This is a genomic window from Streptomyces sp. NPDC005791, assembly GCF_042871485.1.
In the GTDB taxonomy this organism is placed as follows: domain Bacteria; phylum Actinomycetota; class Actinomycetes; order Streptomycetales; family Streptomycetaceae; genus Streptomyces.
In genome coordinates this window covers 1-40,758 of sequence record NZ_JBIAIP010000029.1, presented here as the reverse complement: position 1 = coordinate 40,758, position 40,758 = coordinate 1, and the positions used below count along the sequence as shown (strand labels likewise).

At 71.2% G+C, this 40,758-nt stretch carries 30 protein-coding genes and 3 pseudogenes; 17 read left to right on the top strand and 16 right to left on the bottom strand.

What is annotated here, in order from left to right:
* Positions 1-206 precede the first annotated feature (206 nt).
* From ACFYSH_RS33110 to ACFYSH_RS33090, 5 genes are all read right to left on the bottom strand, one after another.
* On the bottom strand, positions 207-1,625 hold the full coding sequence (locus ACFYSH_RS33110) for a DUF6177 family protein (protein WP_388757454.1): 1,419 nt from the start codon (positions 1,623-1,625) through the stop codon (positions 207-209).
* A 43-nt stretch (positions 1,626-1,668) separates the two neighbouring features.
* The gene (eccCa, locus tag ACFYSH_RS33105) at positions 1,669-5,643 is read right to left on the bottom strand and encodes a type VII secretion protein EccCa (protein ID WP_388757448.1); all 3,975 of its coding nucleotides are present in this window, start codon (positions 5,641-5,643) and stop codon (positions 1,669-1,671) included.
* Between the two features lie 41 nt (positions 5,644-5,684).
* Positions 5,685-6,830 carry a MinD/ParA family protein gene (locus ACFYSH_RS33100; protein ID WP_388757445.1) on the bottom strand — a complete coding sequence of 382 codons (1,146 nt, stop codon included), beginning with the start codon at positions 6,828-6,830 and terminating at the stop codon, positions 5,685-5,687.
* Between the two features lie 51 nt (positions 6,831-6,881).
* Positions 6,882-8,222: a type VII secretion integral membrane protein EccD gene (eccD, locus tag ACFYSH_RS33095; protein ID WP_388757457.1), complete on the bottom strand. Its 1,341-nt coding sequence runs from the start codon at positions 8,220-8,222 to the stop codon at positions 6,882-6,884.
* Positions 8,223-8,376: 154 nt separating this feature from the next.
* On the bottom strand, positions 8,377-8,640 hold the full coding sequence (locus tag ACFYSH_RS33090) for a hypothetical protein (RefSeq protein WP_388757442.1): 264 nt from the start codon (positions 8,638-8,640) through the stop codon (positions 8,377-8,379).
* 379 nt (positions 8,641-9,019) lie between these two features.
* On the opposite strand from ACFYSH_RS33090, the gene speB reads away from it, so the two are divergent.
* The 5 genes from speB to ACFYSH_RS33065 all read left to right on the top strand — a co-directional run bounded on the left by speB (position 9,020) and on the right by ACFYSH_RS33065 (position 17,698).
* The gene (gene speB, locus ACFYSH_RS33085) at positions 9,020-9,991 is read left to right on the top strand and encodes an agmatinase (RefSeq protein WP_388757439.1); all 972 of its coding nucleotides are present in this window, start codon (positions 9,020-9,022) and stop codon (positions 9,989-9,991) included.
* Positions 9,988-11,673 (top strand): thiamine pyrophosphate-binding protein, encoded by a 1,686-nt coding sequence (locus tag ACFYSH_RS33080; protein WP_388757436.1) that lies wholly within the window; start codon positions 9,988-9,990, stop codon positions 11,671-11,673. Before speB ends, ACFYSH_RS33080 begins: the two co-directional genes overlap by 4 nt.
* A gap of 170 nt (positions 11,674-11,843) precedes the next feature.
* Complete coding sequence (locus tag ACFYSH_RS33075; protein WP_388757433.1) at positions 11,844-15,605, top strand: ABC transporter ATP-binding protein; 3,762 nt, start codon at positions 11,844-11,846, stop codon at positions 15,603-15,605.
* Between the two features lie 105 nt (positions 15,606-15,710).
* The gene (locus ACFYSH_RS33070) at positions 15,711-16,136 is read left to right on the top strand and encodes a hypothetical protein (protein WP_388757430.1); all 426 of its coding nucleotides are present in this window, start codon (positions 15,711-15,713) and stop codon (positions 16,134-16,136) included.
* Positions 16,137-16,213: 77 nt separating this feature from the next.
* Positions 16,214-17,698 (top strand): S28 family serine protease, encoded by a 1,485-nt coding sequence (locus ACFYSH_RS33065; protein ID WP_388757428.1) that lies wholly within the window; start codon positions 16,214-16,216, stop codon positions 17,696-17,698.
* A gap of 46 nt (positions 17,699-17,744) precedes the next feature.
* Here ACFYSH_RS33065 and ACFYSH_RS33060 read toward each other — a convergent pair whose 3' ends face one another.
* The 5 genes and pseudogenes from ACFYSH_RS33060 to ACFYSH_RS33040 form a co-directional block, all read right to left on the bottom strand.
* Positions 17,745-18,401 (bottom strand): hypothetical protein, encoded by a 657-nt coding sequence (locus ACFYSH_RS33060; protein ID WP_359464237.1) that lies wholly within the window; start codon positions 18,399-18,401, stop codon positions 17,745-17,747.
* 135 nt (positions 18,402-18,536) lie between these two features.
* Positions 18,537-20,375: a glycoside hydrolase family 3 protein gene (locus ACFYSH_RS33055; protein WP_388757425.1), complete on the bottom strand. Its 1,839-nt coding sequence runs from the start codon at positions 20,373-20,375 to the stop codon at positions 18,537-18,539.
* Between the two features lie 154 nt (positions 20,376-20,529).
* Positions 20,530-20,710 (bottom strand): annotated as a pseudogene (locus ACFYSH_RS33050) (LysR family transcriptional regulator); the annotation flags it as partial.
* Positions 20,711-20,773: 63 nt separating this feature from the next.
* A complete protein-coding gene (locus ACFYSH_RS33045) occupies positions 20,774-21,562 on the bottom strand; it encodes a sugar phosphate isomerase/epimerase family protein (protein WP_388757422.1) in 789 nt (262 codons plus the stop codon).
* Positions 21,563-21,621: 59 nt separating this feature from the next.
* Positions 21,622-22,689 carry a LacI family DNA-binding transcriptional regulator gene (locus ACFYSH_RS33040; RefSeq protein WP_388757419.1) on the bottom strand — a complete coding sequence of 356 codons (1,068 nt, stop codon included), beginning with the start codon at positions 22,687-22,689 and terminating at the stop codon, positions 21,622-21,624.
* Positions 22,690-22,799: 110 nt separating this feature from the next.
* Between ACFYSH_RS33040 and ACFYSH_RS33035 the strand changes: the two genes are divergently transcribed.
* From ACFYSH_RS33035 to ACFYSH_RS33025, 3 genes are read left to right on the top strand one after another with little or no spacing between them, the layout of a single operon-like run.
* Positions 22,800-23,951, top strand: a complete 1,152-nt coding sequence (locus ACFYSH_RS33035; RefSeq protein ID WP_359464227.1) for a Gfo/Idh/MocA family oxidoreductase — start codon at positions 22,800-22,802, stop codon at positions 23,949-23,951.
* Positions 23,948-25,090, top strand: a complete 1,143-nt coding sequence (locus tag ACFYSH_RS33030) for a dihydrodipicolinate synthase family protein (RefSeq protein WP_359464224.1) — start codon at positions 23,948-23,950, stop codon at positions 25,088-25,090. The genes ACFYSH_RS33035 and ACFYSH_RS33030 overlap by 4 nt, the downstream gene beginning before the upstream one ends.
* Complete coding sequence (locus tag ACFYSH_RS33025; RefSeq protein ID WP_388757416.1) at positions 25,087-25,920, top strand: sugar phosphate isomerase/epimerase family protein; 834 nt, start codon at positions 25,087-25,089, stop codon at positions 25,918-25,920. The genes ACFYSH_RS33030 and ACFYSH_RS33025 overlap by 4 nt, the downstream gene beginning before the upstream one ends.
* A 314-nt stretch (positions 25,921-26,234) precedes the next feature.
* Here the strand turns inward: ACFYSH_RS33025 and ACFYSH_RS33020 are convergent, their stop codons facing one another.
* A complete protein-coding gene (locus ACFYSH_RS33020) occupies positions 26,235-26,618 on the bottom strand; it encodes a winged helix-turn-helix transcriptional regulator (protein WP_388757414.1) in 384 nt (127 codons plus the stop codon).
* 128 nt (positions 26,619-26,746) lie between these two features.
* Here ACFYSH_RS33020 and ACFYSH_RS33015 point away from each other — a divergent pair, with 128 nt between their 5' ends.
* Both ACFYSH_RS33015 and ACFYSH_RS33010 read left to right on the top strand, forming a co-directional pair.
* Positions 26,747-27,154: a RidA family protein gene (locus tag ACFYSH_RS33015; protein ID WP_359464215.1), complete on the top strand. Its 408-nt coding sequence runs from the start codon at positions 26,747-26,749 to the stop codon at positions 27,152-27,154.
* 250 nt (positions 27,155-27,404) lie between these two features.
* Complete coding sequence (locus tag ACFYSH_RS33010) at positions 27,405-28,796, top strand: hydrogenase expression protein HypA (RefSeq protein ID WP_388757411.1); 1,392 nt, start codon at positions 27,405-27,407, stop codon at positions 28,794-28,796.
* 158 nt (positions 28,797-28,954) lie between these two features.
* Here ACFYSH_RS33010 and ACFYSH_RS33005 read toward each other — a convergent pair whose 3' ends face one another.
* The 3 genes and pseudogenes from ACFYSH_RS33005 to ACFYSH_RS32995 form a co-directional block, all read right to left on the bottom strand.
* Positions 28,955-29,521 carry a hypothetical protein gene (locus ACFYSH_RS33005; RefSeq protein WP_388757408.1) on the bottom strand — a complete coding sequence of 189 codons (567 nt, stop codon included), beginning with the start codon at positions 29,519-29,521 and terminating at the stop codon, positions 28,955-28,957.
* Positions 29,518-30,072: a hypothetical protein gene (locus ACFYSH_RS33000; RefSeq protein WP_359464207.1), complete on the bottom strand. Its 555-nt coding sequence runs from the start codon at positions 30,070-30,072 to the stop codon at positions 29,518-29,520. Before ACFYSH_RS33000 ends, ACFYSH_RS33005 begins: the two co-directional genes overlap by 4 nt.
* Positions 30,073-30,219: 147 nt before the next feature.
* Positions 30,220-30,428 (bottom strand): annotated as a pseudogene (locus ACFYSH_RS32995) (class I SAM-dependent methyltransferase); the annotation flags it as partial.
* Positions 30,429-30,536: 108 nt separating this feature from the next.
* Here ACFYSH_RS32995 and ACFYSH_RS32990 point away from each other — a divergent pair.
* From ACFYSH_RS32990 to ACFYSH_RS32975, 4 genes are all read left to right on the top strand, one after another.
* Complete coding sequence (locus tag ACFYSH_RS32990) at positions 30,537-31,640, top strand: XRE family transcriptional regulator (protein ID WP_359464204.1); 1,104 nt, start codon at positions 30,537-30,539, stop codon at positions 31,638-31,640.
* The gene (locus ACFYSH_RS32985) at positions 31,637-32,194 is read left to right on the top strand and encodes a hypothetical protein (RefSeq protein ID WP_388757405.1); all 558 of its coding nucleotides are present in this window, start codon (positions 31,637-31,639) and stop codon (positions 32,192-32,194) included. Before ACFYSH_RS32990 ends, ACFYSH_RS32985 begins: the two co-directional genes overlap by 4 nt.
* 311 nt (positions 32,195-32,505) lie before the next feature.
* Positions 32,506-32,907, top strand: coding sequence for a hypothetical protein (locus ACFYSH_RS32980; RefSeq protein ID WP_388757402.1), 402 nt, complete (start codon positions 32,506-32,508; stop codon positions 32,905-32,907).
* A 181-nt stretch (positions 32,908-33,088) separates the two neighbouring features.
* On the top strand, positions 33,089-33,574 hold the full coding sequence (locus ACFYSH_RS32975) for a hypothetical protein (protein WP_359464195.1): 486 nt from the start codon (positions 33,089-33,091) through the stop codon (positions 33,572-33,574).
* 62 nt (positions 33,575-33,636) lie between these two features.
* On the opposite strand, the pseudogene ACFYSH_RS32970 reads toward ACFYSH_RS32975, so the two are convergent.
* Positions 33,637-34,697 (bottom strand): annotated as a pseudogene (locus tag ACFYSH_RS32970) (MarR family transcriptional regulator).
* Positions 34,698-34,947: 250 nt separating this feature from the next.
* On the opposite strand from ACFYSH_RS32970, the gene ACFYSH_RS32965 reads away from it, so the two are divergent.
* A complete protein-coding gene (locus ACFYSH_RS32965) occupies positions 34,948-37,179 on the top strand; it encodes an ATP-dependent RecD-like DNA helicase (RefSeq protein ID WP_359464192.1) in 2,232 nt (743 codons plus the stop codon).
* A 197-nt stretch (positions 37,180-37,376) separates the two neighbouring features.
* Positions 37,377-38,675, top strand: a complete 1,299-nt coding sequence (locus ACFYSH_RS32960; RefSeq protein ID WP_145801439.1) for a citrate synthase — start codon at positions 37,377-37,379, stop codon at positions 38,673-38,675.
* Between the two features lie 751 nt (positions 38,676-39,426).
* Here ACFYSH_RS32960 and ACFYSH_RS32955 read toward each other — a convergent pair.
* The gene (locus ACFYSH_RS32955) at positions 39,427-39,732 is read right to left on the bottom strand and encodes a heavy-metal-associated domain-containing protein (RefSeq protein WP_359464774.1); all 306 of its coding nucleotides are present in this window, start codon (positions 39,730-39,732) and stop codon (positions 39,427-39,429) included.
* A 172-nt stretch (positions 39,733-39,904) separates the two neighbouring features.
* Between ACFYSH_RS32955 and ACFYSH_RS32950 the strand changes: the two genes are divergently transcribed.
* The gene (locus tag ACFYSH_RS32950) at positions 39,905-40,660 is read left to right on the top strand and encodes a hypothetical protein (protein WP_359464188.1); all 756 of its coding nucleotides are present in this window, start codon (positions 39,905-39,907) and stop codon (positions 40,658-40,660) included.
* Positions 40,661-40,758 lie beyond the last annotated feature (98 nt).

Genomic DNA, 40,758 nt, shown 5'->3' with positions numbered 1-40,758 from the left:
TCAGCGTGCCCAGATCCGTGCTCGACTCCGAGGAACGCGACCTCAGGGTCGTCAGAACCGATGCCCCCATGTCGAACTTCATCAGCTTCCCCCCCACCAGACTGAACAACCGTACGAACCATCATGTGTATCAACCCGCACATCACCGGTGCAATCAGCAAGCACCGCACTGTGACCATCCCAATACACGTCGGCCGCAACTCCTGTCACGAGCCCTTCAGATGCCGCACCAACCGCTCGAAGTCCTGCCACCCCGCCAGGTCCGACGGATCACCGGGCAGCGGGTAGTACAGCGCGGGACGCGCCCTGGGCCCCAGCTGAACAGGCTTCGCCGCCAGCGGAGTACGCCGGGCGCGGTCGCCCTGGATCTCGCGGACCTCGTCGGCGCCCAGGACGAACGCCAGCGGGACGCCGGGGCCTTCGAAGCGGGGCGGTACGGCGAGGTCGCGGCGGGCTTTGCGGAGCTGTACGAGCATCGACTGGAGCCGGTGGCGGGTGGCGAGCACTTCGGCGGCCCTGGGCAGCGCGTCCAGCGGCATCTCCTCATCGGGTCCGTAGCCGAACGCCAGCGTCACCTCCTCCTCCACCCCCGCCGTCGTGCGGGTGACGCGCACGGTGGCGAGCCCGGGCCGGTCCGGGGTGCCGACGACCACGGCCCAGGTCGGCTGGGGGGACCGCTCGAAGGCGAGGTCCGTGAGGCGCTGCGGTGACCAGGGGAGGTTGGCGGGTTCCGCCGTACCCCAGCCCGCCGGAGGCGCACCGGTGAGCTCGCGCCACACCGACTCCAGGCCGCCGCCGAGCACCAGGCGGTCGTCGGCGGGGTGGACCGAGCGGAACGTGATCGCCAACTGCCGTTCGCCGGTCTCCGCGACCTCACCGTAGGACGCGGCGACCAGACTCTGCGGGTCGTCCCCGGTCGCACCGGGGCCCGCGACCGGCGCGAAGATGCCGTCCTGCCACCGCAGTACGGCTCCTGACAGCCCGTCGTAGTAGCCGTCCCGTTCGTCCTGGACGATCCAACGGGACGGCCACGTCCCCAGGAGGTGGCGTGCCGCCGGGGAGAGTGTCGTCCCGGCCGGCGCGACGACCTGGAGTCCGAGACCGGCCTCCGTGGCAGCCCGGTAGGCATCCGCGAGCCAGGCCGTGAGGGCGACCACCGGGCGGTCCTGGATGACGACGGCGACCTTCTCCGTGAGTACGTCGACGGCCGGGACCGCCGCGGCCGGTGTGGGCGCGACGCTCACCCCGTCGGTGGGCACCACGGCCAGCGAGCGGGCGGCCTCCGGGGGCCAGGCGGAGCCACCGGCGAGGTGGGCGAGCCGGGCGGCGAACGTGCCCGCGAGCTGCTCCGCCTCCGCCACACCGGTGGTGGCGCGGGCCTCCGTCCACCAGAACGGGACCGGCGGCGCCGACGCTCCGAGCAGGCGTTCCGCCTCGCCGGCCACCTGGACGAGCAGCGGTGCCTCGACGGCGACCAGGGGACGGCCCTCCGGATCGCAGAGCTGTACGACGGCTCCGTCGCCGTGGGTGTCCACGAGCTTGTCCGGGCCCCCGGAGAGCAGCCCCACGAGCACGGTCCACGGGTCGGGCATACGGGTGGTGAGGGCGATGACGTCCTTCGTCATGGGGTCGTCCGGTCCTTCGTCGTTCGTCGAGGTGCCCCGGGTGTCAGGCGGGCGTGTACACGGTCTGGATCAGGCGGTTCGCATAGCCCCTGCGGATCAGCACACCGCGTCCTGCGGGCTGCTGGGTGGCGTACACGCCAGGGAAGAGCTGGCCCTCGCTGCGGTCGCCCGCCATGAGGACGGCCGAGGCCCCCGACTCGCGCAGGCCCTGTACGAGCGGCTCGTACATCCCGCGTGAAGCGCCCGCGACCCGGCGCGTCAGGACGAAGTGGAGGCCGATGTCCACCGCGGACGGGATGTAGGGCAGGAAGGGGGAGAGCGGCGACTGGCCGGCCGTCGTCAGCACGTCGTAGTCGTCGATCAGGACCACGATCCGCGGGCCGTTGCCCCAGCTGCCGGGTTCCAGGTCCTCGATGCCCGCGTTCTCGTCGGGCAGCCGCTTCTCCAGCTCGGTGGCGATGCCGGCCGAAAGGCCGGCGCACAGCTTGGCGTTGTACGCGTATCCGCCCCTGTACTCCTCCGGGATCGCGCCGCGCAGGCTGCGCCGCGGGTCCATGACGGCGAAGACCAGCTCGTCCTCGCCGTAGCGGTCGATGAGGCCGGCGGCGACGGTCCTGAGGAGGTTCGTCTTCCCGCACTCGCTGTCGCCCATGACCAGCAGGTGCTGGTCGTGCTCGAACAGGTCGAGGAGGACGGGTTCCAGGGCCGTCTGGTCGACACCGATCGGCACCCTGCGGGGTTCGGCGGCCGGACCCGGAAGCAGGTGCGGCTCCAGGACGGCCGGCAGGACCCGCACCTGCTGGGCGACCTCTCCGCTCCAGGTGGCGCGGACCGTACGGGCGGTGCGCTCCAGGACCGCGCCCAGGTAGGCGGTGTCGCCGAGCCCGTCCGTACGGGGCAAGGCCGCCTGGGCGAAGAGCTTGCCGTCGGTGAGGACGCGGCCGGGTTCGTCGGGGGACAGCGTCTGGGACAGCTTGCGGTCGATGCTGGACTCGCTGGGGTCGTTCATCCGCAGTTCGAGACGGGTGCCGAACGCGGACTGGGTGGCGATGCGTACGTCGTTCCAGCGGAGCATGCCCGCGACGACGTGGATCCCGTAACCGCCACCACGCTTGAGGATGTCGACGACGGCCTCGTCCAGGTCCTCGAAGTCGTCGCGCAGCGCGCCGAACCCGTCGATGACGAGCACGATCTCGGCCGAGGCGAGCTCAGGCAGCCTGCCCGCCGCGTGCAGGGAGCGCAGCTGGTCGACGGAGTCGATGCCGTGCTCGCGGAAGAGGTCCTCGCGGGTGGCGAGCATGTACCGCACCTCCTCGGCCGTACGTCCCGCGCGCTCGCGGTCCGCGCGGCCCGCGATGCCCCCGACGTGCGGCAGGCCGGACAGGGCCTGGAGGCCACCGCCGACCAGGTCGAGGCCGTAGACGCCGACCTCCTGCGGGGTGTGGGTCAGCGCGAGAGAGAGGACGAACGTACGCAGCAGAGTCGTCTTGCCGGACTGCGGGCCCCCGATGAAGGCGGCGTGGCCGCCGGCCACGGTGAGGTCCAGGAACCACTGGCCCTGCCACTGCTTCGTCGGGTCGTCGAGCAGACCCAGCGGCACCTGGAGCGGACCCCGGCGCTTGGCGAGCTGCATACCGCGCGGGCCGGCCTCCAGGGGGCCCGCGACGCTGTCCAGCGGGAGGGCCGCGGGCAGCGGTGGCAGCCAGATGCTGCGTACCGGCCCGGCAGCGCCCTCCAGCTGTCCGACGATGACGCCCATCTCCGTCGGCCCCGTCTCGCGGCGCCGTGACGAGGGCTCCTGGGGGCCGGGACCGTCCGAGACCGCGAGGGTGTTGAACGCTTCGTACTCGAGGGCGAGCGGTCCGGTCTCCTCGTCCTCCGCACGCTGCACGGGGCCCCGGTAGCCGCCTGACACATAGCTGGCCTTGAAGCGCGCGTAGTGGCTGGTGTCGACCTTGAGGTAGCCGAAACCAGGCAGCGGCGGCAGATGGAACGCGTCCGTGGTGTCCAGGACCGTACGGGACTCGTCGGCGGAGAAGGTGCGCAGGCCGAGCCGGTACGAGAGATAGGTGTCCAGGCCCTTGAGCTTGCCGCCCTCGATGCGCTGGCTCGAGAGCAGCAGGTGCACACCGATGGAGCGGCCGATACGGCCGATGGACAGAAAAAGGTCGATGAAGTCCGGTTTCGCCGTGAGGAGTTCACCGAACTCGTCGATGACGACGAACAGGTGGGGCAGCGGGTCGAGGTCGGGGCGCTTCTCGGCGCGCAGTGCGGCGTAGTCTCCGATGTCGGCGATGTTGCCCGCGTCCTTGAGCGCCTGCTGCCGGCGCTTCACCTCGCCGGCGAGGGAGGCGTGGACGCGTTCGACGAGGCCCGCCTGGTTCTCCAGGTTGGTGATGACACCGGCGACGTGCGGCAGGCCGGCGAACGGAGCGAAGGTCGCGCCACCCTTGTAGTCGACGAGGACCAGGGCGAGGTCCTCGGGCGGGTGGGTGGTGACCAGGGCGAGGACCAGGGTGCGCAGCAGCTCCGACTTCCCGGACCCGGTGGCGCCGACGCACAGGCCGTGCGGCCCCATGCCGAGCTCCGAGGACTCCTTGAGGTCCAGGAGCACCGGTTCGTGGGAGTCGCTGATGCCGATGGGCACGCGCAGGAAGGCGCGTTCGCCGCGCGGGGCCCAGAGGCGGGACAGGTCGAGCCGGGCCACGTCCTCGATGCCGAGCAGGCCGGCGAAGTCGACGGGGCCGGACAGGGGGGCGTCGACGAGCGACTCGGCGGACAGGCGCAGCGGCGCGAGCATCCGGGCCAGGCCCTCGGCGAACGGGATGCCGACTTCGTCGACGGTGCCGTGGGCGCTGACCGGCTCCTGCTCCCGCAGGTCCTCGATGCGCACGTCGGAGCCTTCCACGGTGATCCGGATGCCGACGTGGCCCGGCTCCTGGACGCGCTGTTCGAGCAGGTGCAGGACCGTGACGCCCATGTCGCGCAGCCCCACGGCGTCGTCGGGCCGTGGCAGGTCGACGGCGTCCTCGCCGTGGCCGTCGGTGACGACGAGCAGCCGGGACGTCATGGACAGGGCGTCCTTGCCGGCCAGGCCCCGGCGCAGCTCGGCGGCGTAGGAGGCGCGGCGGCGCAGTTCGGGGCCGAGCTGCCGGGCGAGCTGGGGCGCGGAGGGGGCGATGCGGCGGGCGGCGACCGGGCCGTCCAGCTGCTCGGTGTCCAGCAGGTGCGGCAGCCACTTGGCCCACTCCCAGTCGGCGACCCGGTCGCCGGGCACGGCGAGCGCCATCGCCACGTCGTCGGGGGCATGCGTCGCCGCAGCCTGTACGAGGAGGGCGCGGACGACCCGCAGGCAGTCCTCGCGGGGCCCGACGACGCTGATGTTGCCGACCCGGTCGAGCGGCACGGTGAGAGGGAGTTCGGTGCCGGTGCGGAAGCGGGTCATCAGCGCCGACGCCTCGTTGAGCATGAAGAGGTCGGGCGGGGTGAGGACCGTCGATCCCTGGTCGGCGATGCTCAGATCGCGTACCGGCATCTCGCCGGTGCCGAGCCGCACCCGGAGGAAATCGGCGTCGACGCGGCGGCGCTCCCACAGGCGGGCGGGATCCCGCACGATGTCGTACAGGGCGTGCGGCGGCGGGTTGAGTACGTCGGCGAGCTCACGGCGCGCCCGTTCCTCACCCGAGAGCTCCTCCCGCAGGTCCTCGACATAGGCGAGGTAGGCCTCGCGCTGGCTGCGGCGGGTGCGCTGGGCCTTGCCGCGCTGCGAGAAGAGCAGCGCGACCGAGCCGACGATCGTCACGACCAGGATGATCGCCCCGAGAGCGGCGAACTGGCTGTTGCGCACGACCGTCATCATCACGACCGACGACATGACTCCGGCGACGGGCAGCAGCGACATCGCGATGTTGCCCGCCTTCCCCTCGGGGAGGTTGGGCGGAGCCTCGATGACGCGTGCCCCGGACGTGGCCGGAGGCCGGGTGGTCCGGGCCGGGCGGTGTATCAGTCGGGTACTCATGATCGTCCGTCACTCACGGTCGGGCTCGGGAGCGGCACGGGTCAGCGACGCTTCTGCGAGAGCTGGAAGACATCCGCGGCGAGGAGGGTGGCGGCCCGCCGCGTCGCACGGGCGAGCAGCTCCGGACGGATGGCACCGCCGGCGGCGAGGTGCCGGTCGAAGGGGAGGACCTGGACACTCGCGCCGGTGGACTCGAGCTTGCGGGCGGCCTTGCCGAGGTCGATCCCGGCGCGGGGCGTCTGTTCGGTGAGGACGACGACCGTGCCCTCGATCACATGGCGGGGCAGCCCCTTCATCCACTCGAGCACGTTGTACGTACTCATGACGCCCTCCAGGGTCGCCGGGGTGGTCAGCACGCGGGCCTGGGAGGCCGAGAGCGCGACCCGGGCGACCTCGGCGGGCAGCGTCTCGCAGTCGACGACCGTCACACCGAAGTAGCGGCGCAGGGAGACCATGACCCGTTCGTACGCCCTGGTGTCCAGCATCGCGCCGATCCGGCCCTGGCTGCCGGGCAGGAGCCAGGCGTTGTCGGGGAGCTGGACGAGGTAGCCGGTGATGTCGAGCAGGGACATCTGCGGTTCGACGATGTTCGCGACGTCGCCGGTGGTCCAGCGAAGGGACTGGGAGCCGAGCCGCAGCGGCAGGGAGCCGAGCGCCGGATCGGCCTCGACGAGGAGGACCGGGTCCTGCCGGTAGTGGGCGTACGTGGTGCCGAGGAGCGCGGCGACGGTCGACTTGCCCGCGCCACCCCGGATAGAGGTGACGGCGATCTGCCGGCCCGTCGTCACGGGCTGCTGGAGCCGCTCCGCGGTGCGGGTGAGCTCGGCGACCTCGCGCGCTGCCGAAGAGGAAACGATACGGCGCACGGCATGCGCGGCACGCGACGCGAGAGGTTCCCCGTGGCGCGGCTTGCGTAGCGCTCCGGTCAGGGCGTCGTCCACCACGGGCAGGGAGTCGGGGGTGCCGCGGGGTGGTCCCGCCACGGGGGTGCGGGGAGCCGGCGGCTCCTGGCGCTGAGGACCGGCCTGGCCGGCCTGAACAGGTGTACCGGCACCCGGGGCGGGGAGGCCGGGGCCGCCCTGCGGGGAGACTCCGGGCGCCGCATCGGCGGGGCGCTGCCCGCCCTGTGGGGCCGCGCCCCTCAGGTCGCGCAGCACATCGCCCTGCCAGTTGTCCGCGTTCGGCATCTCTGCCCTTCTTCTCCGCCGTGCTGCCCCTGCCGGGCGCCGCGCGTTGACTCAGAACTTGTTGAGCAGTTGTCCGAACACACCGAACACACCGACGGCGAGCGGGAAGAGTCCCACCATGCCGATGGATTCGACCAGGTCGGCCGTTCGCCGCAGCCGGACCCGCACGTGCTCCGGCGGCTGCACCGCCAGGACGAGGAGCGGCAGTACCGCCGCCGCACCGAGCACGGTGATCGGCCCGGCGCCCCCGCCGTGCTCCATCCACAGCATCACCAGGCGTACGACGAGGACCGCCGCGGCGGCGAAGAGCGCCACCACCTCCGCGACCAGGGGGAACGCGCGGGCTCGTGACAGCAGCACCACGGCGACGACCGAGGTCAGCACCACGGTCCACACCGTCTGTGTCCCCGCCCGGGTGATCAGCCAGCCGGCGCCGGCGGCCGAGACCGAGGTGGCCAGGGTCGCGAGGGCGAGGCCGCGATGCGTGGCCGCGAGGGCGTTGCCCACCTCGTGACGGCTGACGGAGACGCCGCCCGAACGGCGGTCGTCGAGTGCGGTCAGCCCCGACGCCATCAGCGCCAGACGTGGCAACAGGCCGAGCAGGACCACGGAGACGACCGCCATGACGGCGCCGAGCCGGGCCGGGTCCCCCTGGACGGCGGCGACGCCCTCCCACACCACGGTGAGCGCGGCAGTCGTCGCGGCGCCGACGAGCCCGCCGCGGCCGAGCGGCGAGAAGTAGCCGAGCAGCACCAGCATCAGGACCACCGCCGCCGCGACGGCGGCGAGACGCAGGGTGCCCGGCCACGTGTAAGCGTCGGCCGCCGTCCACGCGGTGAGGACGCCGATCGCCCCGGAGAGGAGCAGGAGCGCCGTAGCCAGGCCGCGGTTGCCCCGCCCGGCCTTCGCGACGAGGGCACCGGCCGCCATGAGGACGACCGTGACTGCGGCGAGGGCACCGGCCAGGGCCCCGAGCGGGAATTCGCGGCGGGCGAGCAGCGCGGCGATCACGGCGAAGACGACGGTGGCCACGCCCCCGGCGACCCGGCGCGCGGCGGGCCGCCAGCGCCACGCCCGCAGATCGAGGTCGTCGGCCACCTGGTCGGTGACGTCGTGCACGACGGGGGCCGGCGGCGCGGAGTGTGTCCTGACGAGCCGGAGCACCGCGCCGTCGGCCACCCCGGCCGACGCCAGTGTGCTGTCGTGCGGCAGAGCTGATCCGTCTGCCGTCATCAACTGCCGTGTGAGCGGGCGCGAGGCGACCCGGTCGTCGAGCACCTGAAGGATGTCCGGGAGCAGTTGGCCGATCGGGGTGTCCGACGGGAGGACGATGTCGGCCCGGCGCCGCTCGCCGACCAGGGTCACCCGGCTCAGTTCCGTCCGGGAAGTTATCGCTGTGGTCACCACTTACGGGAACCTATCATCACGGCTTCGCGTGCTTTCGGGGCCGAAGCAGTGTAACGGTATCCATGGTCTTTTCCGCTCGATCCGCGTGAATCATCGGGTACTTGCCCGCAAGCACGTGAGGGCTTCCGCCGTACTCCCCTCAGCCGGTGCGGACGTACTGCTGCGCCTGGCGCTGCTGCTTCTCCTGCTCGGCCTTCTGCTTGTCCAGCGTGTGCTGGAGGAAGGACCATCCGACGCACCCCGCGCACATCACGGCCGCCAGGGCGATCCCCGCGAACACCTTCCCGAGCCGTTCGTCGGCCGTGCGTCGCGCCCGTTGGGCGCCGAACAGCAGCGCGTCGCGCATCCTGCGCCGGCGTACTCCCACCGACTCCAGTAGCTGGCTGTCGTAATCCCGTGCCATTGGTCGTCCGTCGCCCCCGTCGCTCGTCGCGTCAGTCGGTCGCCCTGAAAGATGTCGGTCGCCCTGAAAGATAAGGCACGCGTGAGCGAGGGGAGGGCCCAGGGCCTGCGGTCCCGCCTGGACGAGCCGGGCCACGTGCGTGTCCCGGGCCGCGAACCGGCCCCCTGCGGTCCGCGACACCCTCACGGGCCGGCAGCCCCGCCAGGGGCGGGAGGCCCGCGGGGAGTCCGGCACGGACGGTCCCTCCGTGCGGTGTCGTAAGAATGGAGGAAACGTACACTTCAGCGCCGGCCTCCGGCCGCGTACCGTCTTCACCACCCCGGAACACCGTACGGACGCCCACAAGGCGCGCATCGTTCAACGAAAGGCACCCGCACCCATGAGCAGCAGCAACGAAGCGCCGCGCGGCCCCGTCGACTCCTCCCGCGTCCCGCGGTACGCCGGACCCGCGACGTTCGCGCGGCTGCCCCGGCTCGACGAGGTCGGCTCCGCCGATGTCGCCGTCGTCGGCGTGCCCTTCGACAGCGGGGTCTCCTACCGGCCCGGCGCACGCTTCGGCGGCAACGCCATCCGCGAGGCGTCCCGCCTCCTGCGCCCTTACAACCCGGCGCAGGACGCCTCTCCCTTCGCGCTCGCCCAGGTCGCCGACGCGGGCGACATCGCCGCGAACCCGTTCGACATCAACGAGGCCGTCGAGACGGTCGAGGCCGCGGCCGACGACCTGCTCTCCACCGGCGCCCGGCTGATGACGCTCGGCGGCGACCACACCATCGCGCTGCCGCTGCTGCGGTCCGTCGCCAAGAAGCACGGCCCCGTCGCCCTGCTCCACTTCGACGCGCACCTGGACACCTGGGACACCTACTTCGGTGCCGAGTACACCCACGGCACGCCGTTCCGCCGCGCCGTCGAGGAGGGCATCCTCGACACGGAGGCGCTGTCCCACGTCGGCACCCGCGGCCCGCTGTACGGCAAGCAGGACCTCACCGACGACGCCAAGATGGGCTTCGGCATCGTGACCTCCGCCGACGTCATGCGGCGCGGTGTCGACGAGATCGCCGACCAGCTCCGGCAGCGCATCGGCGACCGGCCGCTCTACATCTCCATCGACATCGACGTCCTCGACCCGGCGCACGCCCCTGGCACCGGCACCCCCGAGGCCGGCGGCCTCACCTCGCGCGAGCTCCTGGAGATCCTGCGCGGACTCTCCTCCTGCCACCTCGTCTCGGCCGACCTGGTCGAGGTCGCCCCGGCGTACGATCACGCGGAGATCACGTCCGTCGCCGCCTCCCACACGGCGTACGAGCTGACGACGATCATGTCCCGCCAGATCGCGCAGGGCCGCAACCGGTGAGCCACGACCACGACGACCGACCGCGGCTCACGGCCGCGCAGGCCGAGGCGGCCCTCGATCCCCCGTCCGGCCGCACCGGCGGCGACCTCGTGGTCGAGACCCTTCAGGGCCTCGGCGCCACCACCGTCTTCGGACCGCCCGGCCAGCACGCGCTCGGCATGTGCGACGCGCTGGGCCGCTCCTCGCTCTCGTACGTCGGACTGCGCGTCGAGAACAACGCGGGCTTCGCCGCCGACGCCTACGGCCGGATCACCGGTGAGGTGGCGACCCTGCTCCTCTCCACCGGTCCGGGCGCACTGACCTCCCTGGCCGCACTCCAGGAGGCGGCCGCGGCGTCCGCGCCCGTGCTGGCGATCTCCGGGCAGGTGCCGACCGCCGGCCTCGGCGGCGGGCGCCACGGCTATCTGCACGAACTCCGCGACCAGCAGGCCTCGTTCCGCGACATCGTGAAGTCCGTGCACACCGTGCGCACGGCGTCGCAGATCCCGTCCGCCGTCGCCGCCGCCTGGGAGTCCGCGCTGACCGCCCCGCACGGGCCGGTCTGGGTGGAGATCCCCCAGGACGTGCTGCGCGCCGAGACCGCCCTGCCCGTCGTCAGCGCGCTCGACGCCACGCCCCGCGAGCTGTACCCCCGGCCGGAGCTGACCCTCGTGGCCGCCCACCTGCTGTCCCACGCCGAACGTCCGGCGATCATCGCCGGCGGTGGTGTCGTACGCTCCGACGCCGCCGGCAAGCTGCGCGCGCTCGCCGAGAAGATCGACGCCCCGGTCGTCACCACCTTCGGCGGCAAGGGCGCCTTCCCCTGGGAACACCCCCTCTCGCTGCGGTCCTGGCTGGAGGACCGGCACACCACGGACTTCCTGGAGTCCGCGGACGTGCTGCTCGTCGTCGGCTCGGGACTGGGCGAACTCTCGTCGAACCACCACACGTTCGCCCCGCGCGGCCGGATCGTCCAGATCGAGGCCGACGCCGGGAAGCTGGAGTCCAACCACCCCGCGCTCGGCATCCACTCCGACGCCCGCGAAGCCCTCGCCGACCTCCTGGACGCCGTGGAGCCCCGCGAGGACGACACCGCGCCGGAGCGCGTCCGGGCCCTGCTGGACCAGGTGCACGAGCGCATCGCGGCCCAGGACCTCACGCTGGAGCAGCAGGTGCTCGCTTCCGTCCGCGAGGCGCTGCCCGACACCTCGCCCAGCTTCTGGGACATGACGATCCTCGCCTACTGGGCCTGGTCCGCCTTCGACGCCCGCCACCCGAACACCATGCACTCGGCGCAGGGCGCGGGCGGACTCGGCTACGGCTTCCCCGCCGCGATCGGCGCCGCCGCGGCCGACCCGACGAAGCCGGTGCTCGCGGTCTCCGGCGACGGCGGCGCGATGTACTCGATCGCCGAGCTGGCCACCGTGCGCCGGTACGACCTGCCCGTCACCTGGCTGATCGTCGACGACGGGACCCACGGCACCCTGCGGGACCACAGGACGGGCGCCTTCGGCGCAGCAGCCACGGCGACCGAGCTCACCCGCCCGGACTTCGTCGCCCTCGCCGAGTCCTTCGGCGTCCCCGCGCTCCGTACGACACCGCAGACCCTGGCCGCCGACCTCGGCAAGGCCCTGGCGGCCCCGGGGCCGTCGGTCGTGGTGCTCCCCGCGCTGCTGAAGATGTTCGAGCCGACGCACCTGTAGTGACCGTGGCGGTGGCGGGCCGGTCCCCGGCCCGCCGCTCGCGCCTCACTCGGGACCACCCGCCCTGCGTCCCACGGCCGAGAATTGTTGCGGAAGGATGAAATCCGCTGCTGACCGCGTTGGGGACATGCGGTAGGTCAGGCGGGGCGACGGGGAAAGCTGGAGGCACGATGGCGAGCGCGGGCGTGAGCGCGGACGAGGAACAGAAGGGCGCGGAGCCACAGGGCTGGGGCCGGCGGCTGACCGGGTACGCCTGGCGCTACCGGCGCAACGTCGTGCTGGCGCTGGGCTCGTCCCTCGCGGGCATGGCCGTGATGGCGCTCGTCCCGCTCATCACCAAGGTGATCATCGACGACGTCGTCGGCAGCCACACCCGCTCCCTCGGAGTGTGGACCGGCCTGCTCATCGGCGCGGCAGTCCTCGTCTACATCGCCACCTACATCCGCCGCTACTACGGCGGCCGGCTCGCCCTCGACGTCCAGCACGACCTGCGGACCGAGATGTACGGCACCCTCACCCGGCTCGACGGGAAGCGGCAGGACGAGCTGTCCACCGGGCAGGTCGTCGGGCGGGCCACCAGCGACCTGCAACTGATCCAGGGGCTGCTCTTCATGCTCCCGATGACCATCGGGAACATCCTGCTCTTCCTCATCTCCCTGGTGATCATGGCGTGGCTCTCGCTGCCCCTGACCCTCGTCGCCCTCGCCGTCGCCCCCGCCCTGTGGTTCATCGCCCGCCGCTCCAGGAACCGCCTCTTCCCCGCCACCTGGTACGCCCAGAGCCAGGCCGCGGCCGTCGCGGGCGTGGTCGACGGGGCCGTCTCCGGAGTCCGGGTCGTCAAGGGGTTCGGCCAGGAGGAGCAGGAGACCGGCAAGCTCCGCGAGGTCAGCCGCAGGCTCTTCGCGGGCCGGCTGCGCACGATCCGGCTGAACTCCCGCTACACCCCGGCGCTCCAGGCCGTACCCGCGCTCGGCCAGGTCGCGATGCTGGCCCTCGGCGGCTGGCTCGCCACCCGCGGCGAGATCACCCTCGGCACCTTCGTCGCCTTCTCCACCTATCTCGCCCAGCTCGTCGGCCCGGTCCGGATGCTCGCCATGGTCCTCACCGTCGGCCAGCAGGCCCGGGCCGGGGTGGAGCGCGTCCTGGAGCTGATCGACACCGAGCCGTCCATGGAGGACGGAACCAAGACACTCCCCGCCGACGCCCCCGCACGCGTCGAGTTCGACGACGTCCGCTTCGGCTACGCCGACGAACGCCCGGTGCTCGACGGCTTCTCCCTCACCATCGAGCCCGGCGAGACCGTCGCCGTCGTCGGAGCCTCCGGAAGCGGCAAGTCCACCGTCTCGCTCCTGCTGCCCCGCTTCTACGACGTGTCCCACGGCGCCGTCCTCGTCGGCGGCCACGACGTCCGTGAGCTGACCCAGGACTCGCTGCGGGCCGCCATCGGGCTCGTACCGGAAGACAGCTTCCTCTTCTCCGAGTCCGTCGGCGCCAACATCGCCTACGGACACCCGGGCGCCACCCAGGAAGAGGTCGAGAGGGCCGCGAAGGCCGCCCAGGCGCACGGCTTCATCTCCGAGCTGCCCGAGGGGTACGACACCAAGGTCGGCGAGCACGGGCTCACCCTCTCCGGCGGCCAGCGCCAGCGCGTCGCACTCGCCCGCGCCATCCTCACCGACCCCCGCCTGCTGCTCCTCGACGACGCCACCTCCGCCGTCGACGCCCGGATCGAGCACGAGATCCACGAGGTCCTGGCACAGGTCATGGAGGGCCGCACGACCCTGCTGATAGCCCACCGCCGGTCCACGCTCGGTCTCGCCGACCGCATCGCCGTACTCGACCAGGGCCGGCTCGCGGACATCGGCACGCACGCGGAGCTGGAGCGCCGCTCGGCGCTCTACCGCCGGCTCCTCACCGACCCGGACGAGCTGGGCGGCACCTCGCCAGGACATCAGCCGTCGGCGGTCGCGGCGCCCGAGGACGACCGCGCGCTGCAGGAGGAGCTGGACGCCGAGTTCGACGCCGAACGCGGTGTCACCCCCGGGCTGTGGATCCGCAAGGAGGAGCAGCGCGACGCGGCGGCCGCCGGGATGCCCGCCACCCCCGAGCTGCTCGCCCAGGTCGAGGCGCTGCCGCCCGCCACCGATGCCCCCGGCATCGACGAGGCGAGCGCCGTGCGCCCGGAGAAGTCGTACGGCCTGCGCAGGCTGCTGCACGGCTTCGGAGCGCCGCTGCTGGTGAGCCTCGCCCTGGTCGCCGTCGACGCGGGCATGGGCCTGCTGCTGCCCGTGCTGATCCGGCACGGCATCGACGACGGCGTCACGAAGATGGCGCTCGGCGCGGTCTGGGCGGCGGCCGGACTGGGGCTGCTCACCGTGCTCGTGCAGTGGGCGGCGCAGATCGGCGAGACCCGGATGACGGGCCGCACCGGCGAGCGCGTGCTGTACTCCCTGCGCCTCAAGATCTTCGCGCAGCTCCAGCGGCTCGGCCTCGACTACTACGAGCGCGAGCTGACCGGCAGGATCATGACCCGGATGACGACGGACGTGGACGCCCTGTCCACGTTCCTGCAGACCGGACTGGTCACCGCCTTCGTCTCCCTCGTCACCTTCTTCGGCATCACGGTCGTGCTGCTCGTCCTGGACATCGAGCTGGCCCTGGTCGTCTTCGCGACGCTGCCGCTGCTGGTCGTCGGCACGTTCTTCTTCCGCCGCAAGAGCGTCAAGGCGTACGAGCTCGCCCGGACACGCATCAGTGTCGTCAACGCCGACCTCCAGGAGTCGGTCTCCGGGCTCCGCATCGTCCAGGCGTTCCGCCGCGAGAACGACGGCGCCGAACGGTTCGCGGCGCGCAGCGACCACTACCGCCAGGCCAGGGTGCGCGGGCAGTGGCTGATCTCCGTCTACTTCCCGTTCGTGCAGTTGCTGGCCTCGGTCGCGGCAGCCGCCGTGCTGATCGTCGGCGCCGGCCGTGTCGACGACGGCACGCTGACCACGGGCGCCCTGGTCGCCTACCTGCTCTACATCGACCTGTTCTTCGCGCCCGTGCAGCAGCTGTCCCAGGTCTTCGACGGCTACCAGCAGGCCAGCGTCTCCCTCGGCCGGATCCAGGAACTCCTGCGGGAGCCGACCTCCACGGCCGACCACGACGAGCCGCAGGAGGTGACGTCGCTGCGCGGCGAGATCGCCTTCGAGGACGTGTCGTTCGCGTACGCCGACGAGGCCGAGGCCCTCACCGGCATCGACCTGCGGATCCCGGCGGGCCAGACGGTCGCCTTCGTCGGTGAGACGGGGGCGGGCAAGTCCACGCTGGTCAAGCTCGTCGCCCGCTTCTACGACCCGACGAGCGGCCGGGTCACGGCGGACGGTACGGATCTGCGCCTGCTCGACAGGACGGCGTACCGGCACCGGCTCGGTGTCGTCCCGCAGGAGGCCTACCTCTTCGAGGGCACCGTCCGTGACGCCATCGCGTACGGGCTGCCGGAGGCCACCGACGCCCAGGTGGAGGCGGCGGCCCGCGCGGTCGGCGCGCACGACATGATCGCCACCCTGGAGGACGGCTATCTGCACGAGGTCGCCGAACGGGGCCGCAATCTCTCCGCCGGTCAGCGTCAGCTGATCGCGCTCGCCCGCGCCGAGCTGGTCGACCCCGACATCCTGCTGCTCGACGAGGCGACCGCCTCCCTCGACCTCGCCAGTGAGGCACAGGTCAACCAGGCCACCGACCGGCTGGCGGGCCGGCGCACCACCCTGGTGGTCGCCCACCGGCTGACGACGGCCGCCCGCGCCGACCGGGTCGTGGTGATGGACCGGGGCAGGGTCGCGGAGGACGGCACGCATGACGAGCTGCTGGCCAGGGGCGGCACGTACGCGCGACTGTGGCGCACCTTCATAGGGGAGGGCATAGGCGAGGACGCCCCGGCAGGTGTGTGACCCCGCACACCGCAACCTGAAGGACCCCTTCCCGCGTCGTACACCCGTGCGTGCGTGTGTCCGACGAGGGTCAACGTGTTCGACGAGGGGGGCGGGGTGGCCGTGGTGACGAGACCGCTGAGGTCATCGGGGCGGCCGGGGCCCGCGGCTGCCCGGCGCACGGCGGCGGCGCTCCTCGTCCTGCCGCTGCTCGGGGCCTTCGGCCTGGTGCTGGGCCCCGCCGGATCGGCCCCGGCGCAGGCCGCTTCGGCCTGCTCCGGGCGGCTGGTCAAGACGGTGACCTTCTCCACCGGTTCCCTGCGGGTCTACGGGAGCCGCGCCTACGCGTGCGCCGTCACCGTCGCCAAGAAGCCGGGCGCACGCCGGACGATGCGGGTCTCGCTGCAGCCGCGCGGCGGCAGGGCGGTCGTCGACAGCGGCAGGTTCACCCAGCTGGCCGGCCCCGTGAAGGTCCACGCGCTCAACCGCTGCGTCCGCGCCTCGGGTTCGATCGGCACATCCTCCGGATCGACGGGGTGGATCATGTGCTGACGTGCGCGTGGGTCTGGCGTGGCGCGTGGTGTCCCCGCTAGGTTCTCGGCGACTGTCGTGAATCAAGGGGAGGGTGCATGCGCAAGGCGCTCAGAGGCGTTCTGTCGCTCGCGGTGCTCATAGGCACAGTGAGTGCGACCGGGGCCTCGGCCGGTGCGGCCACCGCCGCGGAACCGGCCGCGAAGCAGAGCAGCGGCTCCACCACCAGCGGTGAGAGCAGCAACGAGGACATCAAGGACCGCATCCTGGCCATCCCGGGAATGAGCCTGATCGAGGAGAAGCCCTACCCCGGCTACCGCTTCTTCGTCCTCAACTACACCCAGCCGATCGACCACAAGCGCCCGTCCAAGGGCACCTTCCAGCAGCGCGTCACCCTGCTGCACAAGGACACGACCCGGCCCACGGTCTTCTTCACCAGCGGCTACAACGTCTCGACCAACCCCAGCCGCAGTGAGCCGACGCAGATCATCGACGGCAACCAGGTCTCCCTGGAGTACCGCTTCTTCACCCCGTCGCGCCCGGCACCAGCCGACTGGTCCAAGCTCGACATCTGGCAGGCCGCCAGCGACCAGCACCGGGTCTTCAAGGCGCTGAAGAAGATCTACACCCAGAAGTGGCTCAGCACCGGCGGCTCCAAGGGCGGCATGACCGCCACCTACTTCGAGCGCTTCTACCCGAAGGACATGGACGGCGTCGTCGCCTACGTCGCCCCCAACGACGTGGTGGACAAGGAGGATTCGGCGTACGACCGGTTCTTCGCACGCGTCGGTACCGAGGAGTGCCGGGACCGGCTGAGCGGTGTCCAGCGCGAGGCGCTCGTCCGCCGGGAGCCGCTGGAGGCGAAGTTCGAGGCGTACGCCGCCGAGAACGGCCTGACCTTCGACACCGTCGGCACGCTCGACAAGGCGTACGAGGCCGTCGTCATGGACTACGTCTGGGCGTTCTGGCAGTACAGCCTGCTCGCCGACTGCGCGTCCATCCCGGCCGACGCGCCGAACGCCACCGACCAGGAGATCTGGGACTCCGTCGACGGCATCTCAGGCTTCGCCGCCTACGCCGACCAGGGCCTCAGCACCTACACGCCGTACTACTACCAGGCAGGCACCCAGCTCGGTTCGCCCGACATCACGCAGCCCTGGCTGGGGAATCTGAGCCGCTACGGCTACCAGCCGCCGCGCACCTTCGTGCCGCGCTCCATCCCGATGAAGTTCCAGCCCTCGGTCATGCGTGACGTGGACCGCTGGGTCAGGAACAACGCCCGGCAGATGATGTACGTCTACGGCGAGAACGACCCGTGGGGCGCCGAGCCCTTCCACCTCGGCAAGGGCGCGAGGGACAGCCACGTCTACACCGTGCCGGGCGGCAACCACGGCTCGAAGGTCGCCGGTCTCGTCGCCGACGAGAAGGCCGAGGCCACCGCGGCCGTCCTGCGCTGGGCCGGGGTCGCGCCCGCGGCCGTCGAAGCCGATCCGGCGAAGGCGAAGCCCCTCGCGAAGTTCGACGCCCGCCTGGACGTGCGGGATGCCGAACTCCAGCGCAACCGGGGCACGCTGCGGCCGTAGGACGCAGCGGTCAGGTCCGAAGTGGGCTGTGCCCACCGGGTGTCGGTCACACCCGGTGGGCACAGCCCACCGGCACGTCCCCGCCCAGCTGCACGAACAGATCCGTCGAGTCGGGGCAGAGCGCCCGCCGCGCCACCGCCGAGCCGACCTCGAACTGCGGGGACCGCTCGCCCGACCCGTCACAGGCCGTCTCCCTGACCTCACCCTCGCGGAAGCTGTAGACACAGTCCCCGACGACCGTCAGCGGACCGCCGCCCCGTCCCGGGTCGCCCGGGTGCGGGGACTCCAGATTCCGCATGCACGCGTACCCGGGGGGCACCGCTGGGCTGCTCGACGACGGCTGCGGGCCGCTCAGGGAGGGGGCCGGCGGGACCGTGGGACCGCTCTGCGCGATGTGCAGGACGAAGTCCGTCGTGGGCGGACACGCCGGGCCGTCCGACGGCGCACCCGCGTACCGGGCCAGCACCCGCGCCGCCGCCTTCTCGCTGCCGCACCACACCTCTCGGAACACCTCTCCGCGCGAACTGCAGTCGGCCGGTCCCAGGAACTCCACCCCGTAGTCCGCGGACGTCGCACTGGCCTGCGGCCCACCGGCCGGCATGTCCGCCGCGCTGCCCACCGGCTGCCGGCAGCCGCTCAGACAGAGCACCGCGACAACGGGCAGAAGGGCGCGTGACACCCCCGCGGCACGGCGCAGTTCCATGATCGACCCCCCCGGTACGCCCGCAGAGGCGTGCACCCAGCGTGACCCGCCGAGGCAGGACACGCCAGGTGCACGGAGTGCTTTTAGCTCTTTGGGATGGTTACGGCGAGGGAGTGGCGTAGGGCGTGTTTCGCCCTAGGCCCGGTACGACAGCCCGTAGCCGACGGGGTACAGCGCCTGCGCGGGGGCGTCCGCCCGCTGTACCGGGACCGGCAGCTTGCCCTCCGGCCGGGCCCGCCCCGCGATCACGCGAGCGGCGGCCCGTAGCTCGACGTCCGTCCAGGAGTACGCCGCGAGGCTCGCGGCGTAGCCCGTACCGGCCAGGTGGGCGATGTCGTACGGATTGCGGATCGCCACCGTGATCACCGGGACGCCGGTAGCCGCGAGGGCGCTGACCAGGGTGCGCTGGGAGCTGGTCGCGGAGACGTTGTACGTGCCCACGACCACCACGTCCTTGCCCTTCGCCGCGGCCACGGCCTCGGCGATCTTCACCGGGGAGGGCGCCGTCCCGGTGGACAGGGCGGTCGCCACGAATCCCAGTTCCTCGAAGGCCCCGGCGAGCGTGGAGGTCGGGGGGCCGGTCGTGCCGGAGGGCGAGGCCGGATCGGCGCCGACCACCAGGAGGTTCTTGTGGGACCGGCGGGAGAGGGGCAGCAGCGCACCGTCGTCGGCCAGCAGCGTGGTCGTCCGCTCGGCGATCCGGTCGGCGGCAGCGAGATGCGCCGGGATGCCGACGGTGCGGTCGACACCCCGGCGGGTGACGTAGGGGTCGCGGAACAGCCCGAGCCCGGTCTTCAGCCGCAGGATGCGCAGGATCGATTCCTCGATGCGGGCCTCGCTGATCTCCCCGCTCCTCACGGCGTCGAGGACGGCGTTCCAGGCGACCTTCAGGTCCGGCGGGTTGAGCAGCTGGTCGACGCCTGCCAGCAGGGCGAGGACGGGGACGCGGTCGTCGCCGTACTTCGTGCGGACCCCCTCCATCCCCAGGGAGTCGGTGACCACGACGCCGTCGTAGCCGAGCTCCTCGCGCAGGATGCCGGTGAGGATCGGGTGGGACAGGGTGGCCGGGTCCTCCGCCGGGTCCAGGGCCGGCACCACGATGTGTGCCGTCATGATCGAGTCGATACCGGCCGCGACGGCCGCCCGGAACGGCGGGGCGTCCAGCTCGGCCCACTGCTCCCGGGTGTGGTGGATGACGGGAAGGCCGGTGTGGCTGTCGGTGCTGGTGTCCCCGTGGCCGGGGAAGTGCTTGGCGGTGGCAGCGATCCCGGCGCCCTGATACCCCTTCACCTGCGCGGCGACCAGCCCGGCGACGGACTCCGGGTCGGAGCCGAAGGAACGTACGCCGATGACGGGGTTGGCCGGGTTGACGTTGACGTCCGCGTCCGGCGCGTAGTTCTGGTTGATGCCCAGCGCCGCCAGCTCGGCCCCGGCGATCCGGCCCGCCGTGCGCGCGTCGGAGCGTGAACCGCCCGCGCCCAGGGCCATCGCGCCCGGCAGCAGGGTCGCGGGCTCACCGACGCGGCAGACGATGCCGTGCTCCTGGTCGGTGGAGACGAGGAGGGGCAGCGGGGTGGGGCCGGCGAGCCCGGCCCGCTGGATGCCGTTGGAGAGCTCGGCGATCTGGTGCGGGTCACGGGTGTTGTGCGCCCAGGCGAAATAGATGATGCCGCCCACGTGATATGTCGAGATCAGCTCGGCCGCGTCACGGACCCCGATCTCGGCGAGGTTGGCGTCGATGTCCGCCTGGTCCGGCTCGGTGGCGGAGTGCCCGTACACCCGCATCACGAAGAGCTGGCCGACCTTCTCCTCCAGGCTCATCCGGGCGATGAGCCGCTTGAGGCGGCTGTCCTGGGAGGTGCCTGTCGTGGCTGCCCGCGCGGCGCCGGGGAGAGCGGCGACGCCGGACGCCGCGGCTGCGGCGGTCGCCGCGGTGGCGGTGAGGAGGGTGCGTCTGGAGGTGCCGTGGTGCACGTGAGCCCCTTCCGGTGCTGAAAGAAACTTCCAAGAAGGTACGGATATATGGAAAGTAACTACCAGTCAAGGGGGCGGTCCCGGAACGCGCGTGACACGCGGAAGGCCGGGTGGTGTGCCGGCGGGGTGCCACCCGGGCGGGCCGGCAGGAGGGGCCGGCCGCCGCGCCGTGCCCGCGCAGCACCGACACCGCGGCGATGATCGCGGGCCGCCGCGCCGCCTCCGTACGCCACGGCGCGTACAGCCGCCGTACCGGTACGGGTCCAGCCGCACCGCGACCACGCCGGCGGCAGCGGCCCCCGGCCCGGCCGGGGGACCATCGCCACGCCCAGCCCGTGCTGCCGCTTCCTCGCCGGGAGCCCAGGAAGCGAGGGCCGACCCGGACCGGCGGGCCGGGGCTACTGCTTCGGCGCGCCGAGGCGCAGCAGGTGCTCCCGGCCCGCCGCCAGCAGTTCCGGCAGGTCGGCGGCTTCGGCGTACCAGCGCTTCTCGTACTCCCAGCAGACCCAGTCGTCCGGGTCCAGGGTGTCCAGGCAGGCCTTCAGCGGCAGGGTGCCCGCGCCGAGGGGCAGGGGCGTGGTGTCCTCGGCGGAGGCGATGTCCTTCACCTGTACGTATCCCAGGTGCGGTGCCAGCACCGCATGGCTGGCCGCGGGTTCCTCGCCGGCCAGCCAGGTGTGCATGACGTCCCAGATCGCGCCGATCTGCCCGTGCCCGACGGTTCCGACCACGCGGGCCACATCGGCCCCCGCGCGGTGCGAGTCGTGGGTCTCCAGAAGGATCCGTACGCCGTGATCAGCGGCGTGCGGGGCGGCGGCCCCCAGCCGCCGCGCGGCGATCGCGTCGGCCTCCGCCGGGTCCTGGTCCCCGCCGCCGGGGAACACCCGGACGTAGGCCGCGCCCAGGTCGCGGGCCAGCTCCACCAGCCGGGCGAGCTCGGCGAGCACCGGCTCGTCCTCACCCTCGGCGGCGACCCGCACATATCCGGCGACGGTCAGGATCTCCACCCCGCCCCGCTTGAACTCCTCCACCACGGCGGCCCGTTCGGTCGACGTGAGGCCAGGGTGGACCGGCTCCTCGGGATGGGCGCGCAGCTCCACCCCCTGGTAGCCGGTCCCGGCGGCGAGCCGCACCACGTCCGCCACGGGCATCCCCGGGACTCCGAGGGTCGAGAAAGCGAGCTTCACGGTCTGTGTCCTTTCGTCGGCGCGGTCTGACCGGTACCCGTGATCGCGGCGGGAATACCTCACCCCACCCGTGGCGGCGCCGTCGAACCCCGTTCCATGAGCTCCGCGGCGATGGTCGCCGTGCCCCCAGGCGGAGGTGTCTCCTTGTCCATCGCCAGCCGGCCGGCCCGCGCCCCCGCCTCGAACAGCGGGAGCCGTACGGTCGTCAGGGCAGGGACGGCGTCCACCGAGAACGGCAGGTCGTCGAAACCCGCCACCGAGACGTCCTCGGGGATGCGGAGCCCGAGGTCCCGTACGGCCGCGCAGGCACCCAGTGCCACCGTGTCGTTGGCGGCGGCCACGGCCGTCACACCGGGCTCGCGGCGCAGGAGTTCGAGTGTGGCGTCGTAGCCGGAGCTCCGGTCGTACGGGCCGTGCACGGTGACGCTCTCCTCGTCCCCGTACAGCCCCGCCGCCTTCATGGCCTCCCGGTGGCCCTCCAGCCGGTGCCGGGTCGTGGTGCGTTCCAGGGGGCCGGCGACGTAGCCGATCCGGCGGTGTCCCAGGGCGATCAGATGCTCGGTGAGGCGTCTGGCACCGCCCCGGTTGTCGAAGGTCAGCGCGGCGGTCACCGCGTCGGTGTCGGGCAGCGGTGGCCGGCCGCAGAAGACGATCCGGGTGCCGGCGTCCGCGAGTCTGGCCAGTTTCACGGCCATGGCGGCCTGGTGGGCCGGGTCCTCCAGCGCGCCGCCGGTGAGGACGACCGCCGCGGCGCGCTGGCGCTGGAGCAGGGTGAGATAGGTGAGTTCGCGCTCGGGGGAGCCGCCGGTGTTGCAGACGACGGCGAGTTTCTCGCCGCCCGCACGGCCTGATCCGTCGCCCGGGCCACCGATCTCGCTCTGCGCCGCTCCGGCCATGATGCCGAAGAACGGGTCGGCGATGTCGTTGACCAGGATGCCCACCAGGTCGGACGTGGCGGCGGCGAGCGAGCTGGCCGGGCCGTTCAGCACGTAGTCCAGATCGTCCACCGCGCGCAGGACCCGCTCCCGGGTGGACGAGGCCACCGGGTAGTTGCCGTTCAGGACACGGGACACGGTGGCCGGGGACACCCGGGCGCGGGCCGCCACGTCCGCCAGGGTGACTGTCATCGCTCTCCTCCGAGGAGTTGTGGAGCGGCCCCCCTTGTCCGGGCCGCTGTCGGCAGGCTAGCGTCATACCGCATAGAAAGCGCTTGCTACGGCTGTATGGAGGAACTTTCGTGACACGCAGGACAGTGCGCATCGCCATGAACGGCGTCACGGGACGCATGGGGTACCGGCAGCACCTGGTGCGCTCGATCCTCGCGATCCGCGAGCAGGGCGGCCTCGACCTCGGTGACGGCGACGTGCTGTGGCCGGAACCCGTGCTCGTCGGCCGCCGCGCCCACGCGCTCGAGGCGCTCGCCGCCAAGCACGGCCTCACCGAGTGGTCGACCGACCTGGACGCGGTGCTCGCCGACGAGTCGATCGACATCTACTTCGATGCCCAGGTCACCTCGGCCCGCGTCGAGGCGATCAAGAAGGCGATCGCCGCGGGCAAGCACATCTACACCGAGAAGCCCACCGCCACCGACGTCGAGGGAGCGCTCGAGCTGGCCCGCCTCGCCCGCGACGCCGGCATCAAGCACGGTGTCGTCCAGGACAAGATCTTCCTCCCGGGCCTCCTCAAGCTGAAGCGCCTCATCGACGGCGGTTTCTTCGGCGAGATCCTCTCCGTGCGCGGCGAGTTCGGCTACTGGGTCTTCGAGGGTGACTGGCAGGACGCCCAGCGCCCCTCCTGGAACTACCGCGCGGAGGACGGCGGTGGCATCGTCGTCGACATGTTCCCGCACTGGGAGTACGTCCTGCACGAGCTGTTCGGCCAGGTCACCAGCGTCTCCGCGCACGTGCAGACCCACATCCCTCAGCGCTGGGACGAGCAGGGCAAGCCCTACGCCGCCACCGCCGACGACGCCGCGTACGGCACCTTCCAGCTGGCGGGCGGCGCCGTCGCCCAGATCAACTCCTCCTGGGCCGTGCGCGTCAACCGCGACGAGCTCGTCGAGTTCCAGGTCGACGGCACCCATGGCTCCGCCGTCGCGGGCCTGCGTAACTGCCGTGTCCAGCACCGTTCGGCGACCCCCAAGCCGGTCTGGAACCCCGACCTCCCGGTCACCGAGCCGTTCCGCGACCAGTGGCAGGAAGTCCCCGACAACACCGAGTTCGACAACGGCTTCAAGGCCCAGTGGGAGCTGTTCCTCCGCCACATCGTCCTCGACGAGCCCTACACCTGGGACCTGATGGCCGGCGCCCGCGGCGTCCAGCTCGCCGAGCTCGGCCTCAAGTCCTCGGCCGAGGGCCGCCGCTTCGACGTACCGGAGCTGAGCCTGTGACCATCCACCTCCCGCAGGGGCCGTACGAACCCCGCGCCACCCCGCTCGACCTGGCACCGTCCGGGGCGGCGCTCGCCTCCCGGACGGTCTTCTCCGCCGCCCACGTCGTCGCCGACCCGTACGCCGACATCAGCCCCGACGATCCCGTCGCCGTCGACTGGGACGCCACCCTCGCCTTCCGCCGTCACCTCTGGTCGCACGGCCTGGGTGTCGCCGAGGCCATGGACACCGCACAGCGCGGCATGGGCCTGGACTGGGCCGGAGCGGCGGAGCTGATCCGCCGCTCGGCCGCCGAGGCGAAGTCCGTGGGCGGCGCGATCGCCTGCGGAGTCGGCACCGACCAGCTCACCGGTCCGGCCACGCTGCCCGAGGTGCGCGCCGCGTACGAGGAGCAGCTCGCCCTGGTCGAGGAGAGCGGCGCGCAGGCCATCCTCATGGCCTCCCGCGCGCTGGCCGCCGCGGCGAACGGCCCCGAGGACTACCTGGAGCTGTACGCCCATCTCCTGCGCCAGGCCACGGAGCCGGTCGTCCTGCACTGGCTCGGCCCCATGTTCGACCCGGCCCTGGAGGGCTACTGGGGCAGCTCGGACCTCGACGCCGCCACGGACACCTTCCTGAAGGTCATCGCGGAGCACCCGGACAAGGTCGATGGCATCAAGATCTCGCTCCTGGACGCCGAGCGCGAGATCGACGTACGCCGCCGTCTTCCCAGCGGGGTGCGCTGCTACACCGGCGACGACTTCAACTACCCCGAGCTGATCGCGGGCGACGACCGGGGCTTCAGCCACGCCCTACTCGGCATCTTCGATCCGCTGGGCCCGCTGGCCGCCCATGCGGTGCGGGTCCTGGACACCGGGGACGTCGAGGGCTTCCGGGCCCTCCTGGACCCCACGGTCGAGCTGTCGCGCCATCTGTTCGAGGCCCCGACCCGCTTCTACAAGACGGGCGTCGTCCTCCTCGCCTGGCTGGCGGGCCACCAGGAGCACTTCACGATGGTCGGCGGACTGCAGTCCGCCCGGTCGCTGCCGCACCTGGCGAAGGCGTACGAACTGGCGGACGGGCTCGGCCTGTTCCCGGATCCTGAGCTGGCCGAGGCCCGGATGCGTGCCCTGCTGACCGTCCACGGAGGAAGCCGATGAGCCCCGATCTGTCCCGCCTGTCCATCAACCAGGAGACGGTCCGGCAGCTCTCGCTGCCGGAGCTCGTCGAGGGCTGCGCCAAGGCGGGCATCGGCAAGGTCGGCCTGTGGCGCGCTCCGGTGCAGGAGTACGGCGTCGAACGCGCGGGGCAGCTGATGAAGGACGCCGGCCTCACCGTCACCAGCCTCTGCCGCGGCGGTTTCCTCACCGCGACCGACCCCGCCGAACGCGCCCGTGCGCTGGACGACAACCGTGCGGCGGTCGACGAGGCGGCCGGGGTCGGCACGGACACCCTGGTCCTGGTCTCCGGCGGACTGCCCGACGGCGAGAAGGACCTGTACGCCGCCCGGGAGCGCATCGCCGACGCGCTGGCCGAACTCGCCCCGTACGCCGCCGAGCGCGGCATCCGCCTCGCGATCGAGCCGTTGCACCCGATGTTCGCGTCGGACCGCTGTGTCGTCTCCACCCTGTCGCAGGCCCTGGACCTCGCCGAGCGCTTCCCCGCCGAGCGGGTCGGGGTGGTCGTGGACGCCTACCACATCTGGTGGGACGACCAGGTGCCCACGCAGATCGCACGGGCGGGTGCGGCCGGCCGGATCCACTCCTTCCAGCTGGCCGACTGGATCACTCCGCTTCCGGCCGGCGTTCTGGTGGGCCGGGGGCAACTCGGCGACGGGAGCGTGGACTTCCGTACGATGCGCCGTCAGGTCGAGGCGACCGGCTTCGACGGGCCGATCGAGGTGGAGATCTTCAACGAGGGCCTCTGGGCACGTGACGGCGCCGAAGTGATCGCCGAAGTCGCCGCCCGGTACCTGGAACATGCCTGCTGAGAGCCGGTCCGCCACGCAAAGGTAAAGAGATCGTCAAGGCGTGCAACCTTTCCGTACCTTCCCCGGTCGTACTCAGCGTCGGGACTTCCGGGGAGGGGTCCGGGGGGATCGGGAAGCCCGACGGGGGGGGGAGAGCGAGGGGGGTCCGGCCTGTGGGCCGGGCCCCATTCCGCTTTCCTGACACGTCCGCGGCGCGGCGGAGCGAGGCCGCCGGCGGCTGCGTCACCTCCGGGTCCGACGTTTCCCCGAGCGGCGGGTGGCCGGGTTTCGGGGCAGAGTGTCCTCGGAACCCGTCGGCGCGCCCGTCCGTGACCTCAGTCGCCGTCGAAACCGCTCCGGGCCGCCTCGATGTGCCCGATGTTCCGGTGGGTCCACTCGCACATCACGTCGACCGTCTTCCGCAGCCCCTGGCCCGGTCCGGTCAGGGTGTACTCGACCCTCGGCGGGACCGTGGGATACACCGTCCGCTCGACGAGACCGTTGCGCTCCAGCATGCGCAGGTTCTGGGTGAGCATCTTGTGGCTGATCCCCTCGACCGCGCTCCGCAGCTCGCTGAAGCGCAGAGTTCCCTCGCCCAGGGCCTCGATGATCAACAGGGCCCACTTGTTGGCGACGTCCGAGAAGATCTCCCGCGCGAGCGAATCCGCGCGCCTCAGGTCGGCCTGTTCCTCGGGGGAGCCGCTGAACTGCTTGGTCACCTTCTGGTTCCCCTGTCACTGAAAAGTGCGTTCTTCCACGTCAGCGCTCACTCTCCTACGGTTCTCCAGTAACCACAAGAGAGCACGCGCGGCCCCGGCCGGGGCCGCGCGGCAAGGAGGAGGACAGCATGGCCATCACCATGACCAACCCCACGGGACTCCCGGAGATCGATGTCTACCGGCAGGTCTCGGTCTCGACCGGTTCCAAGCTGGTCTTCGTCGCCGGACAGGTTGCCTGGGACGCCGACGGCGTCACGGTCGGCGAAGGCGATCTCGCGGCCCAGGTGGAGCAGTGCTACGTCAACGTCGCCACCGCGCTGAAGGGTGTCGGTGCCTCCTTCGACGACGTGGCGAAGCTGAACGTCCACGTCGTCGACTGGACCCCCGACAAGATGCCCCTGCTCCTGGAGGGAATCTCCCGGGGGGCCGCACGGCTGGGGACCACGTCGGCACCGCCGGCCACGATGCTGGGCGTCGCCGCCCTGGACATCCCGGAGCACCTGGTCGAGATCGAGGTCACGGCGGTCATCGACTGAGCCGGCCGGGGCCCGCCCCCTGCCGGGGCGAAGGTGCGCTCCACCAACTCCCCTCAGCCGCCGCGCCGGGTGGTGGACGCTCCCGTCGCCCCGGGCCTGAACCGTTCAGGCGTGTCAGCCCTCACTGCCTGCCAATATGCTTGCTCCGCCCGGGACTTCGCTCATCCGTCGGCCGGGGAGACTGAGGTCCGGTCGTGCGTGGGTGCGGAACGCGGCACGACGCCGGACCCCATATGAGTAAGGAAATTGCATGGCACGTGAGCATGATCCTTCCAGACGCGTACCACCGAGTTCGGGCACGTCCTCCGGTGCCTCCGGTGCCTCCGGGAGCTCGCCGGATTCGGCCCGCCGGGCGGTGCCGACGCAGGGGGCGGCCGGGGACCCCGGTGACGCCCTGGGGCCGGGCGGCACGGTCGGCCGCAAGGACACGTCGTCCACGGCGGCCGACCCGGACGCCGGCGCGCAGGGTCCGACGAGCGAGAGCCCGGAGAGCGGGGGCTCCGAGAGCGAGGCTCTCGAGGGTGCGGACGCCCGGACACGGACCGCGAAGCCGGCGGGTACCACCGCCACTCCTTCCGGCACCGATACCACGTCGGGCGTCGGCGCCCCGGAGCCGTCGGCGGCGGAGGTGCCCGCTCCGGCACCGGCCGACGCCGAGGAGACCAAGGCGGCTTCGGAGGCGTCCGCCTCCGGCCCGGCCGCTGCGCACGCGGCCACCGGTACCGTCGACGGGCAGCCGGGCGCCGCGGTCGCGGCGGCGGCGGTCAGCGGCAGCGCGGGCGCGGGTACGCGCACGGCCAGCGAAGCGTTCAGCAGCCGGCCGAAGAAATCGATACTGGCCGCGGCGGCGGTCATCGGTGCGATCCTGGTCTCCGTACCGTTCCTCGTGGCGGGCCAGGACGATCCCAAGCCCGAGAAGGACCGTACGCAGAACGTGGCAGGCACGGTCCTGGGCACCGAACGCTCCGAGCACCCGGAGACGTACACCAGCAAGTCGCCGAGCCCTTCCGTGTCTCCGAGCAAGGAGAAGGAGAAGGAGCCGGTGAAGGTGAAGGAGAAGCCGTCCGAGTCGCCGGCCCTCAAGCCGGTGGCGGTGCCGCCGCCGGTCACGCCTGAGCGCAAGCCCGCGGCCACGGTGACGGCGAAGGCACCACCGAACACGGCTGCCGGCGCGTTGAGCAGCCTCGCCCAGGCCGACCCCGAGGGGCGGCACATCTGCTACCGGGCCTTCCTGTCCGGGAGCGGCTGGCAGGCACCGGTGTGCGACGGGACGATGGCCGGGACGGCCGGCCAGGGCAAGAAGATCACGGCCCTCAACATCGCGGTGTGGAACGTCGGCGGCTCCTCCGCCAACGCCCTGCTGCACGACCAGGGTTCGACGAGCGGCAATGCCAAGTGGTCCCCGAGCTGGACGGCGATCGTCGCAGACGGCAAGGACAACTACATAGGCAGTTCGAAGCCGGGCGCCCCGTTCATGACGGGCTTCGCCATGAACGTCGGCAAGGGCGGCGTCTGCCACACGGCGAGGTTGCGCGGCGGCGGCTGGGGCCCGCAGTACTGCAAGAACAGCCGTCCCGACTACATGTTCGTCGGCACCACCGACAACGAGAGCTGGTTCGAGGCTGTGAAGCTCACGGTGTGACCACCGAACGCCGGCCCGCGAGGAGGAGCCCCCTGGTCGTCACCGGGGGGCTCGCCGAGTCCGGCCGCGGAGGACGCGGGCCACGCCGGAGCGACCGCCAGGAGCGCGCCGCCGCGCACCCTGCTGGTCCGTGGTGAAGCCTGCGGACGGGATCCGGCTCACACGAGCAGCGGTGGCGAGGGCAGCCCGAAGTGGTCGGCGATGATCCGGAGCGTGAGCCTTCCGCCGGCGTTGAAACCGGGGTCGGTTTCGTACGCCGGTGTGTCCCGGCCGACGATCCCGGCATCGAGCAGCTCGCGCACCAACAGGTCTCCCATCCGCCGTGACTCGCGGCGGTCGCCCAGGTTGAAGTACGTCTCCTGGAACCCCCCGCGGCTGTGGACGAACTGGAACGGATGGGCTTCACAGTGCGGGACCATGTAGTTCTGCCCGTGCTCGCACGCGCAGGCGGGCGTGGACGCCAGGAACACGGTTTCCAGCGGCTCGGCGAGGTCCGCTCGGTCCTCGTAGCGGAAGCCGGTGACGTAGGACGCCAGATCGCTGACGGAGAACCCGTCCGATTCCGACGGCGGTTCCGAGCGCGCGTCATGCGTCACCCAGGTCCAGCCGGCCGACCGGCCACCGGCGGTCACGGGATGCCCGGCCTCCGCGAAGACGGTGGACAGCGTGGGCAGGCTCATGCCCTTGCAGAAGGTGGCGTACGTGTGGGGGGCGAGCTGGATCACTGGGCCGCCACCTCCGTCGACAGCGGGGGAGAGGGCAACTGGAAGTAGTCGGCGATCGTCCGCACGACACGGTCCTCCTTGTCGCTGTCGTGATCGAAGCAGTCGTGGTCGTCGGTCTCCTCCTCCGCGCAGAAGGAGCCGGGTCCTATCAGGTTCGCGGCCAGCAGCTCGGCGGAGAGGTAGTCCGGGTTCTCGCCCACCCGGGCTCCCACGTCCTCGAAGCTGAAGTGGAGGATCGTGCGGCCGTCACGGAAGTACGAGAAGTCAGGGCCGTGCGCCTTCCCGCTGCACGGCTCGGTCACGAAGACGACGATCTCTCCGCCGTCCCGGCAGATGCCGTTGTAATCGACCAGGTCGTAGCCGTCGGACTCGACGTTCATCATGTCGTGTACGGCCCAGGCCCATCCGCCCGCTTCGCCGTCGGCGAGGGGCTCGCGGAGCCCACCGCGCAACCGCTCGGCGAGGGTGCCGTTGGCCATCCCCCGGGCGAAGACGAGGTTCACCTCGTGGCCGGGGAAGGCGTGGTCCGTCCAGCCTGTCATTGCACTCATGTCGATGACCCTATGTCCGGGCACCGACAGTCGAAGCGGACGCGGTTGACGGGGCGTCATCCGTCAGGAGGGTGCTCGGAAGGCGGCCGAGGTCACCGCCCGGGACCGGCGGCGGCACGCTCGCGGAACAGCACCGCCCCCATGTACCCCGCCGCGAACCAGGAGGTCGTACGGTCCGGCCAGCGCGTACTCGGCGGAGACGTCCGCGCAGTGGAACCGGACGTCCGCACCCGACTCCCGGGCACGCTCCCCGGCCCAGGCAACGGCTCCGGGCGACGGGGCGACCGCGTCTCTGCGCAGCCGCGCCCGGCGAGCGCAAGACGCCCCGGCCCGCAGCCCAGATCGAGGGCCGTCCCGGAGCGATCCGCCCGCCGGGCCGTGTCCCTGTGCGACGTGCAGACGGAGATGCGGCGTTCGGCGCGGACCGATGGCACCCCTCCGGGGGGTGTGCAAAAATCACACACATGGATGCTGCGCAGAGCTGGGCGGAAGTGGGCGAGCGGATCGCTGAAGCGCGCCATGCCTCAGGTCTGAGCCAGGGGGAACTCGCCTCTCAGGTGGGGCTGGACCGCACGGCCCTGGTACGCACAGAGGCGGGGGGCCGGCGCATCACGGCTCTTGAACTCTTCCGCTTGGCCGAGGCCTTGGGCGTACCCCTCGCGCACCTGGTCTCTCGTCCACCCGCATCGCTTGTGTCGCGCCGCAGCGCACTGGAGGAGAGCGCGAACGAGGCCTCCCGTGCGCGGTACCGACTGGACGCCCGCCTGGAGGAGCACGCCCGCCACGCCCAGTGGCTGACCGATCACGGTTACCTCCTGCCGCCGATGCCTGATCCTCGTCTGCGGCGCACGGCTGGCGCCGTCGACCCCGTCGCACTCGCGGCCGCCGCGCGGACAGCCGTAGGGCACGCGTCAGGCCCCTTGGGGCCACTGGCTGACGTCCTGGAGCGCCTCGGCCTGTATCTGACGGCGGTCGACGAAATCGCCGAAGGGGCATCGCTTCTACTCAAGGGCTTCGGAGTGGCCGTCATCAGTGGTCAAGTGCCACCAGGCAGGCGCCGCTGGACAGCGGCGCACGAGCTCGGGCACCACCTCATGCAGGACGAGTACCACAGTGACGCCGGTGTAGCGGCTGCGCGGGATGAGCGAGAACAGCTCATCGACCGGTTCGTCGAAGAATTTCTGATGCCTGAAGCGGACATGCGGCGCCTCTGGCCGGACGATGGGCGCGACAGGACACCCAGGGCGATCATGATCGGCGTCGCGGCCTCATACCGGGTGTCCTGGAGCGCCGTCGTCAACAGGGCGCGTCGCCTGGGACTGCTTACTCCGGAGGAGGCCAGACGACAGAAGGCGGACACTCCGGTGCGGGGCGACTTCCTGGCAACGTACGGGAGCCAGCCGACGCCTGATCTGGAGGTGGGAACGACCGGTACGCAATGGCGGCAGGCGGTTCTCACCGCATGGTCCGAAGGCGCGGTCACTGCGCCTCGGACGGTGGATCTGCTGTACGGCGCGCTGACGGAAAAGGAACTTCCTGGTCGGACGCTCGGGGAGAGCCTGCCATGACCTCCGATCCCCAGTACACAGGGTTACCCGCTTCGCTGCTCGTCTGGGACACATCCCCGCTCCTCCATGCGATCAAAGCCGGGAAGATCGAAATCCTGGGTGACATCGCCCGGAAGCGCGATGGCAGTACGCGCAGAAACGTCACCACGCAGGCTGTCATCAGCGAAATCAGCTACTTCCAACTGCCGCTGATCGGTACGGAGTGGCTGGAGATCGTGCACGTCGACGACCTGACCGAACTCGAAGCTCTCGTCGACTGGATGAACCGCGTCTCCGGCGCGAAGTCCAATCACGGGGAAGCCACCGTCCTCGCCTGGGCCGAGGTGCACAACGCCACGGCAGTCATCGATGACGGCGATGCCCGACGCATCGGACGCAAGGCGGGACTCGATGTCCGTGGCTCGCTGCGCATCGTGGCCGAGTCTGTCAGTGACGGTCACACCACGCCGTACGTGGCAACGAATCCGGTGGACGCGATGATCGACACCGGCGCCCGGTATCCCTGTCCTCGAGGTCAATTCATCAGCTGGGCCAAGGAGAACAGCCTTCTGTGACGTGAGGGCCGAAACGTTGGGCATGGCGCGTGGTGACGGCGGCTGAGGAGACGGTCCGCGCCGACAGGCCCAAGGATGCGAGATCGCCGTGCCATCAGGGCTGTGGGGACGTCGAGTCCGGCCTGTGTGGCGTGTTCTCTGATCCGGTCACGCATTGCGGGGCATGCTGATCGAAAAACGCTCGGTTGCCCTACCCGAACGGTCATACGGAGTGTTACCGACGCCCGTGGGGTTGGCCGGAGCTCCGGTGTGTCTGCCACGTCGTGCGCGAGCAATGAGGGCGGCGCGTCCCGTACTGCGACACTGACTCCGTGAGGTGGACGGAGCGGGCCGAAGCAGCGGAAGAACTGAGGGACTGGGACACGGCCATCGCCTTGGTCAGCGCCCACGCCACGTGTTACGGGGACTCCGACGAGCACGACAGCCACCTGTGGCACATGGACCTGCTGTTCCGCGCGCAACGGCTCACGGAGCTCACGGCGCTGGCGCTCACCGATCTCCATGCCCGTCGCAGGCTCAACAGGGGCCTCCGCGAACAGGGAAGGGACACAGCACTGCGTGCCCGTGCCGAAGCGGGTGACGTGAGCGCTCTCTACGACCTTGTCCGGCTGCTGTGCGAGACGGACCGTAGGCAGGAAGCCGGTCGAGCGGCCCATGACCTCGGCCCGGAGGACGGGTACGCACACCGGATCGTGGCTTCCTACCAGGAGTGAACGCACCTGGTAGATCCTGGTGCGATCCGCCTTCCGGGCGTGGACGAGGATTCCGTGCCCGAGGATCTGCCGAGTAGGTGTGGCCCAAGTGGCCGCGGTGGCGCCGCCGTCGGGGCGGTACGTGGCGTCCCGGGGCCGTCGGCGACGCAACGATCACCGCCCGGTGCGCGTCTCACCGAGCATGATGGATCTTCCTGGGAACCCCGTCGCCCCCGATGACGAGGACGAGCACGTCCGGTCCGGCCCGTTCAGACACCACGCGTTGTGGGTCGTGGCCGTCACCGCCGCCGGAGTGGCGCTGGGGTGGGTGGGCGCCCTGTTCCGGATCGGACCGGAGGAGTTCGGTCTGCCGCCCGCCGCTCCGGGAGCACTCTGGCCCTATCTGCTCGCCTGGACCGTGATCGGCCTGGGGCTGGCCACCGTCCTGCGGTTCGTGGCGGCCAGGGTGCCGGTCTACTCCCCTTCGGAAGTCGTGCTCGGCGTCGTCATGATCGGCACCCGCCTGTCCCTGGGCTGGCGGCCGGAGCCCCTCGAAGTCGCCGGCCTCGCCGCGGCCGGGCTGATGCTGGTGGCCCTCTGGTGCGCCGTCGCGTTGCGCGGGGCTGCCGTCGTACGGCGGTCCCGGAGCGCTCCCGAGGCCGGCCACGCGGGTGACCGGGCGGCCTGAACGAACACGCCTGCGTGAGGTGTTCCTCTCGCGTGTCTGAGTGGGACCACGACCGGGTGCGGTCAGGGGGCCTGCATCAAGCTGCGGAGGCTCCCGACGAGCGCGTGGACGTCGCGCTCTGCGGATGCTTCGGCGGAGGCGGCCGGTGCGGTGGCGGCGGAGGGCGTGCGGCAGGAGCGGCAGAGGCCGTCGGGGAGGGCTTCGGGCGGTCCGGGCACACCGCATTCGGTGCACTCCATCATGACGCGGCGAACGGTTCTCTCCTGGGCGGTCGTCGGCGCCACAGCGGGGAGATGGGGAGGGATCTTGTCGGTGAGGCGGCGGCGTACGAATCCGACGGGGGAGCCGATCTGTTGCGCGGGCAGTCCGGCGGTGAGGGCCTGGGTGAGGTGGTCCGTGCTCACGCCCCGGTCCAGCCAGGCGGCGGCCAGCCCTTCCAGTACCGCGCAGTCCGCGGCTGACAGGGCCAGGCGGGGCTCGCTGCGGCCGAGCCGGGCCAGCGCGAGGTATGCGGGCGAGGGGCCGGCCGGGCACCCCTCGGCGGCGGAGCGCTGCTGAGGCACGGGAGGCACGGGAGGCACGGGGGAGGCCTGCGGAGGCTTCACCGGTTCGGCTCGCTCCGTCGGGACCGCAGGGGACATGGGCTCCTCGGGGGCCGGGGGCCCGTCGGGGGGCGGGGGAGCCGGGGCGGTCAGCGGGTACACCGTCAGCGGGTCGGCCGTTCCGGTTCGGGTGCAGGTGTCCCACCACTCACTGTCGCGCGCGGTGCGGGACCAGAAGGTGCGGGTGACCCAGCGGGTCTGACCGCCTTCACCGACGACCTGGCACCGGACGCGCCGCAGATGACCGCCACGCCGAGGGCCCGCAGGGCGCTGCTGACGGCCATCTGCCCGTACAGCGGCAGGGACTTGGCCAGCGACTTGACGTCCATGGCGCCGCCCTCGGGCAGCCGGTCGACATACCCGGCGACGTACCGCTCCCGCTCCGGCAGCAGCGCGAAGTCATCCGCGCGGGGCGGACGTTGGTCCGGGGCGGTGCGCTTGCCGTAGCCGGGGTGAGCTCGCGCGTACGGGCGGGAGGCTGCGGGCGCGGACGGGGCGGGACTAAGGTTGGCGGTAGCCACGAGGTCGCCTCTTCGATCTTGGGTGAGGCCGCCCCGGCCGGTGTTGCTAGCACCGTGTCGGGGTCGATTCGTCGAGGGCAACGGACCCGCCCGCGCACCCACGAAAGTCTCGATCAGCGGGAAGAGGTTCTTCCTGGCTTCGCTTGCCGTTATCGACATGCCGTACCTCTTCCTGTCGAACCACTGGTACCAGTGGGTCCCGTCGAGGGCGCACCCCTGACTGTCACCCCCACCCGATACCGTCTGTTCCATGTCCAACACCGCCGTGCTCGAAGGCGTCCTGGAGCGGATCACCTACGCCAACGAGGAGAACGGGTACACGGTCGCCCGCGTCGACACGGGGCGTGGGGCGGGCGATCTGCTCACCGTCGTCGGGTCGCTGCTCGGTGCGCAGCCCGGTGAGTCGCTGCGTATGGAGGGGCGTTGGGGTTCCCATCCGCAGTTCGGCAGGCAGTTCACCGTCGAGAACTACACGACGATCCTCCCGGCCACCATCCAGGGCATCCGGCGCTATCTCGGCTCCGGGCTGATCAAGGGCATCGGGCCGGTCATGGCCGATCGGATCACCACCCACTTCGGCGTCGACACCCTGGACATCATCGAGCAGGAGCCCGAGCGGCTCGTCGAGGTGCCGGGGCTCGGGCCGAAGCGGACGAAGATGATCGCCGCGGCCTGGGAGGAGCAGAAGGCGATCAAGGAGGTGATGGTCTTCCTCCAGAGCGTCGGCGTCTCCACCTCCATCGCCGTCCGCATCTACAAGAAGTACGAGGACGCCTCGATCTCCGTGGTGAAGAACCAGCCCTACCGGCTGGCCGCCGACGTCTGGGGCATCGGTTTCCTCACCGCCGACCGCATCGCGCAGGCCGTCGGGATTCCGCACGACAGCCCGGAACGGGTCAAGGCCGGACTGCAGTACGCCCTGTCGCAGTCCACGGACCAAGGACACTGCTTCCTCCCGGAGGAGCGGCTGATCGCCGACGGGGTGAAGCTGCTCCAGGTCGACACCGGGCTCGTCATCGACTGCCTGGCCGAGCTCGCGGAGGATCCGGAAGGCGTCGTACGGGAGAAGGTGCCCGGCCCCGAGGACGGGCAGCCGGTCACCGCCGTGTACCTGGTCCCCTTCCACCGGGCCGAGATCTCGCTCGCCGCGCAGGTGCAGCGTCTGCTGCGTACGCCGGACGACCGGATGCCGGCCTTCCAGGACGTCGACTGGGACAAGGCGCTGGCCTGGCTCGCGCGGCGTACGGGGGCGACGCTGGCTCCCGAGCAGGAGGCGGCCGTCCGGCTCGCGCTCAGCCGGAAGGTCGCCGTCCTCACCGGCGGTCCCGGCTGCGGGAAGTCGTTCACCGTCCGCTCCGTGGTCGAGCTGGCCCGCGCCAAGAACGCCAAGGTGGTGCTGGCCGCGCCGACCGGGCGGGCCGCGAAGCGGCTCTCGGAGCTGACCGGGGCCGAGGCGTCCACCGTGCACCGGCTGCTGGAGCTGAAGCCGGGCGGGGACGCGGCGTACGACCGTGACCGGCCGCTGGACGCCGACCTGGTCGTCGTCGACGAGGCGTCGATGCTCGATCTGCTCCTCGCCAACAAGCTGGTCAAGGCGGTGGCACCCGGTGCCCATCTGCTGCTGGTCGGCGATGTGGACCAGTTGCCCTCGGTCGGTGCCGGGGAGGTGCTGCGGGATCTGCTCGCCGACGGCGGCCCGGTCCCGGCGGTCCGGCTGACCACCATCTTCCGGCAGGCCCAGCAGTCCGGCGTCGTCACCAACGCGCACCGCATCAACTCCGGGGTGCCGCCACTGACCCAGGGGCTGGACGACTTCTTCCTCTTCGTGGAGGACGAGACGGAGGACGCCGGGGTGCTCGCCGTGGATGTCGCGGCCCGCCGCATCCCGGCCAAGTTCGGCCTGAACCCCCGCCGTGACGTGCAGGTGCTCGCCCCGATGCACCGCGGCCCGGCAGGCGCCGGCCATCTCAACGGACTGCTTCAGCAGGCCATCACCCCGGGCCGCCCCGACCTGCCCGAGAAGCGGTTCGGCGGCCGGGTCTTCCGGGTCGGGGACAAGGTGACCCAGATCCGGAACAACTACGAGAAGGGGGAGAACGGGGTCTTCAACGGCACCGTCGGTGTGGTCACCGCTCTCGACGCAGACGAACAGAAGCTGACGGTCCTCACGGACGAGGACGAGGAGATCCCGTACGCGTTCGACGAGCTGGACGAGCTGGCCCATGCCTACGCGATGACCATCCACCGCTCGCAGGGCAGCGAGTACCCGGCGGTCGTCATCCCGGTCACCACCAGCGCCTGGATGATGCTCCAGAGGAACCTGCTCTACACCGCGGTGACCAGGGCCAAGAAGCTTGTGGTCCTGGTCGGCTCGCGCAAGGCGATCGGGCAGGCGGTCCGCACCGTTTCCGCAGGCAGACGCTGTACGGCGCTGGATTTCCGGCTGCGCGGAGGCCAGGCCGAAGACTTCCCGGAAAAATGATCGATCAAAACGGTGGGAAACATCACTGAGCCCTTCCGGAACCGCGGGGAAGGGGGCAGGATGAGAAAGTTGACGGCACTCAGTGCCGCCAGTAGGTCCAATGGACGACCCCGAGTGCACTCTCCTGAGCCAAATGGGGGAGGGTGGAGACAGTCAGGGCACCTCGAAGAAGAGGCACTACGTCGGTGAGGGATGACGTGAGCGAGCACACCAACAACGCTGTAGTACTGCGGTACGGCGATGACGAGTACACCTACCCGGTGATCGACAGCACCGTCGGCGACAAGGGCTTCGATATCGGGAAGCTCCGGGCCAATACGGGCCTGGTCACGCTGGACAGCGGATACGGCAACACAGCCGCGTATAAATCCGCCATCACCTACCTCGACGGCGAGCAGGGCATCCTGCGCTACCGCGGATACCCGATCGAGCAGCTCGCGGAGAGCTCGACGTTCCTCGAGGTCGCCTACACGCTGATCAACGGTGACCTCCCCAAGGTCGACGAGCTGTCGGCCTTCAAGAACGAGATCACCCAGCACACGCTGCTGCACGAGGACGTCAAGCGCTTCTTCGACGGTTTCCCGCGCGACGCCCACCCGATGGCCATGCTGTCCTCGGTCGTCAGTGCGCTGTCCACGTTCTACCAGGACAGCCACAACCCGTTCGACGAGGAGCAGCGCCACCTCTCGACGATCCGGCTGCTGGCCAAGCTCCCGACGATCGCGGCGTACGCGTACAAGAAGTCGATCGGTCACCCGTTCGTCTACCCGCGCAACGACCTCGGCTACGTCGAGAACTTCCTGCGCATGACCTTCTCCGTGCCGGCCCAGGAGTACGTGCCGGACCCGGTCGTCGTCTCGGCGCTCGAGAAGCTGCTCATCCTGCACGCGGATCACGAGCAGAACTGCTCGACCTCCACCGTGCGTCTGGTCGGCTCCTCGCAGGCGAACATGTTCGCCTCGATCTCCGCCGGCATCTCGGCCCTGTGGGGCCCGCTGCACGGTGGCGCCAACCAGTCGGTGCTGGAGATGCTCGAGGGCATCCAGGCCAACGGCGGCGACGTCGACAGCTTCATCCAGAAGGTGAAGAACAAGGAGGACGGCGTCCGCCTGATGGGCTTCGGCCACCGGGTGTACAAGTCCTTCGACCCGCGCGCCAAGATCATCAAGGCCGCCGCCCATGACGTGCTGTCGTCGCTCGGCAAGTCCGACGAGCTGCTCGACATCGCGCTCAAGCTGGAGGAGCACGCGCTCTCCGACGAGTACTTCGTCTCGCGCAACCTCTACCCCAACGTGGACTTCTACACGGGCCTGATCTACCGCGCCATGGGCTTCCCGACCGAGATGTTCACCGTGCTGTTCGCGCTCGGCCGGCTCCCCGGCTGGATCGCCCAGTGGCACGAGATGATCAAGGAGCCGGGATCGCGCATCGGCCGCCCGCGCCAGATCTACACCGGCGAGGTCCTGCGTGACTTCGTCCCGGCCGAGGGCCGCTGAGGCTCCGAGGACCGCTGCTGAACCCCGGCCGCTCCGGCCGGGCATCCTTCGCCCCGCGTGCCGCGCTCGTCAGTCAGAGCGCGGTGTCCGGGGCGATTCGGCGTTCCGGGGCGCTTTCCGATCGCTGCGGGCGCGAGAAACGCCCCGCCGTCGATCCCCCCACGGGTCGACGAACAGGGCGTTTCCCATATCCCGGAGCGGATTCCCCCCACGGGATCCGGCCGGGCGTCTGTAGGGAGCCTGAAACTCCCGTTGTTCTCCTGGTGGTGCGTATGCAGTTCGGTCCTGCCGTGCGACTGCCGGGGTACGTGCGCACGGGAGGGCCGCTCAAAGCTCCCCGGTGGACGTGCCCCGGCCAATGCCTGCCAGGAGCGTCCCCCAAGACACTCCATCGGACGTCCCCCAAGACATCCTTGGCATCGCACTCTTAGACTCACCAACCCATCAGATGGTTACCCTCGAATCGGTGTGATCTAAGTCTCTTTGTGGAAATTCGGTGAAGGAGCGCGATCTCGGCTCGTCCGGTCACGGCGACGACCGGCGCGAACGCCGTTGCCGCACCCGCGATCATGGGGCTGAACTGCCCGAACGCGGTGAGAGGCGGTGCGGTCGCGTGGTGACCGGGTGCCCGGAAGAGGTTGCTTCCGACGGGTCACAGGGTACGCCTCGCCTCGCGGTCGGCGGCAGGGGTCACCTCGGGATCTTCATGAATGAGCGTGAGGGTGCCCGTCCTGGTCGCCGACCGTGCGTCTCAGGCGCGGCCCACGAGCTCGTAGCCCGCCTCGTCCACGGCGGCGCGTACGGCGTCGTCGGTGAGCGGCGCCGCGGAGGCGACGGTCACGCGGCCGGTGGCGGCCTCGGCCTTCACCGAGGTGACTCCCTCGATCTCCCCGATCTCCTCGGACACCGCGCCCTCGCAGTGGCCGCAGGTCATGCCCTTCACCTCGTACACCGTGGTGACGCCGCCCACCTGGACGTCGGCCGCCCCGTCGTGGCAGGAACCGGTGGACGAGCAGCAGGAGCCGGTGGTCAGGGGCGTGTCGCTCTCGACGGTCATGACGTTCTCCTCTTCGAAGGTGCGCATGGTGTGGTGGAAGTGGCGCGAGTGGGTGCCGGAGGGCCCGGCGCGCCCACCCGCTACTCCACTATACCCCTAGGGGGTATTTATGAGATTCTGTCGTCACTCCATCGGGCGTGTCGGGCACCGCAGTGGCTGACATGCTCGACCGGTGCTGATCGATGGATACGAGAACGCCCCGCTGGTGGCGGGAGATGATCTCCTGGACCTGCCGGGCTTCTGGGCCGCTCACCTGCTGTGGATGTGCCGGACCGAGGAAGGCGATCCCGATCCCACGTGGTTCGGCGTCGACGAGGCGGACACCGATGCCGCGCACGAGGCCCTGACCGACGCGCAACGGTGGCCCGTCTTCCGTATCCCCTTCGCGGACGGCCACAGCGCCATGGTCCTCGGCCGTAACTTCCCCGACGACCCGGGGACGGAGTACTTCGTCACCCACCCCGAGTGGGGACGCCACGGCCACCTGGCCACCGCCGACGGTCACCAGGCCGGCCCGGGGCTCTGCTGGCGGGAACTCGTCCACATCGCACGCACTCCGGACCAGCGGGCCCCCGGCATTCACGCCGAGCACGCTCGCCTGCTGCTGCTTCTGCCCGCGCTCGGAGACCAGGACCTGCCCGACGACGCCCTCGGCACCGTGGCCCAGGCCCTCCTGGAGGCGGGTGTCCCGGCCGGGAGGACCGCGAAGCCCGCGCGCGCACTGCTCATGGACCACCCCCTGTGGGAACCGGCCACATGGGCGCCTGCCGCGTCCTCTCCGCTTTCCGGCGGCCGGCGGCCCTTCGCCGGCATCCTTCACTGCGACGAACCGATGAGCCCACGCTGTGGCATGCCCCTGGCCAAGGGCATCACCCGGGAGCAGAGTGATCGTCTGGCACGCGCACTCGGCACCTGGCCCGTCCCATGACGTCGCCCTAGGTGTTCTGTCCACGGAGGTTGGGTGCGGTGACAGTGATCACCGTCTTGGGATCTTGAACGGGTGAGGGCCTTCCGGGTTCGGTGTGG

Excerpts from the sequence above, each read along its gene's own strand:
- ACFYSH_RS33110 (WP_388757454.1), bottom strand. The coding sequence starts at position 1,625 with ATGACGAAGGACGTCATCGCCCTCACCACCCGTATGCCCGACCCGTGG.
- eccCa (WP_388757448.1), bottom strand. The coding sequence starts at position 5,643 with ATGAGTACCCGACTGATACACCGCCCGGCCCGGACCACCCGGCCTCCG.
- ACFYSH_RS33100 (WP_388757445.1), bottom strand. The coding sequence starts at position 6,830 with ATGCCGAACGCGGACAACTGGCAGGGCGATGTGCTGCGCGACCTGAGG.
- ACFYSH_RS33090 (WP_388757442.1), bottom strand. The coding sequence starts at position 8,640 with ATGGCACGGGATTACGACAGCCAGCTACTGGAGTCGGTGGGAGTACGC.
- speB (WP_388757439.1), top strand. The coding sequence starts at position 9,020 with ATGAGCAGCAGCAACGAAGCGCCGCGCGGCCCCGTCGACTCCTCCCGC.
- ACFYSH_RS33075 (WP_388757433.1), top strand. The coding sequence starts at position 11,844 with ATGGCGAGCGCGGGCGTGAGCGCGGACGAGGAACAGAAGGGCGCGGAG.
- ACFYSH_RS33065 (WP_388757428.1), top strand. The coding sequence starts at position 16,214 with ATGCGCAAGGCGCTCAGAGGCGTTCTGTCGCTCGCGGTGCTCATAGGC.
- ACFYSH_RS33060 (WP_359464237.1), bottom strand. The coding sequence starts at position 18,401 with ATGGAACTGCGCCGTGCCGCGGGGGTGTCACGCGCCCTTCTGCCCGTT.
- ACFYSH_RS33040 (WP_388757419.1), bottom strand. The coding sequence starts at position 22,689 with ATGACAGTCACCCTGGCGGACGTGGCGGCCCGCGCCCGGGTGTCCCCG.
- ACFYSH_RS33025 (WP_388757416.1), top strand. The coding sequence starts at position 25,087 with ATGAGCCCCGATCTGTCCCGCCTGTCCATCAACCAGGAGACGGTCCGG.
- ACFYSH_RS33015 (WP_359464215.1), top strand. The coding sequence starts at position 26,747 with ATGGCCATCACCATGACCAACCCCACGGGACTCCCGGAGATCGATGTC.
- ACFYSH_RS33010 (WP_388757411.1), top strand. The coding sequence starts at position 27,405 with ATGGCACGTGAGCATGATCCTTCCAGACGCGTACCACCGAGTTCGGGC.
- ACFYSH_RS33000 (WP_359464207.1), bottom strand. The coding sequence starts at position 30,072 with ATGAGTGCAATGACAGGCTGGACGGACCACGCCTTCCCCGGCCACGAG.
- ACFYSH_RS32990 (WP_359464204.1), top strand. The coding sequence starts at position 30,537 with ATGGATGCTGCGCAGAGCTGGGCGGAAGTGGGCGAGCGGATCGCTGAA.
- ACFYSH_RS32985 (WP_388757405.1), top strand. The coding sequence starts at position 31,637 with ATGACCTCCGATCCCCAGTACACAGGGTTACCCGCTTCGCTGCTCGTC.
- ACFYSH_RS32975 (WP_359464195.1), top strand. The coding sequence starts at position 33,089 with ATGATGGATCTTCCTGGGAACCCCGTCGCCCCCGATGACGAGGACGAG.
- ACFYSH_RS32965 (WP_359464192.1), top strand. The coding sequence starts at position 34,948 with ATGTCCAACACCGCCGTGCTCGAAGGCGTCCTGGAGCGGATCACCTAC.
- ACFYSH_RS32955 (WP_359464774.1), bottom strand. The coding sequence starts at position 39,732 with ATGACCGTCGAGAGCGACACGCCCCTGACCACCGGCTCCTGCTGCTCG.